The organism is Martelella lutilitoris (assembly GCF_005924265.1).
GTDB classification, from domain to species: domain Bacteria; phylum Pseudomonadota; class Alphaproteobacteria; order Rhizobiales; family Rhizobiaceae; genus Martelella; species Martelella lutilitoris.
The window spans coordinates 167,528-225,198 of the sequence record NZ_VCLB01000004.1; the positions used below are offsets into that span (position 1 = coordinate 167,528).

The following is a 57,671-nucleotide window of genomic DNA, read 5'->3' on the forward strand; positions in this document are numbered from 1 at the left end:
TCTCGTAGAGCGGAACATAGACCGAGGTCAGCGGCGATTCTTCCATCTCGGCAAAATCCACGCCGTTATAGCCGCAGATGCCGAGTTCCTCCGGCACGCGGACGCCGAGTTGCTGGGCGCCGAAATAGACCCCCATGGCAAGCCGGTCATTGTGACAGAAGACGGCATCCACCTCCGGCATGCGTCGCCGGAGGTTGCGGATGAGGTTCACCCCCTGCTCCATCGGATTGCCGGTTTCAGCTTCGAAAACATAGGCCGGATCGTAGCATCCGGCCTTCAAAAGCGCATCGCGATAGCCCTCGAAGCGACGGCGGGAGCGGATGTCCTTGCCGCCGCCCAAAAGCGCAATCCGCTCATAGCCCTGCGCCAGGAGATGCTCGACGGCGGCGGCGGCGGCCGCACGGTTGCGGATGCCAACGCCCATGTCCAGCGGCTCGATGCTGGTATCCATCATCTGCACCACCGGACAGCCGAGCTCGGCGATCAGCGGCTTGTTGACCGGGAACTCGGCAACGCTCTCGAGAATGATGCCGGCGGGGTTCTGCGCCACGAAGAGCCGCAGCAGCTTGGCTTCCTCAGCGGCGTTCAGACCGATATTGGCGAATTGCGTACTGACGTCGCTGGTCAGGAACCGGTCCTCGACGCCGCGGGCGGCGTGAAAGAAGCCGCTCATCTCCATGATCGGCGCCAGCACCGCGACGATGCCGCTGTGCCGGCTGGCCAGCGCCCGGGCGGCGAAGTTCGGCACGTAGCCGATCTCCTCGACGACGTCGAGAATGGTCTCGCGCAGCTTTTCGCTCACCTTGTGCGGTTCGCGCAGCGCGCGTGACACAGTGATCGGGCTGACGCCCGCCAGCCGCGCGACATCGCTCAACGTCGTTCGCGATTTCGAACCGCCCCTCAGCCGAAAAGACAATTCTTCAATCCCCTGTCCCGCCCACCGGCGCTTTTCGTTCCATTCACTTGCGTCGCATGTCCCGTTCATTATTTTACCATGAAATTCAAATCCACGGCAAAACGGCTTTTGTCAACCTCGCGGGCAATTGCTCCTCAAGGATTGGCCAGCGCCTTCAGATCGGTAGCGGGGTCGGAAATCACGTCGACCGACGGATTGATCCCCGCAGAAAGCATCTTCTTGGCACAGACATAGGCGCGCGCGTCGTTGATCGCATCGACGGCCAGAAGCGTATCACCCTTGAAATACCAGACTGATTTGCTGCCTTCGCGGGCCCCCTCTCGCACCACGACACGATCATAGCCGCCATTATAGCCGGCGATTTGAAGTTTCACATCATATTGATCCGACCAGAACCACGGTTCGGGTTGATAGGTCTTGTCCGAGCCTGCGATCACCGCTGCAATCGCCTCTCCCTGGTCGACGGCATTGGGCACCGATTCGAGGCGGATACGCGCCCCGCGATAGGGCTGTTCGACGCAATCGCCGACGGCAAAGATGTCTGGATCGGATGTCCGTCCGAATGCATCGACGACGATGCCGTTTCCGACGGCAAGGCCCGCTTCCTTTGCCAACTGGTCGTTCGGCGTCACGCCGATTCCCACAACCACCATGTCGATCTCGAGCGTTTCGCCGCCCGAAAGCACCGCGCGGCGGACATGTCCGTCCTCGCCCTCTAAATGGATCAGGCCGGTGTTCTCGCGGATGTCAACGCCGTGATCGCGATGGATGGCGCGCATGATCTCGGAGGTTTCAGCCGCTGCGACGCGTTTGAGGATGCGGTCAGCCATCTCGATCACGGTGACCTCGACCTCGAATTTCCGCGCAACGGCAGCCGCCTCGAGGCCGACATAACCGCCGCCGACGACCAGAAGCCTTGCGCCCGGCTTCATCGCTTTGGCAAGCCGGTCGGCATCATGCTTGTCGCGCATGACGAATACGCCGTCGAGATCGCCGCCGAGATCTTCCGGCAGTCGGCGCGGCGCGGCACCCGTGGCGAGCACCAGCGTGCCGTAGGGAAGCGTTGAGCCGTCCTGCATCACCACCTGCCTGGCATCCCGGTCGATACGTTCGACGAAGCGCTCCAGCAGAAGGTTCACGTCGTTTTCACCGTACCAGGTCTCGGGCCTGAACAGCAGACGGTCGAAGGCCATTTCGCCGAGAAGGTATTTCTTCGAAAGCGGCGGCCGCTGGTAGGGCGGCACGGCTTCCGCACCGATCAACGTAATCGGTCGCTCGTCTTTCAGCGCCCTCAATTTGGCCGCGACGGCAAAGCCGCCCTGACCTGCTCCGACAATGACAATCCGATCAGACACGGGTGCCCCTCTTTTCGTTTGTTTTCGATGCAGACCAATGGCTTACGTTCAGATCAAGGCCCCGTCAATCATCTGAGCAGCGCCGATTAGGCACCGGTGCGCGACAAAAAAAGGCCCGGTTTGCGCCGGGCCCCAGTTTGTTGACAAAACATGCGTAACCCGCATCCGTCATACCGGCCTTGAGCCGGTATCCAGGGCCAAAGAGCAACGACTATCGCCCTTAAGTTACTGTGACAAAGAGTGTTTTTGTGGCCCTGGACCCCGGCTCAAGGCCGGGGTGACGGAGATTTGGGGGCAGGCCCCTTGCATCTGCAGCCGGCATCGTCAATAGCCAGAGGCCCGGTTTGCGCCGGGCCTCCTCGCGTGTTGTTCTATGATCCAGCCGATGGCGGAGCAGTCTTCAGAGATTGCCCTTGCGCTGCTGGACCATCATGAACTTGTCGAAGGAGAATTCGGCAAGCTGCATCCACAGATAGGCGTCCTTCTTGAACTCCTGCTGGCTGTCATAGATGCGCTTGAACCAGGCGTTCTCGGCCGAGATCTCGGCGAAGGTCTCCTGGGACACCTTGTAGCAGGCGTCGAGGATTTCCTCGCTGAACGGCTTCAGGACGGCGCCTTCGGCCACCAACTGGCGCAGCGCCTGCGGATTGCCGGCGTCGTAGCGGGCCAGCATGTCGAGGTTTACCGCGTCGCAGGCATCCTTCAGGATCTGCTGATAGCTTGCCGGCAGTTCGTTGAACTTGTCGAGATTGGTGAAGGCGTGGATGACCGGGCCGCCTTCCCACCAGGCCGGGTAATAGTAGTATTTGGCAACCTTGACGAGGCCGAGGCTGAGATCGTCATAGGGGCCGACGAATTCGGTGGCATCAATCGTGCCGCGTTCCAGCGCCGAATAGACGTCGCCGGCGGCAATCTGCTGCGGCGTGACGCCGAGCTTTGCCATGACCTGGCCGGCCAGACCGGCGATGCGCATCTTCAGGCCCTTGAGGTCTTCCAGCGAATTGATCTCATTAGCGAACCAGCCGCCCATCTGTGCCCCGGTATTGCCGGCCGGACGGCCCCAGACGCCCTTTTCGGCGAAGAACTCGTCAAACAGTTCGTTGCCGCCGCCCTGATAGAGCCAGGAATTCTTCAGGCGCGCATTCATGCCGAAAGGAACGGCCGTGCCCAGACCATAGGTCATGTCCTGGCCGATATAGTAATAGGACGGCGTGTGGCACATTTCGATCGTCCCGTCGCGCACGGCGTCGAGCACCTGCAGCGGCGGAACCAGCTCGCCACCGGCAAAGACCTGAATGTCGAAATTGCCGTCTGTCGCCTCGCGCACACGCTCCGCGATACCGGTCGAGCCGGAATAGAGAATATCGAGCGACTGCGGGAAGGCAGACGAAAGACGCCAGTTGAGCTTGGGGCTTTCCTGGGCGATGGCGGGAGCGGCGAGCGCTGCCGGGGCAAGTGCGCCGGCCGAAGCAACGCCTGCCTTTTTGAAGAATGTGCGGCGGTCCATTGGTGTTTCCTGCTTCTTTATCCAAGGATCATCCGAATGCGGACGGGAGGGAACCATGTCCGGGCGATCCGTACCGGTGGGTACTATACGTTTTCATCTTTGCGCGCAAGCCCGAAACCCGCACTCTTGTTGCGGCGCGTCATCAGGAATGGCCGATGCGTTGAAGCCGAACCGCAAGGCGCCGGCAATGACCTGCCGCAAACCGCGAGAAATGCCTGAAGGTCTGCACGGAAACGCTGTTGCCAGTGCGCAGGCCGGCCGTAAAGGGCGCCAGTCGACGCAACAACCGCAACGGGCACAACCTCCAGACACTACACGCAAAATGCTGCATTGCGTCGGGCAAGACGGCAGAGGGCGACCGCCGGCCCTCTGGATATCGCGAGCCCGAGACGTCTTGCGAAAGCCGCCGTCAGTTGCTATGACTGACTGGTCAGTCATGATCCGGAAAGGATAGGCCCTGTCATGAACAAAGCGCCAAAACGCCGGTCGCTCCCCCCCGAGGCCCGCCGCAAATCCATCATGGATGCAGCCCTTGTCGTCTTTTCCGAGAAGGGTTTTGCCAATGCGCGCATCGAGGATATCGCCCGGCATGCCGGAATCGGCAAGGGGACGGTCTATCTCTATTTCCCGGACAAGGAGAGCCTGTTCAAATCGCTGATCAGCGAGGCACTCGGCCCGCTGCTGATGACGGCGCACGCAAGGCTCGAGGAAGCCCGGCTGCCTCCGCGCGAGACGCTCGGCATCTTCTTCGACCTGATCAGAACCGAGGTTCTCGGCACGGAAAAACGCGATCTGGTGCAATTGATGGCGATGGAGATGCGCAATTTCCCCGAGATTGCCGAATTCTACCACGACACCATCATCCGCGCCGGCCTCGCCCTCATCCTGCGCGTTCTGGAAAGGGCAGAAGCGCGCGGCGAGTTGCGCTCGACCGCGGTGCTCAAGGTCCCGCAGGTCATTTTCGCGCCGGCGCTGCTGTCGGTCATCTGGAACGCGAATTTCGCCCGCTACGGCGATCTCGATCTTGATGCCGCATTCGATTTCTATCTGGATACCCTGTTCAAGCCAGCCGAGGGGGATGCCCCATGAAGCGCCTTATCATCATCGCCGTTCTGCTCGCCGCTGCCGCAGGCGCGGGGTTCGCGCTCTTCCGCCCTGCCCAAGACCACGGCTTTCTCGGCTGGGTCGAGGCGGACGCGCTCTATATTGGCGCGCCCAACACCGCGCGGCTGACCGAACTCACCGTCGAAGAGGGCGATCAAGCCGAAACCGGGCAGTTGCTGTTCTCGCTTGAAGCGGAGACCGACAGGGCTGCCGTCGAAACCGCCCGCGCCAACCTTGAAAAGGCAAGAGCCGCCCTCTCTCTCACCCGGGCCCCGCAGGACCGGCAGGAACAGCTGCAAGCGCTCGAAGCCTCGCGCAAGGAAGCAAAGGCCGCGCTCGACTATGCCGAAAAATCGCTGACGCGGGCGCGGTCTCTGTTCCAGCAGGAAAGCGGGACCAAGGCCAATCTGGACAGTGCCGTCAGTTCCTACGCGCAAGCCAAGGCCGCGCTCGACAAGATCAACGCACAGATCGCCCTTGGCGAACTGCCCCAGCGCGACCAGCAGATCGAACAGGCCGAGCAGAGCGTTGCCGCCGCGCGCTCCGAGCTTTCCGCCGCCGAGGCGGCGCTTTCGCTGAAGACGGTCATGGCGCCGGCGACCGGCAGCATCGAGCAGGTCTATTACCGGACCGGCGAAGTCGTGCCGGCGGGCCGCCCGGTCGTCTCGCTGCTGCCGCCTGAAAACATCAAGATCGAATTTTTTGTGCCGGAAGGCGAGCGCGCCGCGCTGAAGGTCGGCGACAAGGTGCGCGTCACCTGCGACGGCTGCCGGTCGCAAGACGCAACGATCTTCTTCATCGCCAAAGACGCGGAATACACTCCGCCGGAGATCTTCTCGCGCGAGGAGCGCGCCAAGATGGTCTACCGGCTGGAGGCGCGGCCTGAAGACCCTGCGCCGCTTGCCGTCGGTCTTCCCGTCAATGTCGAAGCGGAGGCGCGCTGATGGCTCCGGCGGAAAATGTCATATCCGTCGAGGGGCTGACAAAAAGCTTCGGCGGGCGCACCGTGGTCGACCATCTGACCATGAATGTGCGCAAGGGCACAATCCATGGCTTTCTCGGGCCGAACGGCTCCGGCAAGACCACCACGATCCGCATGCTGTGCGGGCTTTTGACGCCCGACAGCGGCTCCGGCACATGCCTTGGCTACGACATCACCCGCGACGGGGAGCGGCTCCGACGCCACGTCGGCTACATGACCCAGCGGTTTTCCCTCTACGAGGACCTGACGATCCGCGAAAACCTCGATTTCGTCGCCCGCATCCACGGCCTGAGGGACCCGCGGAAAAAGGTCTCCGACGCCATCGAGCGACTGGGGCTTGGCGGACGGGAAAAGCAGCTTGCCGGCAATCTCTCCGGCGGCTGGAAACAGCGGCTCGCGCTCGGCGCCTGCACGCTTCCCGATCCGGACCTCCTGCTGCTCGACGAGCCGACGGCGGGCGTCGACCCCAAGGCGCGGCGCGAATTCTGGGCCGAAATCCATGCGCTGGCCGCAGACGGACTCTCCGTCCTGGTCTCCACCCACTATATGGACGAGGCGGAACGCTGCCACGAGATCGCCTATATGGCCTATGGCAAGCTGATGGTGACCGGCACGGTGAAGGAGGTGGTGGCCGCCTCGAAGCTCGAAAGCTACCTGATTACCGGCGCCCATGTTCATGACCTTCAGACCGAACTGGAGAAGGCCGACGGCGTCGATCTCGTCGCCCCCTTCGGCTCTTCGCTGCATGTCTGCGGCCATGACAGGGCGGCGCTCGAGCGCGCCATTCAGCCCTATCGGGACCGACCCGATACCGAATGCCGCCCGAGCGAGGCAACGCTGGAAGATGCCTTCATCTACATGATGAACGCTTCGAAGGACAATTTCGATGACGGATGAACGGCCACAACGTTTTCCTGCCTTCCGCCGCTTCTGGGCGATGACGGTCAAGGAATTCATCCAGATGACGCGCGACCGACTGACCATGGGCATGATGATCATGCTGCCGATCATGCAGCTTCTGCTGTTCGGCTTTGCCATCAACACGACGCCGCACCACCTGCCGACCGGCGTCATGCTGTCGGAAAGCACCGATGTCTCCCGCGCCATCCTGGCCTCGCTGGAAAACACTGATTTCTTCGACATCACCGGCATTGTCACCAGTGAGGCGGACATGGACCGGTTGCTCGAATCGGGAGAGGTTCTGTTCGTGGTCGAGATCCCGCCGGACTTCGAGCGCGACCTCAGGCGCGGACAGTCCCCTTCCCTGCTGGTGGCGGCCGATGCGACGGATCCGGTCGCCTCCTCCTCCGCCCTCGGCGCGCTTTCCGGCGTGGTTTCCACCGCCCTTTCCGGCCTGCACGGCATTGCGATCGCAGAACCCCAGCAGCCGGCCTTCAACATTATCCAGCACCGTCGCTACAATCCAGCGGGCAAGTCGACGCTCAACATCGTGCCGGGCCTGCTCGGCACCATCCTGACCATGACGCTCTTGATCTTCACTGCCCTTGCCGTCACCCGCGAGATCGAACGCGGCACGATGGAGAACCTGCTCGCCATGCCGATCCGACCGATCGAGATCATGATGGGCAAGATCATGCCCTATGTCTTCGTCGGCGCCTTCCAGGCCGCCCTGATCATCACCTCGGGCCTGTTCATCTTCGACGTCCCGATCCTCGGCGATCCGTGGTCACTGGCGCTTTTGACCCTGCTCTTCGTCGTCACCAATCTGTCGATCGGCTACACCTTCTCGACAATTGCCAGGAACCAGCTTCAGGCGGTGCAGATGTCGATGATGTTCTTCCTGCCGAGCATTCTTCTCTCCGGCTTCATGTTCCCCTTCGACGGCATGCCGCGTTGGGCGCGATATCTCGGTGAAATCCTGCCGCTGACGCATTACCTCAGGATCGTGCGCGCCATCATGCTGAAGGGCGCGAACATCACCGTGCTCGGCTTCGACAGCGCCATGCTGGCGGCCATCGCGCTCGTCGCCATCGCTATCGCCGTCAGCCGCTTCAACAAGACGCTGGACTGAGCCGCTGATCATCCTTTCTTGACCTTCCGGCCAGCGGGAAAGGCACGCGAGAATTCTCGTGCGGGCACCGGCCGCCCGATCAGGAATCCCTGGATGCAGATGTCGGGATGAATGGCAACGAGGTGGTCAGCCTGGCCTTTGGTCTCCACGCCTTCGCAGATCAGGGTCACCTCGAGCGCGACGGCAAGTTCGCAGACCTTGCTGACGATCACCGCGCCGATCGCCTGCTGATCGAGCGCCTGGGTGAACATACGGTCGATCTTGATGCCCGCGATCGGCATGCGGGCGATATAGGCAAGGTTCGAATAGCCCGTGCCGAAATCATCGATGAGAATGCGATAGCCCCGCCTGCTGAAGGCCGCCATCGCCTGGTTCAGGCTGTCCTGGTTCGCTGTCGAACGCTCGGTCAGTTCCAGAGCGACCTGGCTGGCGGAAAGCCCGTGGGAGCGGATTTCGGTCTCGAGAAAATCCAGAAACTCCAGGCTCAGTATGTCATCGGAGGCGACATTGATGCTGACATAGAAATTCGGATCGGCCTCAAAATGATCTCTCAGGTCGGCGAATGCATGTCTGACAACGCTTCGGGTTATTCTTCCAATGAAACCGCAGGTCTCTGCGGCAGGGATGAATTGGTCGGGGGGCACCAGCGATCCATCGAAATCGATTAGCCGCACAAGCGCCTCCGCGCCGCACAGGCTCTCATCGGAAAGCCTCACGATCGGCTGATAATGGACCGTAAGCCGATTGTCATCGAGAGCCCGTTCCAGCTTATACCGCCAGGACCGGCTTTCACGATAGAGCTGGGCATGCCAAAGCCCCACAGAGCCGCCGGCGGCAAGCCCGCCGGCAAGGACAAGCAGGAAATCGAGCGGCGCCGTTTTCAACAGGCTTGGCGCGTCATAAGTCGCGACCACGCAGACATCCAACCTCATATTGCAGCTTGAATAGATCCTGCGCCGTGTAATGCGAAACCATTTGGTCGTTTGCCCGAGCAGCAGCGAGAGCCCTTCTGTCTCGCCGAAAGCCTGGTAGATATAACTGCCGTCGCGCGTCAGCACGAGGGCGGCAAGCCGCTCGGCGGGGTCTTCGTATCGCGCAAAGGCGGAGGGTTCGGTCATCACCACGCTGTTGCCGAAAGACGCCATATCCGCAGCCAGACCCGACGGAACCACACCGCTGGCCCCTTTCCAGAGAATAGCGGAATTGACGCCGACAACCTCTGAAAACGGCGGCAAGGTCACAGGGGTTGCGAGTTTGCCCCAGACGCCGGTGCAGGCCAGCTTGCCCTCCTGCAAGCGCCCGACATCCGCGAGAAACGGGACGACGAAAACGATACGGCGCATCGCCTCAAGATCATCGGCAGAGCAGGACGCATCGGACGATCGGTCAAGCGTACGAAGGACCGCCAAGCTGGTTTCGGCCACGGAGACGGCGTTCTGAAAGACGTCCGAACCATAGTAATCGACGTGCTCGTCGGCGTTATGATTGCTGATGAATTCGGCAATCACAAATGCGCAAATCCCGCCGAGACAGACCCAGACGAGAGAGATTATCCAGACACTCCGCTTACCCGCCTCCATAGCGTTTCCTTCCGCAGCCGCGCAATTGAGACCGCACATCCGTGCTTCTCACGATGACGCAAAAGTCGCCCTGACGATCTCCCACACCAGCCGTGAAGACAAGGCCCCGTACAACAGCAAATGCTAACGCTTTCATTCTAGCAGAAAATACAAAAGGCCGCCGAATTCGGCGGCCTTCAGTATGGGGGTGTTGGAAACGCCCCCGGGCACGCGGCCCAAGCAGGCGTTTACTCGCCCGGCGTCGGCTCGCTTTCCGGGTTCATTTGCGACAGCATCGGCGTTGCCTCGTCGGCGCCGGAAGCCTTGCGGCGGGCGTCGATGATGAGATCGTCGCGCTGGGTGGCGATGCGTCGAACCTGGCCCATCGCGCGGCCCGTACCGGCCGGGATCAGACGGCCGACGATGATGTTTTCCTTCAGGCCCTGCAGCGTGTCGACCTTGCCGGCGATCGCGGCCTCCGTGAGCACCTTGGTGGTTTCCTGGAAGGACGCGGCCGAGAAGAAGGACGGCGTCTGCAGCGAGGCCTTGGTGATGCCGAGCAGCACGGGTTCGCCTTCGGCGGGCCGCTTGCCCTGTGCCACCAATTCCTCGTTCATATCGTCAAAGGCAATCGCCTCGACGATATCGCCGGTGATCTGGCCACTGTCGCCCGAAGCGGTGATCTCGACCTTCTGCAGCATCTGGCGAACGATCACCTCGATGTGCTTGTCGTTGATGACCACGCCCTGCAGACGATAGACTTCCTGGATCTCGTTGACGAGATAGGAGGCCAGCGCCTCGACGCCCTTGATGGCAAGGATGTCATGCGGAGCCGGGTTGCCATCGAGGATGTAGTCGCCCTTCTCGATGTAGTCGCCATCCTGCAAATGGAACGGCTTCGACTTCGGAATGAGGTACTCCACCGGCTCGACGCCATCTTCCGCAGGCTCGATCTGGATGCGACGCTTGTTCTTGTAGTCGCGGCCGAAGCGGATCGTACCGTCGATCTCGGCGATCACGGCATGGTCCTTCGGACGGCGGGCTTCGAACAGTTCCGCAACGCGCGGCAGACCACCGGTAATGTCCTTGGTCTTGGCGCTTTCCAGCGGCGAACGGGCAAGCACGTCACCCTGGCTGACCTTCTGGCCGGGCTCGACCGAGAGGATCGCGTCAACCGAAAGCGGCAGGCGAGCCTCGCCGCCACGCGGCAGCTTCATGATCTCGCCATTGGCATCCTTGATGACGATGGACGGCTTCAGATCGGAACCGCGCGGCGTCGAACGCCAGTCGATAACCGAACGCTTGGTGAAGCCGGTCGCCTCATCCGTCGTTTCAGTGACGGACAGACCTTCGACGAGGTCTTCGAAGTCAACCGTACCGGCAACTTCGGTCATCATCGGGCGGGTATAGGGGTCCCACTCGGCGAGACGCTGACCGCGACGAACCGCATCGCCGTCATCGACATAGAGCTTCGAACCATAGGCGACCTTCTGCGAGGACCGTTCCTGATCGCGCTGGTCGAGGATCTGGATCGCCATATTGCGGCCCATCGCCACCAGAACGCCATCGGAGTTCCTCAGGACGTTGCGGTTCTTGATCCGCACCGTACCCTCATAGGAGGATTCCAGGAACGACTGGTCAACCACGTTTGCCGTACCGCCAAGGTGGAAGGTACGCATGGTCAGCTGCGTGCCGGGCTCGCCGATCGACTGGGCGGCGATGACGCCGACCGCTTCGCCGATATTCACCGGCGTGCCGCGCGCAAGGTCGCGACCGTAGCAGACCTGGCAGACGCCCGTCTGGACTTCGCAGGTCAGAGCCGAACGGATCTGCACCGACTGGATACCCGAAGCCTCGATCTTGATGACGTCGGCCTCGTTGATCTGACGACCGGCCTCGACGATCAGTTCGCCGGTGACCGGATCCTCGATGTCAACAAGCGCCGCACGGCCGAGCACGCGCTGGCCGATGGAGGCAACCACCTGACCGGCATCGACGATCGCCGTCATGGTCAGGCCCTTGTCGGTTCCGCAATCCGGCGTGTTGACGATGCAGTCCTGCGCCACGTCGACCAGACGACGGGTCAGGTAACCCGAGTTCGCGGTCTTCAGCGCGGTATCGGCCAGACCCTTACGGGCGCCGTGCGACGAGTTGAAGTACTCGTTCACGGTCAGACCTTCCTTGAAGTTCGAGATGATCGGCGTCTCGATGATCTCGCCGGAGGGCTTGGCCATCAGGCCGCGCATGCCGCCAAGCTGACGCATCTGGTTCACCGAACCACGCGCGCCGGAATGGCTCATCATGTAGATCGAGTTCATCTGCTTCTGGCGACCGGTCTCAGGGTCGAATTCGACGGCCTTGATCCGGGCCATCATCTCTTCGGTGACCTTCTCGGTCGCCTTGCCCCAGGCGTCGACAACCTTGTTGTACTTCTCGCCCTGGGTGATGAGACCGTCATTGTACTGCTGCTCGTATTCCTTCACCAGCGCTTCCGTCTCTGCGACGATCTCGTGCTTGGCATCGGGAATGACCATGTCGTCCTTGCCGAAGGAAATGCCGGCCTTGCACGCATGGCCGAAGCCGAGCGACATGATGCGGTCGCAGAAGATCACCGTGTCCTTCTGGCCGCAGTGGCGATAGACCGTGTCGATCATCTTGGAGATGTTCTTCTTGGTCATTTCCTGGTTGCAGGTCTCGAACGGAACGTTCGAGTTCTTCGGCAGAAGCTCGCCGATGATCATGCGGCCGGGCGTCGTCTCGTAGATCTTCGAGACTTCGTTGCCGTCCTCGTCGACCGTCTTGAAACGGCCCTTGATCTTGGAATGCAGCGTGACGACCTTGTTTTCGAGCGCATGGTGCAGTTCGCCCATGTCGGCAAAGGCCATGCCCTCGCCCGGCTCGTTCTCGTTCATGATCGAGAGGTAGTAGAGGCCGAGAACCATGTCCTGCGACGGCACGATGATCGGCTGACCGTTTGCCGGATGCAGGATGTTGTTGGTCGACATCATCAGCACGCGGGCTTCAAGCTGGGCTTCGAGCGACAGCGGCACGTGAACGGCCATCTGGTCGCCGTCGAAGTCGGCGTTGAAGGCCGTGCAGACGAGCGGGTGCAACTGGATCGCCTTGCCTTCGACAAGCGTCGGTTCGAAGGCCTGAATGCCCAGACGGTGCAGCGTCGGCGCGCGGTTCAGGAGAACCGGATGCTCGCGGATCACCTCGTCGAGGATGTCCCAGACTTCCGGACGTTCCTTCTCGACCAGCTTCTTCGCCTGCTTGACGGTCGAGGAATACCCCTTGGCGTCGAGACGGGCGTAGATGAAGGGCTTGAACAGTTCGAGCGCCATCTTCTTCGGCAGGCCGCACTGGTGCAGCTTCAGTTCCGGGCCGGTCACGATGACCGAACGGCCGGAATAGTCGACGCGCTTGCCGAGCAGGTTCTGGCGGAACCGGCCCTGCTTGCCCTTCAGCATGTCGGAGATCGACTTCAGCGGACGCTTGTTGGCGCCGGTGATGACGCGGCCGCGACGGCCGTTGTCGAACAGCGCATCGACCGATTCCTGAAGCATGCGCTTCTCGTTGCGGATGATGATGCCCGGCGCGCGCAGCTCGATGAGCCGCTTCAGACGGTTGTTGCGGTTGATCACGCGGCGGTAGAGATCGTTGAGGTCGGACGTCGCGAAACGGCCGCCGTCGAGCGGGACGAGCGGACGCAGATCCGGCGGGATCACCGGAACGACCTTCATGATCATCCATTCGGGACGGTTGCCGGACTCGAGAAAGTTCTCGACGATCTTGAGACGCTTCATCAGCTTCTTCTGCTTCAGATCCGACGTGGTGTCGGCCAGCTCGGCGCGCAGATCGCCGGCGATCTTCTCAAGGTCCATGCCGGCCAGCATCTCATAGATGGCCTCAGCGCCGATATTGGCCGAGAACTGGTCCTCGCCAAACTCGTCGACGGCCAGCATGTATTCCTCTTCCGACAGGAGCTGATTTTCCTTCAGATCCGTCAGGCCCGGCTCGGTGACGATGTAGTTCTCGAAATAGAGAACGCGCTCGACATCCTTCAGCGTCATGTCGAGAAGGGTCGAGATACGGCTCGGCAGCGATTTCAGGAACCAGATATGGGCAACCGGAGCGGCGAGCTCAATATGGCCCATGCGCTCGCGGCGCACGCGCGACAGCGTCACTTCGACGCCGCACTTTTCGCAGATGATGCCCTTGTACTTCATGCGCTTGTACTTGCCGCACAGGCACTCATAGTCCTTCATCGGGCCAAAGATGCGCGAGCAGAACAGGCCGTCACGCTCGGGCTTGAACGTGCGGTAGTTGATGGTTTCCGGCTTCTTGATTTCGCCATAAGACCAGGAAAGGATCTTTTCCGGGCTGGCGATCGAGATCCGGATCGAATCGAAGACCTGCGCCGGCGCCTGCGGATTGAAAAGATTCATGACCTCTTGGTTCATGCCTGTCTCCTTGACTGGGCGGCATCGCCCTTGCTGACAGTGGCTGCCGGCCAAACCCCGATGCCGGCATTCTGTCTCTTGAAACGGTGATAGCCGCTAAATGCGGCAAAAATGACACTTCGCGCTTACCATGCACTCGGTGTCAAAGGTGCGCCCGGCTTTTGGCGGCGGGCGCACCGTGTTCTGATCTTATTCCGCAGCGTCCGGCATTTCGTCGGCTTCCTCACCGGGCTCGTCGGCACGGTTTTCAAGCTCGACGGAAAGGCCCAGCGAACGCATTTCCTTGACGAGAACGTTGAATGATTCCGGAATACCGGCCTCGAACGTATCATCGCCGCGGACAATCGCCTCATAGACCTTGGTACGGCCGGCAACGTCGTCCGATTTCACGGTCAGCATTTCCTGCAGCGTATAGGCGGCGCCATAGGCTTCCAGAGCCCAGACCTCCATTTCGCCGAAGCGCTGGCCGCCGAACTGCGCCTTGCCGCCCAGCGGCTGCTGGGTAACGAGCGAGTAGGGACCGATCGAACGGGCATGGATCTTGTCGTCAACCAGATGGTTGAGCTTGATCATGTACATGTAGCCCACGGTGACCTGGCGGTCGAAGGGCTCGCCCGTACGGCCGTCGTAAAGCGTCGACTGACCCGACGGATTGTAGCCTGCCCAGGACAGCATCTCGGAGACGTCGCCCTCATGCGCACCGTCAAAGACCGGCGTGGCGATAGAGACGCCGCGCTTGGCTTCATCGGCCAGACGCACCAGGCTTTCATCATCGAAATTCGAGACTTCGTCCTTGGCTTCCGACGCATAGACCTTGGTCAGCGTTTCCTTCAGCGGCTTGATGTCATTGGTTTCCTGATACTCCTCGAGCATCTGGCCAATGCGCTTGCCCATGCCGGCACAACCCCACGCAAGATGCGTTTCCAGGATCTGGCCGACATTCATGCGGCTCGGCACGCCAAGCGGGTTCAGCACGACATCGACATGGGTTCCGTCTTCCAGGAACGGCATATCCTCGGCAGGCAGGATGCGGGAGACCACGCCCTTGTTGCCGTGACGGCCGGCCATCTTGTCGCCGGGCTGGATCTTGCGCTTCACGGCGACGAAGACCTTGACCATCTTCATCACGCCCGGGGGCATTTCATCGCCGCGCTGGACCTTCTCGACCTTGTCCATGAACCGCTGCTCAAGGCGAGCCTTGGATTCGTCGTACTGGCCGCGAAGGGCTTCGAGTTCGCCCTGGGCTTCCTCGTTCTCGACGGCGAACATCCACCACTGCGAACGCGGATAGGCGTTGATCACCTCGTCGGAGAGTTCGACGCCCTTCTTGAAGCCCTTCGGACCTGCAATCGAGGTGTGGCCGCGCAGCATGTCGGCCAGACGCGCATAGACGTTGCGGTCCAGAATGGCCTGCTCGTCATCACGGTCCTTGGCGAGACGCTCGATTTCCTCGCGCTCGATCGCCATGGCACGCTCGTCCTTCTCGACGCCGTGGCGGTTGAACACGCGGACTTCAACCACGGTACCGAAAGTGCCGGGCGGCATGCGCATGGACGTGTCGCGAACGTCCGAGGCCTTCTCGCCGAAGATGGCGCGCAGGAGCTTTTCCTCCGGCGTCATCGGGCTTTCGCCCTTCGGCGTGATCTTGCCCACCAGAATATCGCCCGGATGCACTTCCGCGCCGATATAAACGATGCCGGCCTCATCGAGGTTCTTCAGCGCTTCTTCCGAAACGTTCGGAATGTCGCGGGTGATTTCTTCCGGACCGAGCTTGGTGTCACGGGCCATGACCTCGAATTCTTCCAGATGGATCGAGGTGAAGACGTCATCCGAAACGATCCGCTCGGACAGCAGGATCGAGTCCTCGTAATTGTAGCCGTTCCACGGCATGAACGCGACGAGCGCGTTGCGGCCGAGCGCCAGGTCGCCGAGGTCCGTGGACGGACCGTCGGCGATGATGTCGCCACGGTTGACCACGTCGCCGACGCGCACCAGCGGCCGCTGGTTGACGCAGGTGTTCTGGTTGGAGCGCTGGAACTTCATCAGCCGGTAGATATCGACGCCAGATTTCGAGGCATCCAGATCTTCCGTCGCGCGGATAACGATACGCGTTGCGTCAACCTGGTCGACCACGCCGCCGCGCTTGGCGCCGATGGCGGCGCCACTGTCACGGGCAACGATCGGTTCCATGCCGGTTCCGACGAACGGCGCTTCGGCGCGCAGCAGCGGCACGGCCTGACGCTGCATGTTCGAGCCCATCAGGGCGCGGTTGGCGTCGTCGTTTTCCAGGAACGGGATCAAAGCCGCGGCAACGGAAACGAGCTGCTTCGGCGAAACGTCCATCAGGTTGATGTTTTCGCGCGGCGCCAGCATCACTTCGCCGGCATGACGGCAGACGACGAACTCTTCGACGAAGGTGCCATCCTCGTTCATCACCGAATTGGCCTGGGCGATGTAGTACTTCGCCTCTTCCATGGCCGACAGATAGATCACCTCATCGGTGAGCTTGCCGTCCTCGGAGATCTTGCGATACGGGCTTTCGATGAAGCCGTACTTGTTGACGCGCGCAAAGGTCGCCAGCGAGTTGATCAGACCGATATTCGGGCCTTCCGGCGTCTCGATCGGGCAGATGCGGCCGTAATGGGTCGGATGCACGTCGCGGACTTCGAAGCCGGCGCGTTCGCGCGTCAGACCGCCCGGGCCAAGTGCCGAAAGACGACGCTTGTGGGTGATTTCCGACAGCGGGTTGATCTGGTCCATGAACTGCGACAGCTGCGAGGAACCGAAGAACTCGCGCACGGCGGCAGCCGCCGGCTTGGCGTTGATCAGGTCCTGCGGCATCACCGTGTCGATCTCGATCGAGGACATGCGTTCCTTGATCGCACGCTCCATGCGCAGCAGGCCCAGACGATACTGGTTCTCCATCAGTTCGCCAACGGAGCGGACGCGGCGGTTGCCGAGATTGTCGATGTCGTCGATCTCGCCCTTGCCGTCACGCAGGTCGACCAGCGTCTTGACGACGGCCAGGATGTCTTCCTTGCGCAGCACGCGCATCGTGTCCGGCGCGTCGAGGTCGAGACGCATGTTCATCTTGACGCGGCCAACGGCCGAGAGGTCATAGCGCTCGGCATCGAAGAACAGCGAATTGAACATCGCTTCCGCCGATTCCATGGTCGGCGGCTCGCCCGGACGCATGACGCGATAGATGTCGAACAGGGCGTCCTGACGGTTCTCGTTCTTGTCGGCCACAAGCGTGTTGCGGATATAGGCGCCGACATTGACATGGTCGATATTGAGGATCGCCAGTTCGTCAATGCCCTGCTCGATCACGCCCGCCAGGTTCTTCTCGTCAAGCTCTTCGCCGGCCTCGAGATAGATCTCGCCGGTTTCCATGTTGACGATGTCCTCGGCCAGGAACGTGCCGTAGAGTTCCTCGTCGGTCACCTTGAGCGCCTTCACGCCGCCCTCTGCAAGCTTCTTCAGCATGCGCGGGGTCAGCTTCTTGCCGGCCTCGATCACGACTTCGCCGCTATCGGCGTCAATGAGATCGGTCACGGCCTTCTGGCCGCGCAGGCGCTCGGGCGAGAAGGGAACCTTCCAGCCGTCGCCGTCACGCTCATAGGTCGCCTTCTCGTAAAAGGTCTCGAGAATTTCCTCGGTATCCATGCCGAGCGCCATCAGGAGCGACGTTGCCGGGATCTTGCGGCGACGGTCGATGCGGGCATGAACGATGTCCTTGGCGTCGAACTCGATGTCGAGCCAGGAACCGCGATAGGGGATCACGCGGGCGGCGAAAAGCAGCTTGCCGGAAGAGTGGCTCTTGCCCTTGTCGTGATCGAAGAAGACGCCCGGCGAGCGGTGCATCTGCGAAACGATGACGCGTTCCGTACCGTTAACGATAAAGGTCGCGTTGTTGGTCATCAGCGGCATGTCGCCCATATAGACCGACTGCTCCTTGATGTCCTTGATCGACTTCGCGCCCGTATCCTCGTCGATATCGAACACGATCAGACGCAGCTTGACCTTCAGCGGCGCCGCATAGGTCAGGTCGCGCTGACGGCATTCCTCGACGTCGAACTTCGGCTGTTCGAACTCATAGGACACGAATTCGAGCATGGAAGCGCCCGAGAAGTCGGTCATGGGAAAAACGGACTTGAAGACCGCCTGCAATCCTTCGTCGGGACGACCGCCCTTGGGCTCGTCAACCATGAGGAACTGGTCGTAGGACGCCTTTTGAACCTCGATGAGGTTCGGCATCTCCGCCACTTCCGGGATCTTACCGAAAAACTTGCGCACGCGCCTGCGACCATTATAGGAAAGGGTCTGAGCCATCGTCGCTCCTTGTCAATCTGCATCCGGGCCTGCAACAGACGGGTACCGATGGCCAGTCGGCTCCGTCATCACCGAGAGCCGTTTCCATTGGAACGGCTCGATCTCCATAATTTCTCGACTATCCGAGCGTCAGGCCGTTGCCGGCAGCGCTGCCCGTCGAAAGGGTCCTGAAGAGAACCCATTACCCAAAGGCCCGAAATGGGACTTTGGGTAATGGTTTCAGTTCAATTGTCGCCCCGCGGGCAGGCCTGCGCCCGCCCGCGGAACAGAAAAAGTAAAGCTTACTTGAGCTCGACCTTGGCGCCGGCTGCTTCCAGCTTGCCCTTGAGCTCTTCGGCTTCGCCCTTGGAAACGGCTTCCTTGACAGCCTTCGGAGCGCTCTCGACGAGTTCCTTGGCTTCCTTGAGGCCGAGACCGGTGATGGCGCGAACTTCCTTGATGACGCCGATCTTGTTGGAGCCGGCTTCAGCCAGGACAACGTCGAATTCGGTCTTCTCTTCAGCAGCGGCAGCAGCTTCGCCAGCACCACCGGCAGCAGCGACGGCGACCGGAGCAGCGGCGGAAACGCCCCACTTCTCTTCGAGCATCTTGGACAGTTCAGCGGCTTCGAGAACCGTCAGTTCAGAAAGTTCGTCTACGATTTTGGCGAGATCAGCCATGTTAGTCTTCCTTCAGTGTGTTTGGTTCGAACTGGGTCGAAATTTCATAAACAGCGAAAAACCGCCTCAAGCGGCTTCGTCCTTCGTGGCGTAGGCGTTGAGCACGCGGGCAAGCTGGCTTGCCGGTGCAGAAGCAATCGTCGCGATGCGGGTTGCCGGGGTCTGGATCATACCAACCAGCTTCGCACGCAGCTCATCCAGCGAAGGCATCGTCGCAAGCGACTTGACACCATCAGCATCGAGCACGGTTGCCCCCATGGCGCCGCCGATGACAACGAGCTTGTCGTTGCCCTTGGCGAAATCCATGCAGACCTTCGGAGCCGTCACCGGGTCATCGCAATAGGCGATGAGCGTCTGACCTGTGAACAGGTCAGCCATTCCCTCGGACTCCGTACCCTGAAGGGCAATCTTGGCCAGGCGGTTCTTCGCGACTTTGACAGTGCCGCCCGCTTGACGCATCTTCGAACGGAAATCGTTCATCTGCGCAACGGTGACACCGGCATAGTGGGCCACGACAACCGAGCCGGAAGCCTTAAAGACTTCGTTCAGTTCCGTGACGAATTCGCGTTTTTCCGCTCTTTCCACTGCCTATCTCCAGTTGACAGGACCATTGACGGACCTGTCGGTTGCCTTTGCCGCAAGGGACTTGCTTTGACCCAAGATCCCAAGCGACGCTCGAGGATCCTGCCCCCTTCGGCGCGCGATTTCTCAAGCGCCTAGGCACACCAGGTTCGAACCGAACTTAACCGCGTCAGGCTTGACCGCCAGCGGTAAAATTGGGTCTCACCCGTCTCATGCAGGCATTGAATTAAGGTTGCCCACCTGCAATCTCGGACAGGAAACCGGGATGTTCGTCCCGGTCATTTTCCGGGCCCTGGAGCCCGGAAACTTTTCACCGGAAGACAAGCGCTTCCGGAAATTCAAAACTTAAGCGTTGACCGACGAGAAGTCGATCTTGACGCCGGGGCCCATCGTCGACGAGAGCGCAACGCGCTTGACGTAGTTGCCCTTGGCGCCGGCCGGCTTTGCCTTGACGACGGCATCGGCGAAGGCGCGGATGTTTTCTTCCAGCGCGCTTGCGTCAAACGAGGCCTTGCCAACGCCGGCATGCACGATACCGGCCTTTTCGACGCGGAACTCGACAGCGCCGCCCTTGGAGGCTTCGATGGCGGCCTTGACGTCCATGGTGACGGTGCCAACCTTCGGGTTCGGCATCATGCCGCGCGGGCCGAGCACCTTACCGAGACGGCCGACGAGCGGCATCATGTCCGGGGTCGCGATGCAGCGGTCGAAGTCGATATTGCCGGCCTGAACCTGCTCGACGAGATCTTCCGCGCCGACGACATCCGCACCGGCTTCCTTGGCTTCATCAGCCTTCGGGCCGCGGGCGAACACGGCAACGCGAACGCTCTTGCCCGTGCCGTTCGGCAGGTTGACGACGCCGCGAACCATCTGGTCGGCGTGACGCGGGTCAACGCCGAGGTTCATCGCGATTTCGATGGATTCGTCGAACTTTGCAACAGCCCGTTCCTTGACCATCTGAACGGCCTCGGAAAGCGGATAGAGCTTGTTGACGTCGATGCCCTTGCGGGTCTTCTGGATACGCTTTGCAATCTTCGTCATGGCAATCAACCCGTCACTTCCAGGCCCATGGCGCGGGCGGAGCCCTCGACCATGCGCATTGCGCCTTCGATATCGGCGGCGTTCAGGTCGCTCATCTTGGCTTCCGCGATCTTGCGGACCTGCTCGGAAGAGATCGAACCTGCGCTCGCCTTGCCCGGGGTCTTGGAACCCGACTTGATCTTCGCTTCCTTCTTCAGGAAGTAAGCGACCGGGGGCTGCTTCATGACGAAGGTAAAGGACTTGTCCTGGTAATAGGTGATGATTACCGGGATGGGCATGCCCTTTTCCATTTCCTGCGAGGCGGCATTGAACGCCTTGCAGAATTCCATGATGTTGATGCCGCGCTGACCAAGAGCGGGACCGATCGGCGGGGACGGATTTGCCGAACCTGCCGGGACCTGCAACTTGAGCTGGCCTGCAACTTTCTTAGCCATTACTCTGCCTTTCTCATCTCGGACCGGCTTGCCGGCCCATCATGCCGGCACCTGCCGGCGGCTGCGGTTGCGTGGTGCGGGTTTGATGGACACCGGCTAAGCGCCCTGCCCTTCCACGCGAAATTGCCCCGAAGGGCAAAAGCTCAAACTTTTTCGACCTGGGCGTATTCCAGTTCCACCGGCGTTGCGCGGCCGAAGATCGAGACCTCGACCTTCAGGCGGGCGCGCTCCTCGTCGACATCCTGCACGACGCCGTTGAAGGAGGCGAACGGGCCGTCGGAAACGCGGACATTCTCGCCGATTTCGAAAGATACGGTCGCCTTCGGACGCTCGACGCCCTCCTGAACCTGGCCGAGAATGTGCTCGGCCTCGGAATCCGGGATCGGAACAGGCTTCTGGTCGCTGCCGAGAAAACCGGTCACCCGCGGCGTGTTCTTGATCAGATGGAAGACCTCGTCATTGAGGTCTGCCCGCACCAGAACATAGCCCGGGAAAAACTTGCGTTCCGAATCGACCTTGCGGCCGCGACGGACCTCAACGACCTTTTCGGTCGGAACGAGGATACGATCGAAGAAATGATCAAGGCCCTTCTGCTTGGCCTTCTCCTCGATTGCCTCGGCCACCTTCTTCTCGAAGTTGGAATAGGCATGAACAATATACCAGCGCATCGCCATAGTGCTTCTCCCCTTTTCCCGATCAGGCGCCGAGATTGAGGACGAAATTCATCGCCAGGCTCATCAACTGATCAGCCGCGAAGAAGAAGAACGCTGCCACGACAACCATCACCATGACCATGAGAGTCGAGATCACAGTTTCGCGCCGGGAAGGCCAAACGACTTTGGCCGTCTCAGCGCGCACTTGCTGCAGAAACGTGAATGGATTGGTTTTCGATGCCATAAACTGCCCACACCTTTACGGCACGTAAAGCGGAAGTAACCAGCTCCACGCACCGCGAGTCTGTTTTGCATTACATATCATCGTTTTTCGCTCAGACAAGAGAAAAACGAAATTTTTCTTGTATCACGTCCACGCGAGCCGCCGCGCACCGCGCTGGCAGAACCGCCAAACTGGCAGGGGCAGAGGGGCTCGAACCCCCGACCTGCGGTTTTGGAGACCGCCGCTCTACCAACTGAGCTATACCCCTTCATCAAATCAGGCCGCCAGCGTTTCCGCGCAGCCCCATCCGATCTGGCGCCCCATTTACGGGGATGAAGCGCGCTTGGCAAGAGTGTTTTTGAAGAAAGCCGGGGAAGCAAAGAGGCAATGCTCCGCCTCCTATTCAAATCATGAGGCCTGTCTGCTCCGTCATCCCGGCCCTGAGCCGGGATCTACGGTCGAACGAATGGCATATGCCGCAGTAAACGCGCACGCTGGACCGGTCAAACACACAAAACCAACCCTGCCCCAGCCACCACGCATGCCGGCTCGAGGCCGGCATGACGGAAGGGCGGTGCGAGCATCCTCCCGACTCAAGCCCGCAGCGCCTCATTCTCCGGATCGAACGGGCTTTCCTCCACCACCGTCGCGTCAAAAAGATCGCCGAGGATGCGGATCTTCAGCCTGGTACCCGGCGCGGCATAGTCCGGCTTGAGCATGGCAAGCGCGATCGACTTGCCGATGCGCCAGCCAAAGCCGCCCTGGGTGGCGCGCCCGGCCAGATCGCCCTCAAGGTCGTAGATCGCCTCGGAACCACGCGCATCGCAATCCGTGACGCCGTCGACGATCAGCGTGGCGAAGACGGCGGAAAGCCCCTCCTCCTTCTTCGACAGCAGGGCCTCCTTGCCGATGAAGTCCTTCTTCGGCTTGATGAAGCGGTCGAGCCCCGATTCGTAGGCGGTATATTCGATGGTCATCTCCCGCTGCATGGCGCGGTAGGATTTTTCCAGCGCCATAGACCCCATGGCGCGGATACCGAAGGGTTTGATGTCAAACTCGGCGCCGGCCTCCATCAGCATGTCAAAGATGTAGGTCTGCATCGCGATCGGGTGGTGCAGTTCCCAGCCGAGTTCGCCGACGAAGTTGACGCGCAGCGCATGGCAGCTTGCCGCGCCGATCGAGATCGGCTGACCGGTGAGCCAGGGGAAATCAGCATTCTCCAGCGATGTCCGCGTCAGCTTCTTCAACAGGTCGCGCGATTTCGGTCCGGCAATCACCAGCACGCCCATTTCCATGGTCAGCGGTCGGAGCGTCACGGAACCGTCGGTCGGCGCGAGCTTCGTCAGAAGATCGTGGTCGTGGCTTTCAAGCCCCGCGCCGGAAACCAGATAGAAACGACCGGGCGCCCACTCATAAAGCGTGAATTCCGCGCGCACGCCGCCCTGGCTGCCGAGCAGATGGCAAAGCGCGATGCGCCCCTGCTTCTTCGGCACGGCATTGGCGAAAATACTGTCGAGGAACCCGCGCGCGCCGGGGCCGGAAACCTCCATCTTGGCAAAGGGCGTCATATCGAGAATGCCGACCTTCTCATGCACATGCCTCACCTCGTTGCCGACATGCTCGAAATAGTTCGAGCGGCGGAACGACCATTTTTCCACGATCCGGCCATCATCCAGCGCCGGGGCGTAATTGTGATTGGTCAGCACATCGGCGCCGACGCCGAGCTCGCTCTCATCCAGCGCATAGCCTTCGGGCGCATACCAGTTGGCCCGCTCCCAGCCATAGACCGAGCCGAACACGCCGCCAAGCGCCTTCAGCCGCTCATAGACCGGCGAGACCTTCAGCGGCCGGGCTGCTCCGCGCTCCTCATCCGGGTAATGCATGGTGAAGACATTGGCATAGGCCTCTTCGTTCTTGGCAATGAGATAGCCCTCGTTGGCGTAAGGCCCGAAGCGGCGCGGATCGACGCCGGCAAGGTCCACGGTCGGCTCGCCGTTGACGATCCATTCGGCGAGCTGCCAGCCGGCGCCGCCGGCGGCCGTGATGCCGAAGGAATGGCCTTCATTGAGCCAGAAATTCTTCAGCCCCGGCGCCGGGCCGACGATCGGGTTGCCGTCGGGCGTATAGGCGATCGCGCCGTTATAGACCTTCTTGATGCCAACCTCGGCAAAGGCCGGAACGCGGGTAAAGGCCGTCTCGATATGCGGCATCAGCCGGTCGAGTTCTTCCTGGAACAGCTCGTATTCGCTGTCGGCAGACGGCCCGTCGACATAACAGACCGGCGCGCCGGTCTCGTAAGGCCCGAGGATCAAACCGCCGGCCTCCTCGCGCATATACCAGGCGCTGTCGGATTCGCGTAAGACCCCCATTTCCGGCAGGCCCTGTTTCTTGCGTTCCAGGATCGCCGGGTGCGGCTCGGTGACGATATATTGATGCTCGACCGGAATGACCGGCACGTTAAGGCCGACCATGGCGCCGGTCTTTCGGGCAAAATTGCCGGTGCAGGAAATCACGTGGTCCGCGGTGAAACTCTCCTTGTCGGTTTCCACGTGCCAGGTGCCGTCAAGGTTCTGGCGGATTTCGGTGACGGTGGTGTTGCGCATGATCCGCGCGCCGTTGTCGCGCGCGCCTTTCGCCAAGGCCTGGGTCAGGTCGGCTGGCTGAATATAGCCGTCGTCGGGATGCTGGATCGCGCCCAAGATGCCGTCGGTTTCGCAGAGCGGCCAGACTTCCTTGACTTCCTCAGGCGTCAGGAATTTGAAATCAACGCCGATGGTCTCGGCAATGCCGGAGTAATAGAGATACTCGTCCATCCGGTCCCTGGTCATGGCGAGGCGGATATTGGAGACCTTCGAGAAGCCGACATTGAGCCCCGTCTCTTCCTCGAGCGCGGAATAGAGATTGACCGAATATTTGTGTAGCTGGCCAACCGAATAGCTCATGTTGAACAGCGGCAGCAGGCCGGCCGCATGCCAGGTCGAGCCGGAGGTCAGTTCCTTGCGCTCAATCAGAACGGCATCGGCCCAGCCCTTCTTCGCCAGATGATAAAGCGTCGATACGCCGACGACACCGCCGCCGATCACCAGAGCCCTTGTCTTCGTCGTCATCTGTTCCGCCTCTTGCCGCCGTGATTGACCGCCCGCCCGCCGGGCATCGCTTCAGATGACTATGCAACGGGTGCCGAAACGGAAACAGCCCGTTTGCGACATGCAGTCCTGCGGGCGCGACGCGGCTCGATTTGCTTACCGCTCGCCGCTGTCGTCATTGCCGGCATCGGGATGGTCGAACATCGGCCGGACCTCGGCCTGCGGCTCGGCCTGTTCCGCCGGGGCCGCCTTCTTCGTGTGCTTGCGGATCGAATCCGCCAACTCGTCGCGCCGTTCCTTCTGCGGAATGATATGCAGGTCGCGCTGCGGATAGGGGATGGTGATGCCCTCGTCCTTGAAGCGCTCGAAGATGGCCACGCGGATATCATTGCGCACGGCAATGCCGTTGAACACATCGGCGAGATAGACGCGCACCTCGAAATCGAGCGTCGATTCGCCGAACCCCATGAAGATCACCATCGGCTCGGGATTCTGCAGCACCAGCGGGTGCGAGGTGCCGATCTCCATCAGGATATCCATCACCTTGCGCGGGTCGCTGTCATAGGAAACGCCGACGGCCACCTCGGAACGGCCCATCTGGTTGTGGTGCATCCAGTTGCCGACGGAGGCGTTGATCAGTTCGGAATTCGGCACGATGATCGACTGGCGCTGAAAGGTCTCGATCTCGGTGGCGCGCACCGAGATGCGCTTGACGAAACCTTCCGTCGTCCCCGACACGATCCAGTCGCCGACCTTGAAGGGCCGCTCGACCAGGAGAATGAGACCAGAGACGAAATTGGAGACGATCGTCTGCAGGCCGAAGCCGATGCCGATGGATAGGGCAGACGCCACCAGCGCCAGGCTGGAAAGGTTGACGCCGGCCGCCGAAATCGCAAGCAGGCTCGCCAACACGATGCCGAGATAGCTGATCCCGGTCTTGACCGAGTTGCGGACGCCGGCATCCGCACGCGAGCGCAACAGCACATTGTTGTCGAACCAGCCCTGGAACCAGCGCGTCGCCAGGAAGCCGCCGACAAACAGAAGAACGCCGATCAGAATGCCGCCAAGCGAAATCGTGATCGAGCCGATGCTGACGGAGGTGAGGTTGTTGGTGGCCCAAAGCCGCATCTCCTCATAGCGCACGCCCCAGGACAGAAGCACCAGAGGAATGCCGATCATCAGGGTCAGCGCATAGATCAACAGCCCGCCCAGAAGCGAAAGCTGATCGGCCCGCACGGCGGAAAGCTGGAAGCGCTCGACGAAGCGCTTGCCGAAACTGGTGCGGGCAATGCTGCCGGCCTGCGAGACCGCCTGGCCGACGAGCATGCCGATATACATGGTGATCAGCACCGCACCCGTCAGCACCACCTGCTTGGCGGCGAAACGGGCAAGGGCGACGTAACCGACCAGCGCGCAAAGCATGACAAACAACCCGACCACGCGGGCGGAAAAGGCGATGGCCGAGGGGAACAGGAGCGCGATGGTGCGCGTGCGCTTCTTGTCCGCCTCGACCTGGACGCGCGGGCGAATGAAGGAAACGGCCACGAGGATGGCGCCGATCAGAACAGACGAGATCAGGCTGCGCAGGACATCGATCTGGACGCCGGCATCCAGCGTCTCGTTCAGCACGCCGATCAGGATATCGCCCCAGTTGATCAGGGCCATTGCCGTGAAGGCCAGCATCAGGTTGCGCGAGGCGGCGTTGCCGATGGGCATAAGCCGCCATTGCGGCCGCCCCGGCGTCAGCACATTGCGCGACAGCAGAAACACGAAGAAGATGATCGCGCCTGATATATAGGCCTGCAGGACGAAGCGCTCGACGTCGGGCAGGAAAATCCCCATGCCGACAAACAGGACATAGGACACGGTGAGAAAGGCGAAGAGCGCCAGGCAAGGGATCATCGTCGTCCAGAAGGCGGCCAGCAACCGGATCACATAATCCGGCTCCTCCATCTGAAGATCCAGCTTCGTGCGTTCGACAAATCGCGTGGAGAGCCGATAGGCAAAGGCCGCGGCAAAGATCGAGAGCAGGTTGGCGACGATGAACTGGATGCGCTTCGACTGCCAGATAAAACTCAGCCAGCCGCCATAAGATGCCCTGAACGTATCGAACTGCTGGCGCCAGAGAGCCCCGAAATCGGTCGAGAACAGCTCCTGCAGATCGGTATGCTTGAACAAGGCGCGGGCGAATTGCTCGCGGCGGATCTCGGATACCCTGTCGGAGGTCTCCTCGGCCGAGGTTCCAAGCTTGCTCACCCTGTCGGCGAGTGCATTGAGTTCTGAACGCTCGGCCAGAAGCGCGTTGCGTTCCTGCGTCGTCACGTCCGGCTCCGGCGCTTCGCCCGGACCCGGCGCGCTGCCGAGTTCGGAAAGCTGCGAGCGCACGTCGGAGAGCCGCGCTTGTATGGCGCTTTCGGTCTTGGAAAGCTCGGTTTGCAGTTGATCGACCTGGACCTGAAGCCTAGAGAGTGCGCCGTCGTCGTTGGTCCCCCTGTCGACAGCGTCTGAAACGGCGGAAAGCGCATTGGCATAATTGTCGAGCGCGGTCGCCGTCTCGGCGATGAAAGGATCGCTTGTCGTCGTCACCGCGTCATTCGGCCGCTGTCCCGTGCCGGTTGACGCGGATTGGCCCGCAGGCTGCGTTTGCTGGGCAAAGGCGGGCGCGCCGGACAGGACGCAAAAGAGCGCCGCCAACACCAGGACAAACCGGAAAACGCCTCTCGCCTCAACCCGCTGCATCCGTTCCCTTTCCTGTTGGCAAACCCCGGCAGATGCGCCATCCACCGTCAAATCGCGCCGTTTTGATGGCAATTGCACGCCTATTTCTGACCCCAGCCGGTATTTTCATCGCCTGCGAGATAGGCAAGTTCCGCGCGGGTCGACCGGCGCTTCAGGATCGGGTTGCGATGGGGAAAGCGGCCGAAGCGGGCAATCACCTCCCGATGGCTTTCTGCATATGAGGAGAATTCTTCATTGCCGAGCGCGGCGAAAAGCGCCACGGAACGGTCCTGATCGGCCAGGTTTTCGGAATGTTCGAACGGCATGAAGAAGAATGCCCGACGGTTTTCGGCGACCTTTTCATGCGCGCCGCTGGCAATCGCGAGCTTCGCCTCCCTCAGGGCCAGCATGTCGGTGGCAAAGGCCATCGGCGTTGCGCGATAGATGTTGCGGGGAAACTGGTCGAGCACGATCACGGCGGCGAGCTGGGCCTCCGGCGTGGCCCGCCAGGGGGCGCCGACATCGCGCGCGAGCGCCCTGTGCGTTGCAAAGAAGCGGTAGAGGATGGCGTTGTCGAGGGCGGCGACATCGTCCGGCTGGAACCAGTCCTTCGGCGTCAGTTCGTCAAACCAGAAGGAAAGCACCTGATCGGGGCCGACGACGGATTCGATGAACTCACTCATGACTTTCCTTCCCGCGCACAATCGCGTGTGGCAGCGCATGGGCGCGCTTGCGTATGACTGACAGGAACGATACATTTTCAGTCACATCCGCTCAAGCTAGTCATTTTAAGAGACACGAATGTCTGAAACTGGGCCAACGGGCTCGCGACGCGGCGTCACCGTCGTCACATCCCTGATATTCGTCATCGTGCTCCTGATCGCGATCCGCTGGGCGGGCGGGTTCTTGAAACCCGTAGCGCTTGCACTCTTCATCATCGCCGTCACCTGGCCGATCAAGAATGCCCTGCAGAAAGTGATGCCGCCGCTTCTGGCCCTTGCGGTTACCGTCATCAGCACCATCGTCGTTTTCGTCATTTTCGCAACGCTGGTCATCTGGGGCTTCTCCCGCATGGCGACCTCCTTCGTCGATGCGGCATGGCAGCTCCAGGCCGCTTACCAGGATGCGGTCGCCTGGCTGGGGGAAAAGGGCTTTTCCGTCGCAAGCTCGCTCAACGACATCTTCAATGTCGGCCTGATCGCACGCACCGTGCGACAAGTGACAGGACAGGCGAGCACGACGCTGAGCTTCTGGCTCGTGGTGCTTGCCTATGTGGTCCTCGGCCTCACCGAGGTGGACAAGCTCCGCCACAAGATCGCGGCCCTTTCCAAGCCGGAGTTCGCCTCCGCCGCCATCCGCATCGCCGATGCGACGGCCAAGAAATTCGGTCGCTACATGCTGGTGCGCACACAGATGAGCGCTATGACCGGCGTTCTGTTCTGGAGCTCGGCGACGCTGACGGGTCTCGACTTCCCGGTGGAATGGGGCGTCATCGCCTTCGCGCTCAACTACATTCCCTTCATCGGCTCGGTGATTGCCACCGTCTTTCCCTCGCTCTACGGCGTGATCCAGTTCGAGCACTGGGAGACGGCGCTGGCGCTGTTCGTCTGCCTCAACCTGATCCAGTTCATCATCGGCAATTACGTGGAGCCGATGGTCTCCGGGTCGACGCTGTCCATCTCGCCCTTCGTCGTGGTCTTCTCGATCTTCTTCTGGACCTTCATGTGGGGCCTGTTCGGCACCTTCCTCGGCGTGCCGATCACGATCGCGCTTCTGACGGTGTGCGAGAACATTCCCTCGCTCAAATGGGTGGCCGATATCCTCGGCGGAGGGCCGCGCAAGCAGAAGGCCCGCCGCAAACTGAGCCTGCCCTCTCCCGGCGAATAGCGCCGGAGCCGTCAGCGCGGGCGCTCTGCCCTGTCGCGAGTCATGCCCTTTTCGGCAAGCTCGGCCTCGTAATCGGCAAACATCCGCGCGCCGTCCTCGCCGAGTTCCCGCAGATAGGTCCAAGTATAGATGCCGCTGTCGTGCATGTCGTCAAAGCCGATGCGGATCGCGTAATTGCCGGCGGGCGCGACCGTCATGATCTCCACATTGCGCTTGCCCGGCACCGTCACCGCTTGTCCGGGGCCGTGCCCCTTGACCTCGGCCGAGGGCGAGAGCACGCGCAGCATTTCGGCGGGAAGCGAAAACCGCGCCCCATCGTCGAAAGAGACTGTCAGCGTCCGGCGGTCGCGAGAGACGCGGATTTCGGTTGGCGCTGCTGTCATTGCTGGTCCTGACGGTTCCTGAAAATCACGCGGCTGTGTTTCGCACTTCACTTGACGCTTGCCAAGGCCTGTTCCATCTTCCGGTCAAGGAGAACTCGGTGAACCAGCACATCCTAGACAGACAGCCCGTGGCAGGCCAGCCAACGCCGATGATCGACCCCTTCGGCCGGCAGATCACCTATTTGCGCGTATCGGTTACGGATCGCTGCGATTTCCGCTGCACCTATTGCATGGCGGAGAACATGACCTTCCTGCCGAAACGCGACCTGCTGACGCTGGAAGAACTGGAACGGCTCTGCAACGCCTTCATCGACAAGGGCGTCAGGAAACTTCGCCTGACCGGCGGCGAGCCGCTGATGCGCAAGAATGTGATGCAGCTTATCCGCAATCTTGGTCAGCGCATCGATGAAGGCGCGCTTGACGAGCTGACGCTGACCACCAACGGCTCGCAGCTTTCACGCTTTGCCGACGATCTCTATGCCGCCGGCGTGCGGCGCATCAACGTCTCGCTCGACACGCTCGACCCGCAAAAGTTTCGCGAGATCACCCGCTGGGGCGATTTCGACAAGGTGATAGCCGGGCTGGAAGCCGCTCGAAAGGCAGGCCTCAAGGTCAAGCTCAATGCCGTTGCGCTTGCCGGCTTCAACGAGCACGAAATACCCGAGCTCCTGCGCTTTGCCCATGGAAACGGCATGGACCTGACGCTGATCGAGGCGATGCCGCTCGGCGAGGTCGACACCGACCGCTCCTCCCAATACCTGCCGCTGAGCAAGGTCCGTCGCGATCTTGCGGAGCGTTTCACCCTCACCGATAATCCTCTGACCACCGGCGGCCCCGCGCGCTTCGTCACGGTTGCCGAGACCGGCGGCAAGCTCGGCTTCATCACGCCGCTGTCGCATAATTTCTGCGCGGCCTGCAACCGCGTGCGGCTGACCTGCACCGGCATGCTCTATCTCTGTCTCGGCCATGACGACAATGCCGATTTCCGCAAGGTGTTGCGCGACAACCCGAATGACGACGCCGTGCTGCATCGCGCGATCGACGCTGCCATCGCCAGGAAGCCGGAAGCGCATGATTTCGAACTCGATGAAACCCGTTCGCGCGTTGCCGTCGCCCGCCACATGAGCATGACCGGCGGCTGATCCCTGCCGTCCGGATACCGGACAGCCAAGTGACACAGATCACTTCTCAGTCTCGTTGATCGTCTATATGAACAAGACATAAGATAACGAGACCAATGATGCGCACATCCTCCAATGTTACCGGCGCCGCCTTTATGATCGCGGCGATGGCCGGATTTTCCCTGACTGACGCGACCGCAAAACTGCTGACCGAGGAAATCGGTCTCGGTCAGATCATGTTCGTCCGGGGTATCATCCTCACCGTTTTCACGGTGCTGATCGCCTGGCGCAGCCGCGCGCTTTCTCGCATTGGCGCGGTCTCCGACCGGCGCGTGATCGTGCGCAGCCTGTGCGAACTGGTTGCCGCCGTCGCCTTTCTCCAGGCGCTGAAACAAATGCCGCTCGCCAATGCCGCCTCGATCATACAGTGCCTGCCGCTCGCCGTGACGCTGGGCGCGGCGCTTTTCATGAAAGAGCCGGTCGGCTGGCGGCGCTGGAGCGCCATCATCGTCGGCTTTATTGGCGTGATGATCATCATCCAGCCCGGTCCGGACGGTTTCCAGCAGGGCGCGGGCTATGCCGTGGTCGCCATGCTCGCGGCCTCAGCCAGGGACCTTCTGACCAAGACGATCAGATCCGACGTTCCGGCCATCATCATCACGCTGGCAACCGCCGTTCTCCTGACGATCGGCGGCGCGGTTCTCGGCACGCTCGAGCAGGATTGGAGCATGATGAGCTGGCCGATCATGCTGAAGCTCGTGCTCGCCGCCATCTTCCTCTTGTCCGGCTACCAGTTCGTCGTCTTTGCCGTGCGACTTGCCGATATCTCCTACATCGCGCCGTTCCGCTATGCCGGGCTGCTATGGGCGACGCTTCTGGGTATCCTCCTGTTCCGGACCTATCCGGACATGAACGTGCTTGTCGGCGGCGTGATCATTGTTGCCGCCGGGCTCTACTCCTTCTACAGGGAGCGCAAGAAGGGGCTGGAGCCGCTTGCCGAAACCGGTCAGCCTGTCGCCTCCGAAGGCGGCGGACCGATCGTCAGGGCGGAGGAAGACATGCTGAAGGAGAGAAAATGACGCCGTTTCCCGCCGTCATCCTCGCCGGCGGCGCCTCGCGGCGCATGGGCACGGACAAGGCGATACTGACGCTTGAGGGCGAACCCCTCCTCGCGCGGGCGCAGCGCCGAATCAAGACGCAGGCACACCCGGTTCTCATCAGCCGGCATGGCGATGAGCTTGCCGGTCTGCCTGACGCCACCGTCATCCGCGACGCCGGGACCGGGCACGAAGGTCCGCTTGCCGGCATTCTTGCGGGCCTTGGTCACCTCGCCGCGCAGGGCTCTAAGGCCACGCATATGGTTTCGCTCGCCGTCGACACGCCGTTTTTCCCGGCTGATCTCGTCGAGCGCCTGTCCGGCGCCAGACCCGCGCCCAACGTGATCGTGCTTGCCCACTCCCAAGGTCGCGCCCATCCGGTCTTCGCCCTCTGGCCGCTTGCCCTGCGCGAGGCGCTTTCGAACTGGCTTGCCTCGGGCTCCAACCGGCGACTGATGGATTTCGTTGCGGGCCATCCATGCCTTGGCGTCGATTTCCCGTTGATTTCGACGAAGGAGGGCGCCGTCGATCCGTTCTTCAACATCAACACGCCGGATGATCTCGACGCCGCGCGCAGAGTTGCAAAACGGATCACCGACGGCTGATCGCTGTTGCGCCGCGATCGATCCCGGCATAGAGCATGGCGGATATTCAACGGGATGACCGCAATGGCACGCAAGATCGACGAGGAAAGACTGGCAGAGGCCTATAACCGGGCGCTTGCGCTCGAAAAGGCGGGCAAGTTCGCCGAGGCGGCAGAGGTCTACCGCGAAGTGCTGGCGATCGATCCCGACGATCATGGTGGCGCTGCCGTGCGTCTTGCCGCGATGGGCTTCGGCGAAGCGCCGAAAAAGGCGCCGGACGCCTATGTCGAGACCCTGTTCGACCAGCATGCCGAGGATTTCGAGGACATTCTCGTCGACCAGCTCGGCTATTGCGTGCCGATGATCATGCGCCAGCGCTTCCAGGCGCTGGAAATCGGGCCGTTCGAACGCATGCTCGATCTTGGCTGCGGCACAGGGCTTGGGGCCAGCGCGCTCGGCGATATGGCGGGCGATATCACCGGCCTCGATATTTCAGAGAAAATGGTCGAGATCGCCTATGAGAAGGAGCTTTACGACACGTTGTTCGTCGCGGAAGCCGAGGAATTTCTCCACGATGACGGCGAGGAGGCGTTCGACCTGATCATTGCCGCCGACGTGCTGCCCTATCTCGGCACGCTTGACGCGTTTTTCTCAGGCGCGGCGAAAAGCATGGCCGGCGGCGGCATCCTCGCCTTTTCCGCGGAAACCCTGCCCGATGACGTGTTGGCCGGACGCGACTACATGGTCGCCCCGCATCACCGTTTCGCACACGGCCGTACGTATCTGACGGAGAGCCTGGAAAAGGCCGGTTTCCGGACGGTCGACGTCACCGACATCAATGTTCGCTTCGAAAACGGAAAGCCGACGCCGGGCTATCTGGTGATTGCCCGCTACTGCGAAGCATGAGAACGCCGTCCGGCATGAAAATAGCGCCACGGCGTGTACCAGCGCCAGTCGGGGTCCAGCGTCTCGGGCACGGGATCGAAGCCATGGGTGCCGCCCGGGCCGCAACGCCCGACGCGAAAGAGCGTCAGGAAGCCGCCGGCCCAGAGCCCGTGGCGGGCGATTGCCTCATAGCCATATTCAGAACAGGTTGGCAGATGCCGGCAGGATTGGCCGATCAGGCTGGAGAATGTCAGCTGATAAAAGCGGATGAAGCCAAGCCCGAACAGGCGACCGGGCGTCTTGCGAAACGGCCCCTGCCAGTTGCGTGAAGACGGCTTTTTCCCGCCATGGCGCTCACACATCGCTTCGGACGGCCTTCTGCTGTTCCGGCGCGGCGGCATCCAGTTCATCAAGCGCCTTCACCAGAGCATCGAAGGTCAGCATCACCGAGCCGTGTCGCGCGGGATAATCTCTGACCGGCAGCAGACAGCGCATTTCCGCGAACCGTCCGCCGGGGCCCTCGCCGCCGTCCTTCAGCATCGCCAGCATCGCGCCGCGCGCCAAGCGGATCTCGTCGGGCCTCGCGCCGATGACTGAGGCGGCCATGATCGCAGAAGAGGCCTGGCCGAGCGCGCAGGCCTTTACCTCGTGGGAAAAATCGCTGACAGCCCCGTCCGCGAGCTTCACATAGACCGTCAGCCGCGAGCCGCATAATTTCGAGTGGGCCGCAGCGCTGGCATCTGCATCGCCAAGGACACCCAGTCGGGTGACATTGCCGGCATGGCTCAGGATGCGTGCGGAATAGATATCGTCCATCTTCGCTTTCCGTGGGACCCTTTTCGGAAAAGGCGGGCCGGAACTGACTGATTACAGGAAAACATGGGATTTCGGCAAGGCTGCGGCAAGCCCCGACGCATTGCCAAGCGCAAGCGCCCGGTCTATCAACGCCGGAAGAAACAGGTCCGGCAACGACAGGAAAGACCATGCCGCAATTCGCAAAGCCGCCGCAGGACAAGGCCCTGCTCGACGAGGCCGCCGTCTTCACGCCGCGTTTCGATGACAAGGGGCTCGTCACCGCCATCGTCACCGATGTCCGCGACAATGCCGTGCTGATGCTCGCCCACATGAACGCCGAGGCCCTGTCGCTGACGCTCGAGACCGGCTTTGCCCATTATTACAGCCGCTCGCGCGACACGATCTGGAAGAAGGGCGAGACCTCCGGCAACCTGCAGAAGGTGGAACAGGTGCTGGCTGACTGCGACCAGGATGCGGTCCTGCTGAAGGTTTCAATGACAGGCCATGACGCGGCCTGCCACACCGGCCGGCGTTCCTGCTTCTACCGGCAGGTGACGATCGCCGACGGCGCGGCCATGCTCGAAAGCATCGACGACCACAGGGCCTTCGATCCGAAGGCGGTCTACGGCAAGTAAGGCTCAGCCGGCGATATAGGACTTGATGTGCTCGGCCTCCTGCTCGACCTCGCGGATGCGCGACTTGACCACATCGCCGATCGAGATGATGCCGGCAAGCTTGCCGTCAACCTCGACCGGAACATGGCGAAAGTGCCTTTTGGTCATCACCTCCATCAGTTCATTGACGGTGGTGCCCTCATCGCAGCGGTAGACATTGTCTGTCATCTCCTGGGAGACGGGCGCTGTCAGAGCGCGCGCGCCGTGCTTGCCGACGGCGGCGGCGAGGTCGCGCTCGGTGAAGATGCCGGCGATCCTGTCGCCCTCGTCGGCGATCACCACGGCGCCGATACGGTTCTGGTGGAGGATCACCGCCACCTCGGAAATTGACGTCGTCGCCGGCGCGGTCACGACCGCCCTGCCCTTCTCGTCCAGTATCATCCTGACAGTGATCGCCATCAAAACCTCCTCGTGTTTCCGGCACCTTCTGCGCATCCCTCCTCCAGGGCGCTGCGCGGACGAATATGGTGCATGAGGATTTGGGCGATTGCAAGAAAACCGTGCGGTCCGCTCCTTGCCCGAACCGCTAGAAAATCAGCGTGCGCGGCGTCTTCACGTCGAACAGCGGAAAAGCCAGGAAGCCGAACAGGAAGCCGCCGACATGGGCCTGCCAGGCAATGTCGGCCGCGCTGACGCCGATGAAACTGACGCCGACGGCGACGAGCAGATTGCCGACGAGCCAGACCAGGACGAAGGCGCGCGCCGTCGGATCGGCAAAGACCGCGCCGATCGAAAGCCTGGGGCCGAGATGCGCCTGCGGAAGGAACCGTCCGCCGGCAAAGACGAAACGGCAGGCCGCGCCCATATAGGCCGACACCACGCCGGACGCGCCGATCAGCACGGTTGCCGCCCCCCAATCCGTGAGCGCGAAGAAGAAGGCGGAGGCGGCAGCGCTTGTCGCCCATAGGAGAAGAAACCGCACCGGCCCAAGCCTTTTGGCGACCGGCGCGCCGAAGATCGCCAGCCAGATCGCGTTGAAGATGATATGGCTCCAGCCGCCGTGGAGAAGCGAATAGGTAAACGGCGACCACAGCCAGGCGAGGTCCTGTCCGGACAACGGACGAGCATAGCGCATCGGCATGAAGCCGAACTCCTGCCATATCGCCATGTTGGTCGCATAGCCGAGAACGAATTCCTGCAGCAGAAAGACCGCAAACAGCACGGCAAGAGCCGCCAGCACGACCGGCGGAAGGTTGATCGGCGGCTCGCGCCTCTGGGGCTGGAAGGGGTCGCCGCCGGTTCGCGGTGTGCGCATGGCATTTGCTCCTGTTCGGCTTCTGATTATCCGATCGGAACATGTTTGAAAAGCGCCGCCGGGCATGGCAGAAGGCGCAACGGATAAGCGGCGGCGCGCCGGGCCGGGAAAACAGGAAAAAACGATGCCGCTGCGGTTACTTAAACGAATATTAACCGCGATTTGATCAGATTTCGCCACAGCCTAGTAATGGATGAACGCGGCCGGTATCATGCCGGCACGGCTTCGCCAGGAAACAACAACCGCCAGATTTCGCAAGAGTTTTTCGAATGCAGAGACAGGCAAACCGCCGCTTCCGTTTGAGCCGGTTCCTCAATGCCGTGATGGTTTTCGCGGCACTCATGACCCTCCTCACCGGCCTACCCGTTAACGAGGCCCGCGCCGATTCCAACGACGCGGCCATCGTGATTGACGCCAATACCGGAAAAGTTCTCTACAGCGAGGCGCCGGACGCGCCGCGCTATCCGGCGTCGCTGACCAAGATGATGACCCTCTACATGCTGTTTGAAGCGCTCGACGAGGGCCGGGTCACGCTCAACACCAAGATACCGTTTTCCAAGAACGCGGCAGCGGAGCCGCCGACCAAGCTCGGCATTCCCGCCGGCGGCAGCGTGACGGTCGAAACCGCGATCTACGCGCTCATCACCCGCTCGGCCAATGACGTCGCCACCGCGGTCGGCGAATATCTCGGCGGATCGGAGAGCAATTTCGCCGCGATGATGACCAACAAGGCGCATGCCCTCGGCATGACGCGCACGACCTATCGCAATGCTCATGGCCTGCCCAACAGCGCACAGAAAACCACGGCTCGCGACCAGGCCCGTCTCGGCATCGCGCTGCGCCAGCATTTCCCGGAATATTACCACTATTTCGGCACGCGCAATTTCAAATACGGCAAGTACAATATCGGCAACCACAATCGTCTTCTCGGCCAGGTGAAGGGCGTCGACGGCATCAAGACCGGCTATACCAACGCTTCGGGGTACAATCTCGCCACCTCCGCCGTTTCCGGCAACCGCTCCATCGTTGCCGTCGTCATGGGCGGCGCGACCGGGGCAAGCCGCAACCAGTGGGCAACGCGTCTGGTAACGACCTATCTGCCCAAGGCATCCAACGGCCGCGGCGGCAATTTCGTCATCGCCCGTTCCGACACCATGGTGTTCCCGGACAAGGGCCCGATCCCTTACCCGCGTCCGGCGGCTGACGGCGGCGTCGCGCTCGCCTATGCGGCAAACGACAACGCCGCGCCGGCCGCTTCGGCGGGTCTCACCGGCGTCCAGGCCGAGCTCGTCTCCAACGTTCCCCTGCCGAGCGAACGCCGTCCGGCCGACAATGACGAGGGGCTGAGCGTCGAGGACGTGCTGCAAACGGCCGACACTGTCGCCGATGCCGTCGGCGATGCGATCATTCCCGCGGCCCAGGCCTCGGAAAGCGCGCCCGATACCTCGATCAAGACGGCCTCGATCAGCCAGCCGCGCGGCTGGGTCGTCCAGGTCGGCACCGCCGCAACCGCCGAGGGCGCCCGCGCGCTTTTGACCCGCACACAGGGCAAGGCCGGCGGCGCGCTGGACAAGTCGCAGCCCTTCGCCCTTGCCTATAACAATGGCGGCCAGGAGATCTACCGCGCCCGCTTCGGCGGCTTCCCCGACCAGGAAGAGGCGGTCAAGGCCTGCCGCGCGTTGAAGCGCAACGGCGTGAGCTGCTGGGCAAGCCTGCAGTAAATCCGAAGTTAAAAGCCGGTGCTTCGATGCACCGGAACAGAAAGCCTGAATAAAACGCCGGTCCGCATCGCAGGCCGGCGTTTTTGCGTAAAGGGTTTCGAAAGATTTATCCGCTAGCCTCTTCGGTAAGGTTTCGGAAAGCAAGAAACGCAATAGCTTTCGGCGCCATGGAAAAGCCCATTATCTGTCCTGCGTAGCGATGGGGATTGAAGTGAACAGGAAACAGCGTTCCGGCATGATGTCAGGCAATATCGAACCCGCAACCGCCCGCCGCAGCGGTTTCAACCCGCTCCACGAGGCCGCCCAGAAACTGGCCGAATATGCGCGTTTCCAGGGCCGCTACAAGGCCAGGGAGCTTGTCGGTCTCCTGACAAGCCAGGGAGACCGTGCAGCCCGCGCCGTCCAGCCCTCAGCCCGCATTCACCTCTATATCCGCGCCGACCGCGACGGACGCGCGCCGGTCAACCTCAGACTGCGCTGACGGTTTCTTTCGGGGACAGGCATGAAAAAAAGGCGCCGCGCGGCGCCTTTTGTCGTTTCGGCAAGCCTTTCAGGGCCTGCGTCACATCTTGACGGCGGAGATCTGGATCTCGACGCGCCGGTTCTGCGCCCGGCCTTCCGGCGTCGCATTGGATGCGATCGGGTTGGACGGTCCGAAGCCAACGGCGGAGATGCGATTGGCACTGACGCCCGACTGAACCAGATAGTTGCCGACGCTGTTGGCGCGGTCCTGCGACAGTCTCTGGTTATACTCGACCGAACCGGTCGAATCCGTATAGCCGTTCACATTGACCGCGGTGCGGTCATATTTGCGCAGCACCGTCGAAACCGCATTCAGCGTCGAGTAGAAGTTCGGCAGGATCGTGTACCCGTCCGTCGGGAAGGTGACGTTGCCCGGCATGATCAGCGTCAGCATGTCGCCATTGCGGACAACCGAAACGCCGGTACCGGCCAGAGCCTGGCGGAATTCGCGTTCCTGGCTGTCCATATAGGCGCCAATGCCGCCGCCGGCGATCGCGCCGATCGCGCCGCCGATCGCCGCGCCCTTGGCGTCGCCGCCAACGGCAAGACCTGCCAGCGCGCCGAGCGCGCCGCCGGCGAGCGCGCCGGTTCCGGTATTGTTGTTGACGGTCTGTCCCGAATAGGGGTCCGTGGTCGTGCAGCCGGCAAGAAACGCAACGCTTACCGCAGCAATGGTCATTTTCTTCAGCATGATGTCCCTCGAATAAGAAAAGCCTTAAACAATCTCAAGCCGCCTCATTGCGGCATTGATATGGCAAAGCCGCCGCGCGAGAACGGCGGTGACGCAAAGATATTCCTCCGGGTCACCGCCTTCATCCCTTGACCAATGATGCTCAGTTGGTCGCTGCCGCCATTTGATCCGCCGCCGGCGGGGGCGCGATGCGGATCTCGACACGGCGGTTTTGTGCGCGGCCGTCGGCCGTGTCGTTGGATGCCACCGGATCAGCCTTGCCGTAGCCCACCGGCATGATGCGCTGCGGGCTGACGCCGCGCTGGATCAGCGCGCCGGCAACGGCATTGGCGCGCTGCTGCGAGAGCTTGAGGTTATAGGCGTCCGAACCGGTCGAATCGGTATAGCCGTTCACGTCGATATCGGTGGCGTTATACTTCTGCAGAAGACCGGCAACGACGGAAAGAGAAGGGCCGAAGGACGGAACGATCTCGGCGCTGTCGGTAGCAAAGGTGATGCTCGAATCGAAGACCAGCGCGATATATTTCGGCGTGCGCACGATGGTAACGCCGGCGCCTTCGAGCTGCTGGCGCATCTCGGCTTCCTGGCGGTCCATATAGGCCGTCGGATCGCTGACGGAAATATTGGTGACCGATACTTCCTCGGGCGCCTGATTCACGCTGTTCTGCGTGTTGGCCGCGCAGCCGGCAAGCAGTGCGGTTGCGAAGATGGCCGTGAGTAACTTGGCTTTCATGTTTCCCCCTTCAGGATTATCGGAATCGGACGCGCCGATCATTACGTTGAATATCTATATCAACAGTATGGTGTCTGATTTAGCAAGTTTTTCCACGGAAACAGAAGCGGATACCCACGCTTTCAAGGTCAGTGAGAGATCGACGCCGCCTCGTGCATTTCCGCATTGAGACGCCGCTCCTCATCCGCCTTCGGTTTCGAGAAGCGCGCAAGGAGATAATAGGCGACCGGCGTAACGTAGAGCGTGACAATGGTGGCAAGGCCGAGCCCGCCGACGATCACCCAGCCGAGCGCGATGCGCGCCTCTGCGCCCGCGCCGGAGGCGGCAACCAGCGGAATGCCGCCGAGCACGGTGGAGATCATCGTCATCATCACCGGCCGGAGCCGGAGCATGGTCGCATGTTCGATCGCATCGCGCACGCTCTCGCCGCGATCCCTGAGCTGGTTGGCGAATTCGACGATCAGGATGCCGTTCTTCGCCATCACGCCGATCAGAAGCACGAGGCCGATCTGCGAATAGATATTGAGGCTGGTCCCGGTCAGAAGCATGGCGATGAAGGCGCATCCAATGCCGAAGGGCACAGTCGCCAGAATGATCAGGGCGCTCCAAACGCTTTCGAACTGGGCGGCAAGCACGAGGAAGACGATGATGATCGCAAAGCCGAACACCATGCCCATGCCTGACTCATTCTCGTCGAGCGCAGCGGCTTCGGCCTGCGCCTCGACATGGGCGCCGGGCGGCAGAAGCGGCTCGGCAAGCTCCAGAAGGCGCTGATAGGCATCGCCCAACGCCACGCCGGGCCCGAGGCTCGATGACAGCGAAACGGCGGCCTGCTGCTGCTCGCGCTCCAGCGTCGGCGCGATGGATTTCTCCTCCAGCGTGGCGATGGTCGACAGCGGCACGATGCGGCCGTCGCCGGTGCGCAGGAAAATATTCCGCAAATCACTTGGATCGTCGACCTTGCGCGTGTCGGCGCGGATCTGGACATCGTAGGAGTCGCCATCAATGAACACTTCGCCGACCGAACGACCGTCAAGCAGCGCCATCAAAGCCTGGGAAAGCCCGCCGATATCGATGCCGAGATCGGCCGCGCGGCGGCGATCGAGCGTGAGGGCGAGCTGCGCCTGCGTCGCCTCCTCGGAAAGGCGCGGCGCCGAGAACATCGGATCGGCCTCCATCGCCTCGACCAGCGCGCTCGCGGCGTCCGTCAGCCGTTCATGGCTGGAGCCGACAAGGGCGACGGAGAGCCCGTTGCCGGCGCCGCGGATATTGAGCGAGTTCGGCTGGAAGGCGAAGGCGCGCACGGCCGGAATGCTGCCGGAGGCCGCATTCACGTCGCGGGCGATCTGGTCCTGCGTGCGCTCGCGGTCCGCCCAGGGCGCAAGCGACATGACGACGAAGCCGCTGTTGGTGTTGCTGCCGAAACCGGAAATCGAGAAGACGCTCTCGATCTCGCCGCTGTCGATCAGCGGCTGGAGCTTTTCCTCCACCTGCTGGATGCGGTCGCGGGTATAATCGAGGCTGACGCCCTGGGGCGCTGAGACCCGCATCATCAGCATCGACCGATCCTCGCGCGGCAGAAGCTCGGTGGTGAGGTTGGCATAGGCGAGATAGGCCCCGAAAACCAGCAGGCCGGCGAGCGACAGGAGCACCAGCGGCGCGGCCAGCACCCAGCCGAGCGTCACGGCATAGAACCGCGCAAGGGCCGTGCCGAAGCGGGCGACCGGCCCCGGTTTCTGATCCTTGTGGCTCACCAGAATGCGCGATGCCAGCATCGGGCAGAGCGTCAGCGCCACGAAGGACGACAGCATCACGGCAAAGGCCAGCACAAAGCCGAATTCGCGGAACAGCCCGCCCGCCTGCCCCGGCAGGAAGGAGAGCGGCACGAATACCGCGGCAAGGGTTGCCGTCGTGGTGATGACGGCGAAGAACACCTGGCGCGTGCCGAGCACGGCAGCCGCGCGCGGGCCCATGCCGTTTGCCCTGAGACGCACGATGTTTTCCAGAACCACGATCGCGTCATCGACGACCATGCCGGTCGCCAGCACGATTGCCAGAAGCGTGAGGATATTGACGGAGAAGCCCGCGACATAGATCGCGGCCAGCGTGCCGACCAGCGCCACCGGCAGGGTGATCGCCGGAATGATGGTGGCACGCCAGTCACGCAGGAAGACATAGATGATGGCGACGACAATCATCGCCGCGAGGATGAGCGAGCGGACAACTTCCTCGATCGAGCCGGAAATGAACACGGCGTCGTCGCTCGACACCTTGATTGTCGTGCCCTCGGGCAGGTTCGGCGCGATCTCGTTGACGACCCGGTGGACGCCTTCGGAGATTTCCAGCGTATTCGACTTCGCCTGGCGGATGATGCCGAGCCCGATGCCGGGCTGACCATTATAGCGCAGCGCCGTTGCCGCCGTATCCGGTCCGAAGACGACGGTGGCGACATCGCCGAGACGGACATTCTCGGCCACGCGGATATCGGCAAACTCTTCCGGCGTGGTGATATCGGCCGTGGCGCGCACGCCGAGCGCCTGGGTGGTGCTGGTCAGCGAGCCCGCCGGCACATCCCAGGAGATATCGGACAGCGCCGACGTCAGGTCGGCCACCGAGAGGCCGCGGCTGGCAAGGGCGGCCTGGTTAATATCGATGCGGAAGATTTTTTCCCGCTCGCCGTAAACGGCGACGTCGGCCACGCCGGGCACGGCCGCGAAACGGTCCTCGATCTCGTCGCTGACAAGTTCCGTCAGGTCGTCGATATCGAGTGTCGAGGAGGTGATCGCCAAACGGACCACCGGCTGGGCATCGGAATCCGCCTTGACGATGCTCGGCTCGTCGGCGTCATCGGGCAATTGTCCCTCGACCCGGCCGACGGCATCGCGCACATCCATGGAGGCGACGTTGATATCCGTATCCTTGCTGAACTCGAGCGTCACGCGGCTCGAGCCGGTGGAGGACCGGGAGGACATCGACTGAAGGCCGGGAACGCGCGCCACCGCGCCCTCGATGACATTGGTCACCTCGCGGTCGACCGTCTCGGGCGCGGCGCCCGAAAAGGTGGTGCGCACGGTGATGACCGGCTGGTCGACATCGGGCAGTTCACGCACCTCGACGCCGAAAAAGGCGGCGAGACCGGCAACCACGATCAGGGCGTTGAAGACGGCCGCAAGAATGGGCCTGCGCACAAAGAGCGCGGTAAAGCCGTGCTCGCTCTCATGCTCGGCAATCGCCTTTTCCGCCTCGCTGCGCGCATCGCTCGACTGGTTTTCGACCGCCGTCACTTCGCCGGGCGTCTTGTCGTTTTCGCGGTCGCTCATGATGCGGTCTCCGCGCTTTCGCGTTTCGGAGCACCGGAGGTTACGTCGCTGACGGAAGCCCCCTCGCGCAGGCGCTGGATGCCCTCGATGATGACACTATCCCCCTCGCCCAGTTCGGCATCGACCAGCACCACATCGGGATCGCGCTGAATGATGCGCACCCGCGTCTTGGTCGATTTGCCGTCGACGAACTGCCAGACATAGGCCCCGTCGGAATCCCACTGGATCGCAAGCGGGTCGACGGCCGGATAGACATCGCCTGGAAAGCGCATGGACACGTCAAAGGACATGCCAGCGCGCAGCGCGTCATCCTCATTTTCGAGCCGCGCGCGCACCATGAAGGTGCGGCTTGCCGCGTCGATGCGGTTGTCGACGGCCTGGACCTCGCCTTCGAAGACCTGCTGGGGCGCTGAAACGAGGCTCGCCTCCACCGGCGCGCCGGAACGGATCGCAGTCGCGAAACGCTCTGGCACGGAAAAGTCGACGAGGATCGAGGACCGGTCGTCAATGGTGACAATCTCCGAAGAGGTCGTAACGTAATCCCCCACATTGACCGGAACGATGCCGGCGACACCGTCGATCGGCGCAACGATGCGGCGGCGCGCGAGATCGAGCTCGGCAGCCTCGAGGTCAAGTTCGGCCGATCGCTCGGCGATTTCGGCATTATAGACCTCAAGATCGGAGATCGCCGATTTGATCCGGCGATTGACATCGGCCTGGCGGGTGGCGCTTTCGAGCGCGACCTCGGCAAGGTTGCGGGCGAGCACCTGTTCGCGGTCATCAAGCACCGCGATGACATCGCCCTTCTTGACCATGTCACCGGAGGAAAGATTGAGTTCGGTGATCGTCCCTGCCTCTTCGGGCAGCACGGTGACCGAACGGATCGCCTCTCCGCTGCCGATCGCCGTCAATTCATCGTTCACGGTGCCCGTCGTCACCGGCGCGGTCACGACCTGTATGCCGCCGCCTGAGAACCCGCCGGGGGCGCGTCCGCCGTTGCCGGCGGTCGGTTTCGCCTCCAGTATGCCATAGGACGTCAGCACCTCTCGCCCCCCGGGCGCCAGGAAAAGCCAGGCCGCGGACCCGATCGCCAGAAGACAAACGCTGACGGCAACCTGTTGGTAGAAACGCATCAAAAACCCCGGTTTTCAAGAAGATGCCGAAAATGGCGGCGTGCGGAAAGAAAAAAGAATATGAGTGGAATTATCCAGATCACCCGGCCCACTGCAAGCAGAGGAATCAAACCTCACCAAATTGTAATGTTCCGGCCCCTTCATCGCCTTGGTTGCGGCGCGTTTTCGGCTAGGAAGGACCATCGTCTGTGCATATTTTGTTCTCATTTCGATGCATGCCTTCACCTTTCCCCCTCAAGCCACTAGATTGGCGCCATGATTCACGGCCACGACGATATACCGTTCTTTGACGACGACGACGAACCGCGCAAGCCGGCGCCCCGATCCGGAGAGACCTCGGGGCAGACGGGCGGCCTTGCCGCGCGCGCCATGGCGGCGCGACGCGCGCCAGAGGCGCCCGATTACCTGACCGGGCTCAACCCCGAACAACGCGACGCGGTCGAGACCATCGAAGGCCCGCTTCTGGTGTTGGCGGGCGCGGGCACCGGCAAGACGCGCGTGCTGACGACCCGCATCGCCCATATTCTCGCCTCCGGGCGGGCCTATCCAAGCCAGATCCTCGCGGTGACCTTTACCAACAAGGCCGCGCGCGAGATGAAGGAGCGCATCGGCATCCTCGTCGGCGGCGCCGTCGAGGGCATGCCCTGGCTCGGGACCTTCCACTCGATCGGCGTCAAACTTCTGCGCCGCCATGCCGAACTGATCGGGCTCAGGTCCGATTTCACCATTCTCGACACGGACGATGTGATCCGCCTGATCAAGCAGTTGATCCAGGCCGAAGGGCTTGACGACAAGCGCTGGCCGGCGCGGCAGTTTTCCTCGATGATCGACGGCTGGAAGAACAAGGGCCTGACGCCGGAACTCATCCCGGAAGGCGACGCCCGCGCCTTCGCCAACGGAAAGGGCAGAGAGCTCTACAAGGCCTATCAGGACCGGTTGAAGACGCTGAACGCCTGCGATTTCGGCGACCTTCTGCTGCATCCGATCCAGCTTTTCCGCGAAAATCCGGATATCCTGAAAGAGTATCACCGCCGCTTCCGCTACATTCTGGTGGACGAGTACCAGGACACCAATACGGCGCAATATATGTGGTTGAGGCTTCTGGCCCAGCGCCCGGGCGAGGACGACGGACCGCTCAATATCTGCTGCGTCGGCGATGACGACCAGTCGATCTATGGCTGGCGCGGCGCGGAGGTCGACAATATCCTGCGTTTCGAGAAGGATTTCCGCGGCGCAAAGGTCGTCCGGCTGGAGCGCAATTACCGCTCCACGGCGCATATTCTGGGCGCTGCCGGCAAACTCATCGAGCACAATGACGGGCGGCTCGGCAAGACGCTGTTCACTGAACGCGCCGAACCGGACGACGACAAGGTGCAGGTTCACGCTGCCTGGGATTCCGAAGAGGAAGCGCGCGCGATCGGCGAGGAGATCGAACAGCTGCAGCGCCGCGGCGAGCTTCTGAACGACATGGCCATTCTGGTGCGCGCCTCCTTCCAGATGCGCGAGTTCGAGGACCGGTTTGTGACCCTGGGGCTCAACTATCGCGTCATCGGCGGCCCGCGCTTTTACGAGCGGCTGGAAATTCGCGACGCCATGGCATTCTTCCGCCTCACCTGCCAGCCGGCCGACGATCTGGCGCTGGAGCGGATCATCAACACGCCGAAGCGCGGGCTGGGCGATGCCAGCGTGCGCAAGATCCATGATTACGCCCGCGCCCGCGATATTCCGATGCTGGCTGCCGCCCGTGAGATGATCGACACGGATGAATTGAAGCCGAAGCCGCGCAAGGCGCTCTTCGACGTCGTCACACAGTTCACCCGCTGGCAGGAACTGCTGGAAACCACGCCGCATACGGAGCTTGCCGAAATCATTCTGGAGGAAAGCGGCTATACCGAGATGTGGCAGAACGACCGTTCGGCGGAAGCGCCCGGCCGGCTTGAAAACCTGAAGGAGCTGATCCGCTCCATGGACGGGTTCGAGAGCATGCGCGGCTTTCTCGAGCATGTCTCTCTGGTGATGGACGCCGACCAGAACGAGGAGATGGATGCCGTCTCGATCATGACGTTGCATTCGGCCAAGGGGCTTGAATTCAAGACCGTATTCCTGCCCGGCTGGGAGGAAGGCCTCTTCCCGCACCAGCGCGCGCTGGACGAAAGCGGTCGCGCAGGCCTCGAGGAGGAACGCCGGCTTGCCTATGTCGGGTTGACGCGGGCCAAACGCAACTGCCACATCTGGTTCGTCTCCAACCGGCGCATCCATGGGTTGTGGCAGTCGACCATGCCGTCGCGCTTCCTCGATGAACTGCCGGAAGACCATGTGGAGGTCGGCGAGACCGAGGTCTCCTATGGCGGTTATGGCCAGTCGCGCTTCGACCGGGCGGCGCCGTTTTCCAACACCTATGCCACGCCCGGCTGGAAACGGGCGCAGGAAAACCGCACCGATGCAACCCGCGACAACTGGGGCACGCGCTCCGGTCATGCCGTCGAACGCATCGGCTATGGGGAGAGCGGACCGCGCGGACGCATGATCGAGGGCGAGCTCGTTGCTCGCAGCAGCGAAGAGACGGCCTCCAGATTCTCGGTCGGCGACCGGGTTTTCCACCTGAAATTCGGCAATGGCAACATCGCCGCGATTGAGGGCAACAAGCTGACCATCGACTTCGACAAGGCCGGGCAGAAAAGGGTTCTGGACGGGTTCGTCACGCCTGCCTGATCCCGAATAAGGGCTTTGATGCCAACCCGCCGCCTCTTGTCTTTTGCACTGCACAATGCAAGGTCGAGATAAATGTTTTTACTTATTTAACCCCTCATTGTTTAGTGTAAGCTTACACACTGAACGTATTCCGCTTATTCACTCATAGGTTTTATTGGATTCTCGTTTCATCCTGACGCAAAAGGCCTCCCCATAACATGCAGCTGGCAGTGAGAAAGGTGCGACGATGTGAACGGCATATTGCCGGTGTTGTACTGGCGGCTTTCATGTTTGTGGCAGGGGTAACGACGGCGCCAAAAGCGCAGGTCCCCCTCATCCGTCTGCCCGACTTCTTCGAGGACAGTCCCGTCGCAATGCTGGTGGTCGAGCCGATAAACGGCAAGATCCTTGCCGCCAATCATGCCGCGCAATCCCTTTACGGATGGACCTCCGCCGAGTTCAGGCAGCTTTTTGTCTCCGACCTGAACCAGATGTCGAAGGACAAGATCAAGGACGAGATGGAGCGCGCCCGCGAAGGCCGCCAGCATTATTTCCTGTTTCCGCACAGGTTCAAGGACGGCACGATCCATACGGTGCGGATGTTCTCCTGGCCGATCGTCATCCAGCAGAAGACGCGGCTTTTCTCGGTGATTGCGGAGGCTGACGACCTGCGCTCGGGCGGCGAGCCGCTGGCGGCCTATTCGTCCAACCTCGAAGATGCCGTGCGCCAGAAGGCGGCGGAACTGCGGGCAACCGACGGCCTCTTGAACCTCACACTCTTTTCCGCGATCGCCGTGCTTTCCGGCATTGTCATTGTTCTCGGCATCGTGCTCATTCGCGGGCGGCGGCTGGTGCGCGCCCTCGGCCGCCAGCACCTGCTCTTGCGCGTAGTGATCGACGCGATCCCCGATCAGATCTACTTCAAGCGGCCGGACGGCACGCTGGAGGCCTGCAACCAGGCCGCGGCCGAGTTTGTCGGCATGCCGGCCGAGATGATCGTCGGCAAGAGCGACCGGGAGATTTTCGGGCATAGCACCGATGCGCTGTTGATGCAGCAGGTCTTCTCCGACGTGAACAACCAGGGCAAGCTGATCAACCAGGGCGAAGTCACCAATCCGGCCGGTCGCAAATACACGCTGGAAATGATCAAGGCGCCGGTGATCGACGCAGGCGGCGAACGGCTCGGCTCGGTCAGCGTCTGGCGCGACGTCACCGAGAGACGACGCACGGAAGCCAGGATCGAAACGCTCGCCTATTATGATCCGCTGACCCGGCTTGCCAACCGCGCCAAGGCGCAGGAAGTGCTGCTCGGCTTCCTCGCCACCCACAGGGTGAATCACCAATATATGGCGATCGCGATCTTCGATCTCGACAGCTTCGCCGCCTTGAACTCGATCTTCGGCCACAATATCGGCGACGCACTGCTGAAAACCACGGCCCGGCGCCTTTCCGACAATATTGATGCCGGATCCTTCGCGGCGCGCCTTTCGAGCGACGAATTCGTCGTGTTCCTCACCACGCTTGGAGGCGAGGAAGAGCGCGCGCGCGAAACAGCGCATGCGAAGATCGAGGACCTGCATGCCTGCCTGTCGCGCCAGGCCTTCATCAACGGCAACCAGATCACGCCCAGCACCAGCGCCGGCGCGGTTCTGGTCGGCCCGTCATCGAAAAGCGCGGACGAAGAATTGCGGCGCGCCGACCTGGCGATGCACAATGCCAAGTCGCGCGGACGCGGCAGCATCTCATGGTTCCAAAGCGGCATGGTCGAAGACCTCGTCGCCCGATTCGACGTCGAAACCGCGCTGGAAAAAGCCCTGCAGAGCGACGGATTCAGGCTGTTCCTGCAGCCGAAGATCATCGCCGACGCGCCCGGCCGGCATTTCGAGGTCCTGCTGCGGCTCGATCACCCCGAACGCGGCATCATCGGTCCCGGCAGCTTCATCAACGTGGCGGAGGCGACGGGGCTGATCGTTCCCATCGGCGCCTGGGTTCTGGAGGAATCCTGCCGGATGCTGGCCGAGAACCCGGACCTGCACCTCGCCGTCAACGTCTCGGTCCGCCAGTTCCTGCGAGAGAAATTCGTCGACGACCTTGCATCGCTTCTCGATCATCACCAGTTCGATCCCGAGCGGCTGACGCTGGAGATGACGGAAAGCCTGATGATCGCCAATTTCGACCTGGCGCTTGCGCAACTCAGAAAGATCAGGGCGCTCAACATCAGGCTGTCGATCGATGATTTCGGCACAGGCTATTCCGCGCTTGTCTATCTCAAGCAGTTTCCGCTGAACGAACTGAAGATCGACAAGACATTCATTGCCGGCGTGCCGCATGACAGCAGCGACACCTCACTGGTGGAACTGATCATCACCATGGCCCACCATCTCGGCATTTCGGTCATCGCCGAGGGCGTGGAGACGCGAGAACAGGAAGCATGGTTGCGCAATCAGGGCTGCGAAGGCCTCCAGGGCTTTCTCTTCAGCCCGCCGCAGCCGGCCTCCTATTACCTGAAACCCTGACGCGGGCGCCTCCCATCCCGCGGACCGTCTGTCCGGAGCAACAATATGAAAGCCCTTTTGCTTGTCGATATCCAGAACGGTTTCTGCCCCGGCGGCAATCTCGCCGTCGCCGACGGCGATGCCGTGGTGCCGGTCGCCAATCTCCTGATCCGGGATGGCGGCTACGACATCATCGCCGCCTCGCAGGACTGGCATCCTGAAGGCCACGGTTCCTTTGCCTCGGTCCATCCCGACAAGAAGCCGTTTGACATGGGCGAACTCGACGGGAAACCGCAGGTGATGTGGCCGGACCACTGTGTGCAGAACACCGAGGACGCCGCGTTTCACCCCGATCTCGACATTGCCGCCGTCGATTACATCCAGCGCAAGGGCGAGAACCCTGAGATCGACTCCTATTCCGCCTTTCGCGACAACGAGCATCATGCCGTCACCGGACTTGCCGATTATCTGAAGCAGAAGGGCGTCACCACGCTCGACATCACCGGGCTCGCTCTCGACTTCTGCGTCCGGTTTACCGCGGTTGATGCCCGCGAGATGCTGCCCGGCGTAACCGTCCGCGTGATCCTCGAAGGCTGCCGCGGCATCAGCGAGGATGGCGTCGAAGCGGCGCTAGCCGAAATGCGCGAGGCCGGCGTCGAGCTCATTGATCTGCGCACCGCGATCGAAGACTGACGGCAAGGCTGAAGCATCGGCGACCGAGCAGGGATCGCCGTCGCCCCGTCGTCCGCACGGGCGCTGACTGGCCCTCTTGCCATTCAGAGCGTGTTGGCCGCGATCGGCCAGGCCATCGCGGTGAAGGTTGCGGCGAGTGTCCTCGCATGGTTCAGCCGGGTCCAGCGCCGGACACAGTTCGCCCTAGCGGTTCGCCTCGGGCATTTCCAGCGCCGCGATCTCGTCGCCGAAGCTTTCCATGCGCTTCATCAGCAGGGCCTCGGCGTCGCGCAGGCCGGCGTTGTAGAAGACCGGCGCGAATTCGCGCGCGATGACTTCGGCAAACAGCTCGGCCTGAAGCGTGCCGATCTCGCAATCGAGTTCCTCTGCGCAATAGTCCCTGAGCCGCTCCGCAAGGGCGGCCTTTTCGCGGGCGCTGAGCTTGATCATGACGCATTCCTCCGGTTTGATCGCATTATCAATTCTTCTCATTTGTGCATGCAACGCAAAGGCGGTAAACGGGTGGACAACCTCCCATCCCCTCCTGCAGCCTGTCCGCCGCTTCCCATGGGGAACCAGCCCGAATTGATCAGGAGTCGCCTTCCTTTGCGAGAGAGTTCAGAATTTTCAAGCGGCCTTCGCTCCGGCATCGTGCCGGCTCTTTCGGCCGCCCCCTTCGGCATGCTGTTCGGCGCGGTGTCCGTCACGCAGGGCCAGAGCGTGTTCGAAACGGCGATGATGAGCCTGACGATCTTTGCCGGCGCCAGCCAGCTCGTCGGCGTCGAGCTTTTCGGCCAGCGGGTCGCGCCCTGGCTGATCATTGCCTCGATCGTGGCCGTGAACTTCCGCCATGTGCTCTATTCCGCTGCGCTGACGCCGGTCATCGCGCATTTTCCGCTGCCGAAAAAGCTCGTTGCCTTCTTCCTGATGACCGATCCGCAATTCGCCGAAGCCCTCAAACGCCACGAAGAGGAGGAGCGCGTCACCTTCGCCTGGTATCTCGGCGCGGGTCTTGTGCTCTATGTCCTCTGGAACATCATGACGCTGATCGGCGCAACGCTTGGCGGCTTCATTACCAACCCGGAAGCGCTCGGCCTCGACATCCTGCTGCCGATCTACTTTCTCAGCCTGGTCATGGGCTTCAGAAAACGGCCAAACTACCTGCCGATCGTCGCCGCAAGCGCGCTCGGATCGATCCTCGCCTATGCCACGGTCGGGTCTCCCTGGCATGTCAGCATCGGCGCGCTCGCCGGCATCCTGCTGGCCGCACTCCTGCCGCCCGGCAAGGGCAAGGAGGCGGCGCAATGAGCGATTTCACCAATGACCACATGATCCTCGTCATTCTCGGCGCGGCGGTCGCCACCTATATGACGCGCATTGCCGGCTATGTCCTGCTCTCGGTGGTCTCGGACATTCCCCCGCGCGCAGAAGCGGCGCTCAATGCCATACCGGCAGCGGTGCTGACGACGCTGGTGGCGCCTGCTTTTTATGCCGGCGGCTGGGAGGGCAAGCTGGCGATCGCGGCAGCCCTTTTGACGGGGCTGCGTTTCAAGTCGCCATTGCCGATGATCGCGGTCGGCTGGTCGGTGGTCATGGTCTGCCGCTATTTCATCATCGGCTAGCGCATCGACCCGAAAATCGAAATCCATTTTCGGGTCGATGCGTAGATTCAATAGGTTAGAGCGTCCGGGTCGCCGCTTCAAGCCAGGCCCGCTCCTTGTCGTCGGCCACGAGCGGCATCAGCTTCTCGCGCGTTTCGGCGTGGTAGGCGTCGAGCCAGTCACGCTCCTCCCGTGTCAGAAGTTCGGGCATGACGAGGCGCAGGTCGATCGGGCACCAGGTCAGCGTCTCGAAGGCGAGCATCGGTATTTCGCCGCCCTCGATCGGCTCCGCCTCCTTCACCAGAAGCAGGTTTTCGATGCGGATGCCGAATGCGCCGGGACGATAATAGCCGGGCTCGTTCGACAGGATCATGCCGGGCTTCAACTCCGGGCTTCCAAGCCGCGAGAACCGCTGCGGCCCCTCGTGAACGGAGAGATAGGAACCGACGCCGTGGCCCGTGCCATGGGCATAGTCGACGCCGGCCTTCCACAGCGCGATGCGGGCAAGAGGATCGAGGTCCATGCCGCGCGTTCCGGCGGGAAAGCGTGCGGTCGAGAGCGCGATCACGCCCTTCAGCACCAGCGTGAAGAACCTGCGTTTCTCCTCGTCCACCGCCCCGATGGCGAGCGTGCGGGTGATATCGGTGGTGCCGTTCTGGTATTGCGCGCCGGAATCGACGAGATACATCTCCCCGTCCTGCAGCTTGCGGTCGGTCTCGGTCGTTACCCGATAATGAATGATCGCCGCGTTCGGCCCAGCGCCTGAGATCGTGTCGAAGGAAATGTCGCGCAGCGGGTTCTGCATCCGCTCGCCGACGGCAGCCCGCGCGGCCTCAAGTTTCGTCGCAGCCTCGATTTCGCTGACGGCTCCGGGGGCCTCTCCGTCAAGCCAGCTCAGGAAGGAAACCATCGCCGCGCCGTCCTGCAGATGCGCCGTGCGCGTGCCGGCCTGTTCGCCCTCATTCTTGATCGCACGGGCGGCGACAACCGGATCGGGCGCATCAATCACTGTGCCCCCCGCCTTCTCGATGAGTTCGACGCAGGCATAAGGCACGGCGGAACGGTCGAGCATGATCGCCTCGCCCGCAAGCGCCGCGAGACGGGCCGAAACGGCCTCGGGCGCTTCGAGCGCAGCAAGATCATCGATATGCGCCCTGGCCTCGCCGGAAACCTTCCCGGGGGAGAGGAACAGCACGGCGCTGCCGTCGGCCTTCACGATCGCGCGGGAGAGCGGCGCCGGCGTGTGGGCGACATCATTGCCGCGAATGTTGAACAACCAGGCAACCGAGGTCGAATCGGCGATCAGCACCGCGCCCGCCCGCTTGCCGCGCGCGGCTTTCGCGATCTCTGCCAGCTTCTCCTTCGCCGGTTTTCCGGCAAATTGCTGCGGCTGGACCGTCACCGGCGCTGCGGGCGGCGCCGGGCGGTCCTTCCAGACCCGGTCGATCGGGTTTTCGGGAAGGAGAACAAGCGCGCCGCCGATCTCGGCAAGCGCGGACTTCAGCCGCTCGACCTCGCTTGGCGTATGCAGCCACGGGTCGATGCCGAGCCGTATGCCTCCCGGTCTGTTTTCGGTGAGCCATGCAGCAGGCGGGCAGCCGACCAGATCGCCGCCGGCAATCAGCGCCGGGTCGGTCTGGAGCTTCAGCTGCGAGGTATAGCGGCCATCAACGAAGACAATCGCGGTCTCCGCCATCACCAGCGCCACGCCGGCGGACCCGGTAAAGCCGGTGAGGAAAGCGAGCCGCTCGGCGGACGGCGGCACGTACTCGCCCTGGTACTCATCCGTGCGCGGCACGAGAAAGGCGTTGATGCCGAGGGCAGGAAACAGGGCGCGCAGGGCCTTGATGCGCGGGGCGGCCTGCTCCGGGCGGGCGGAAACGTCAAAGGACTGAAACATGAAATTCACCAATCAATTCGATCGGCGCGACGATAGAGCCTTTGCGGCGGCATCACAACAATCCGCTTTGCGATGGCTCGCCGCGCCTTTGGCGGGGCTGCATCCGGTCCAGGCAATGGTGCACAATATTCGTGCAGCATGACAGGCGTTTTGCCAGTTCCCGAAAAGTGCATGCGTTTTCTGCATGGCTCCCATTCGGCTTCCCACCTGCCAGACGCGGAAGCTACGGTCTATATTCCAGACAGTTGATTGATAAGGCTTCGCGCCGGCAGTGATCAGAAGGATCAGGGCTGATAGCCGCGAAGCAAAATGGACCGAAGGACGCAAGGCCGTCCGCAACGATCCGCCAGAAAAGGAGAACTGAAAATGGGTTTCTTCCGTAGCGCTTACAAGAGCATTGCCAATGCCCGTCAGAGCCAGGCCAACCGTTTCGTCAATGCCGAACTGCTGAAGCTTGACGACGAATCCCTGAAGAAGATGGGCAAGTCGCGCGCTGAACTGCGCCGCAACGCCAACGGTTCGATGCTGTTTTAATCGAGCAGGTTTCCGGCGCAGACAAAGCGTCGTGCAGACCCCGCAATCCGCTTGAGCGTCCTCCCCGCTCGCGGAGCGCCGCAGGTCAGCAAAACAAGGGCCGTGCCGCAAGGCATGGCCCTTTTCTTTTGGCCGCAGCTTCAGTCCATTTCCGGAAACAAGAGCTCCACCACATAGCTCGCGTCAAAGCGGGTATCGAGCATGCCGTAGCTGGAGCGCCAGCCCGCCGCCAGCCGGGTTTCGAGGAAGGCGTCGGCGATACGACCGGCGCCCAGCCGGTAGAGTTCGGCGGCCCCTGCTGCAAGCGCCAACTGCTCGATGAAGATGCGGGCGGCGCTTTCATGGCTCTTGCACAGCGCCATTGCGGCGCGCAGCAATTCGACGATCTTGGCGCCGGACGCGCCGAGATCGCGCGCGATCACCTGAAACACGGCCTCGAACAGGTCGCTGCCATGCTCGACGACGCGCCTCAGATCAAGCGCCATCATGTTGCCCGCCCCGTCGTTCATCGCAAGGCCCGGCGCATCGCGATAGTGACGGGTGATCGGCCGGTCCTCGATGAAGCCGTTGCCGCCCATCACCTCCATCGCCTCGGCCACCACGGCGGGGGCGATCTTGGTCGTCCAGTATTTGGTCACCGGCGTCATCACCCGGGCGTAGGCTGCTTCCTCGGCGCTGTCTCGGGCGCGATCGAAGCTTTCGGCAAGGCGGAAAGAGAGCGCACCGGCGGCGGCCACGTCGAGCGCCAGGTCGGCCAGGACCCGCATCATCAGCGGCCGGCCGACCAACGCGTGGCCCTGCACGCTGCGCCCGCGCGCGGAGTGGGTCGCCTCGGCAAGGGCGGCGCGCATCAGGCCGGACGCCATCACCGCGCTGTCGAGCCGCATCAGGGTCAGCATGTCGAGAATGGTCCTGAGACCGCCATCCGGCGCGCCGAGCAGAAAGCCGAAGGCATCGGAAAACTCGATCTCGGCCGTCGCATTCGAGCGCAGACCGAGCTTGTCCTTCAGCCGCTGATAGCGCAGCGCATTGGTCCGTCCTTCTTCGAGAAGGCGCGGCACCAGAAAACAGCCCGGCTTGCCGTCGACATCGGCCAACATAACGAAGGCGTCGCTCATCGGCGCGGAGACGAACCATTTGTGGCCCGTGAGGCGATAGACGCCCTCGCTGACGCGCGCGGCCTTGGTGGTCAATCCGCGCGTGTCGCTGCCGGCCTGCTTTTCGGTGATCGCCAGTCCGATGGTCGCCGCCGTCTTCTGCGCCTGCGGACGGTTGGTCGAATCATATTTGCGCGACAGGATTTTCGGCGCCCATTCCGAGCGCAGTTGCGGCGCTGCCGCCAGAACGGCGAGCGAGGCAGAAGTGGACGACAACGGCTCCAGATGGCCGCATTCAAGCTGCGCCGTGAGGAACAGCCGAACGGCTCTCAGCTTGTGCGCCTTCGATTTCGAATCGGCGTCGCGCGGCGGCTCCCAGAGCGAGGAATGCAGACCGGAGGACATCGAGCGGCGCAGAAGCGCGTGCCAGGCCGGATGAAAGGCCACCGTGTCCAGCCGCTCGCCGGCCGGCCCGTGCGTCTTCAACTGCGGCAGGCTGGTATTGGCCATCTGCGCCAGCTCCTGCGCTTCCGGCGAAGTCACGTAACGCCCGATCGTGTCGAATTCCTCGCGCAGCGGCCGCGCCAGATTGCGCGTCAGATCGCCAAGAAGCGGGTCGGAATGAAAGGCGTTGTAGCCGCTCCAGGGCTTCGGCTGGTTCAACGTCCTGAATACATCATTGTCGCTCATCGACGTTCACGCACTTCTTTTTGAAGACAGATCGCAGAGTTGGCACGGTTCGATATAATCTGTCAAAGCTTGCGGCAAAGCCGGCGAGCCATTATAGACGCCAGGACTTCAAGCGATAGACCGCACGGCCTCATATGGAGGAAAGCTTCATGGTCTTCTTTCCCCACCGCCATCTGATCGGCATCAAGGGCCTTTCGCCCATTGATATCGGGACACTTCTCGACAAGGCCGAAGAGGCCATAGCATTCAATCGTTCTCGCGAAAAGAAAAACAGCGTCCTGCGCGGGCTTACCCAGATCAATCTGTTCTTCGAAGCCTCCACCCGCACGCAGGCCTCCTTCGAACTGGCCGGCAAGCGGCTTGGCGCCGACGTGATGAACATGTCGGTCGGCAATTCATCGGTGAAAAAAGGCGAAACGCTGATCGACACGGCGATGACGCTGAACGCCATGCACCCGGATGTGCTGGTGATCCGACACGCCTCGGCGGGCGCGGCAGCGCTGCTTTCGCAGAAGGTCGCCTGCTCGGTGATCAACGCCGGAGACGGCGCGCATGAACACCCGACACAGGCGCTGCTCGATGCGCTGACGATCCGCCAGGCCAAGGGGCGGCTCGACAATATCATCGTCGCCATCTGCGGAGACATCCTGCATTCGCGCGTCGCCCGTTCCAACATCATTCTGCTCAACACGATGGGCGCCAGGGTGCGCGTCGTCGGCCCGGCGACGCTTCTGCCCGCCGGGATCCGCGACATGAGCGTCGAGGTCTTCGACAATATGGAAGACGGGCTGAGGGACGCCGACGTGGTGATGATGCTGAGATTGCAGCGCGAGCGCATGTCCGGCGCCTTCGTCCCCTCGATCCGGGAATATTTCCGCTTCTGGGGGCTCGATGCCGAAAAGCTGAAGGCCGCCAAGGAAGACGCGCTGGTGATGCATCCCGGCCCAATGAACCGGGGCGTGGAAATTGCCACCGACGTTGCCGACGGCCCGCAGAGCGTGATCGAGAAACAGGTGGAAATGGGCGTCGCCGTGCGCATGGCCGTGATGGAAACGCTGATGCTCTCGGACAATGGAGGAGCACGGGTATGAAACCGCTGGTTCTGAACAACACCCGCATCATCGATCCGTCCCGCGACCTTGATCAGACCGGCACGATCATCGTTGCGGACGGCCGCATTCTCGCCGCCGGCCGCGATGCCGCCAACCAGGGCGCGCCGGACGGCGCGGACGTTGTCGATTGCCGGGGCCTTGTCGCCGCTCCCGGTCTTGTCGATGCCCATGTCTTCGTCGGAGAGCCCGGCGCCGAGCACACAGAGACCATCCATTCGGCAAGTCTTGCGGCGGCTGCCGGCGGCATCACCTCCTTCGTGATGATGCCCGACACAAATCCGCCGATCGATGATGTCGCGTTGCTGGAATTCGTGCTGAAGACCGCGCGCGACAACGCCGTGGTCAACGTCTTCCCTGCTGCGGCGCTGACCAAGGGTCTGGCCGGCCTCGAAATGACGGAAGTGGGCCTCTTGAAGGGCGAAGGCGCGGTGG

The 57,671-nt window shown here is 62.1% G+C and carries 48 protein-coding genes and 1 tRNA gene (2 of these 49 running past the window's edge); 21 read left to right on the forward strand and 28 right to left on the reverse strand.

Annotation, left to right across the window (positions count from 1 at the left end):
• The 3 genes from FF124_RS08115 to FF124_RS08125 form a co-directional block, all read right to left on the reverse strand.
• Window positions 1–916: the 5' portion of a LacI family DNA-binding transcriptional regulator gene (locus FF124_RS08115; protein WP_187326865.1), read on the reverse strand. The gene continues 113 nt to the left of window position 1, outside the view; 916 of the gene's 1,029 nt are visible here — the first part of the coding sequence; it begins with the start codon at window positions 914–916; its stop codon lies off the left edge, out of view.
• A 134-nt stretch (window positions 917–1,050) separates the two neighbouring features.
• Window positions 1,051–2,271: an NAD(P)/FAD-dependent oxidoreductase gene (locus FF124_RS08120; protein WP_138747994.1), complete on the reverse strand. Its 1,221-nt coding sequence runs from the start codon at window positions 2,269–2,271 to the stop codon at window positions 1,051–1,053.
• A gap of 400 nt (window positions 2,272–2,671) precedes the next feature.
• A complete protein-coding gene (locus FF124_RS08125; protein WP_138747995.1) occupies window positions 2,672–3,778 on the reverse strand; it encodes a TRAP transporter substrate-binding protein in 1,107 nt (368 codons plus the stop codon).
• Between the two features lie 462 nt (window positions 3,779–4,240).
• Here FF124_RS08125 and FF124_RS08130 point away from each other — a divergent pair, with 462 nt between their 5' ends.
• The 4 genes from FF124_RS08130 to FF124_RS08145 are packed head-to-tail and all read left to right on the forward strand — an operon-like array spanning window position 4,241 to window position 7,896.
• Entirely contained in the window at window positions 4,241–4,867 is a 627-nt protein-coding gene (locus tag FF124_RS08130) for a TetR/AcrR family transcriptional regulator (RefSeq protein WP_138747996.1), read from the forward strand.
• On the forward strand, window positions 4,864–5,826 hold the full coding sequence (locus FF124_RS08135) for an HlyD family secretion protein (RefSeq protein WP_138747997.1): 963 nt from the start codon (window positions 4,864–4,866) through the stop codon (window positions 5,824–5,826). Before FF124_RS08130 ends, FF124_RS08135 begins: the two co-directional genes overlap by 4 nt.
• Window positions 5,826–6,761, forward strand: a complete 936-nt coding sequence (locus FF124_RS08140; protein ID WP_138747998.1) for an ABC transporter ATP-binding protein — start codon at window positions 5,826–5,828, stop codon at window positions 6,759–6,761. The genes FF124_RS08135 and FF124_RS08140 overlap by 1 nt, the downstream gene beginning before the upstream one ends.
• On the forward strand, window positions 6,751–7,896 hold the full coding sequence (locus FF124_RS08145; RefSeq protein ID WP_138747999.1) for an ABC transporter permease: 1,146 nt from the start codon (window positions 6,751–6,753) through the stop codon (window positions 7,894–7,896). Before FF124_RS08140 ends, FF124_RS08145 begins: the two co-directional genes overlap by 11 nt.
• An 8-nt stretch (window positions 7,897–7,904) precedes the next feature.
• On the opposite strand, the gene FF124_RS08150 is transcribed toward FF124_RS08145, so the two are convergent.
• The 13 genes from FF124_RS08150 to FF124_RS08210 form a co-directional block, all read right to left on the reverse strand.
• Window positions 7,905–9,404, reverse strand: coding sequence for an EAL domain-containing protein (locus FF124_RS08150; RefSeq protein ID WP_187326866.1), 1,500 nt, complete (start codon window positions 9,402–9,404; stop codon window positions 7,905–7,907).
• Window positions 9,405–9,703: 299 nt separating this feature from the next.
• Window positions 9,704–13,918, reverse strand: a complete 4,215-nt coding sequence (rpoC, locus tag FF124_RS08155) for a DNA-directed RNA polymerase subunit beta' (RefSeq protein WP_138748001.1) — start codon at window positions 13,916–13,918, stop codon at window positions 9,704–9,706.
• A gap of 189 nt (window positions 13,919–14,107) precedes the next feature.
• On the reverse strand, window positions 14,108–18,250 hold the full coding sequence (rpoB, locus tag FF124_RS08160; RefSeq protein WP_138748002.1) for a DNA-directed RNA polymerase subunit beta: 4,143 nt from the start codon (window positions 18,248–18,250) through the stop codon (window positions 14,108–14,110).
• Window positions 18,251–18,531: 281 nt separating this feature from the next.
• Window positions 18,532–18,909, reverse strand: a complete 378-nt coding sequence (gene rplL / locus FF124_RS08165) for a 50S ribosomal protein L7/L12 (RefSeq protein WP_138748003.1) — start codon at window positions 18,907–18,909, stop codon at window positions 18,532–18,534.
• 66 nt (window positions 18,910–18,975) lie between these two features.
• Entirely contained in the window at window positions 18,976–19,494 is a 519-nt protein-coding gene (rplJ, locus tag FF124_RS08170; RefSeq protein ID WP_138748004.1) for a 50S ribosomal protein L10, read from the reverse strand.
• A 342-nt stretch (window positions 19,495–19,836) separates the two neighbouring features.
• The gene (rplA, locus tag FF124_RS08175; protein WP_138748005.1) at window positions 19,837–20,532 is read right to left on the reverse strand and encodes a 50S ribosomal protein L1; all 696 of its coding nucleotides are present in this window, start codon (window positions 20,530–20,532) and stop codon (window positions 19,837–19,839) included.
• 5 nt (window positions 20,533–20,537) lie between these two features.
• Window positions 20,538–20,966 (reverse strand): 50S ribosomal protein L11, encoded by a 429-nt coding sequence (gene rplK / locus FF124_RS08180; protein ID WP_138748006.1) that lies wholly within the window; start codon window positions 20,964–20,966, stop codon window positions 20,538–20,540.
• A gap of 143 nt (window positions 20,967–21,109) precedes the next feature.
• Window positions 21,110–21,640, reverse strand: coding sequence for a transcription termination/antitermination protein NusG (gene nusG / locus FF124_RS08185; RefSeq protein WP_024707355.1), 531 nt, complete (start codon window positions 21,638–21,640; stop codon window positions 21,110–21,112).
• Window positions 21,641–21,662: 22 nt separating this feature from the next.
• Complete coding sequence (gene secE, locus FF124_RS08190) at window positions 21,663–21,863, reverse strand: preprotein translocase subunit SecE (protein ID WP_024707354.1); 201 nt, start codon at window positions 21,861–21,863, stop codon at window positions 21,663–21,665.
• Window positions 21,864–22,034: 171 nt separating this feature from the next.
• Window positions 22,035–22,110, reverse strand: a tRNA-Trp gene (locus tag FF124_RS08195).
• A 325-nt stretch (window positions 22,111–22,435) separates the two neighbouring features.
• Window positions 22,436–24,949, reverse strand: coding sequence for a GcvT family protein (locus FF124_RS08200; RefSeq protein WP_138748007.1), 2,514 nt, complete (start codon window positions 24,947–24,949; stop codon window positions 22,436–22,438).
• A 135-nt stretch (window positions 24,950–25,084) separates the two neighbouring features.
• Window positions 25,085–27,667 carry a mechanosensitive ion channel domain-containing protein gene (locus tag FF124_RS08205; protein ID WP_138748008.1) on the reverse strand — a complete coding sequence of 861 codons (2,583 nt, stop codon included), beginning with the start codon at window positions 27,665–27,667 and terminating at the stop codon, window positions 25,085–25,087.
• An 80-nt stretch (window positions 27,668–27,747) separates the two neighbouring features.
• Window positions 27,748–28,329, reverse strand: coding sequence for a DUF924 family protein (locus FF124_RS08210; protein ID WP_138748009.1), 582 nt, complete (start codon window positions 28,327–28,329; stop codon window positions 27,748–27,750).
• Window positions 28,330–28,447: 118 nt separating this feature from the next.
• On the opposite strand from FF124_RS08210, the gene FF124_RS08215 reads away from it, so the two are divergent.
• Window positions 28,448–29,533 carry an AI-2E family transporter gene (locus FF124_RS08215; protein WP_138748010.1) on the forward strand — a complete coding sequence of 362 codons (1,086 nt, stop codon included), beginning with the start codon at window positions 28,448–28,450 and terminating at the stop codon, window positions 29,531–29,533.
• Between the two features lie 11 nt (window positions 29,534–29,544).
• Here FF124_RS08215 and FF124_RS08220 read toward each other — a convergent pair whose 3' ends face one another.
• Window positions 29,545–29,916: a gamma-butyrobetaine hydroxylase family protein gene (locus FF124_RS08220; protein ID WP_138748011.1), complete on the reverse strand. Its 372-nt coding sequence runs from the start codon at window positions 29,914–29,916 to the stop codon at window positions 29,545–29,547.
• A gap of 149 nt (window positions 29,917–30,065) precedes the next feature.
• Here FF124_RS08220 and moaA point away from each other — a divergent pair, with 149 nt between their 5' ends.
• The 4 genes from moaA to FF124_RS08240 all read left to right on the forward strand — a co-directional run bounded on the left by moaA (window position 30,066) and on the right by FF124_RS08240 (window position 33,624).
• On the forward strand, window positions 30,066–31,058 hold the full coding sequence (moaA, locus tag FF124_RS08225) for a GTP 3',8-cyclase MoaA (protein ID WP_246072334.1): 993 nt from the start codon (window positions 30,066–30,068) through the stop codon (window positions 31,056–31,058).
• A 95-nt stretch (window positions 31,059–31,153) separates the two neighbouring features.
• Complete coding sequence (locus FF124_RS08230; protein ID WP_138748013.1) at window positions 31,154–32,116, forward strand: DMT family transporter; 963 nt, start codon at window positions 31,154–31,156, stop codon at window positions 32,114–32,116.
• Entirely contained in the window at window positions 32,113–32,739 is a 627-nt protein-coding gene (mobA, locus tag FF124_RS08235) for a molybdenum cofactor guanylyltransferase MobA (RefSeq protein ID WP_138748014.1), read from the forward strand. Before FF124_RS08230 ends, mobA begins: the two co-directional genes overlap by 4 nt.
• Window positions 32,740–32,802: 63 nt before the next feature.
• Complete coding sequence (locus FF124_RS08240) at window positions 32,803–33,624, forward strand: class I SAM-dependent methyltransferase (protein ID WP_138748015.1); 822 nt, start codon at window positions 32,803–32,805, stop codon at window positions 33,622–33,624.
• Here the strand turns inward: FF124_RS08240 and yidD are convergent.
• On the reverse strand, window positions 33,609–33,965 hold the full coding sequence (yidD, locus tag FF124_RS08245; protein WP_138748016.1) for a membrane protein insertion efficiency factor YidD: 357 nt from the start codon (window positions 33,963–33,965) through the stop codon (window positions 33,609–33,611). The two genes, FF124_RS08240 and yidD, sit on opposite strands and share 16 nt — an antisense overlap.
• Window positions 33,958–34,419 carry an iron-sulfur cluster assembly scaffold protein gene (locus FF124_RS08250; protein ID WP_138748017.1) on the reverse strand — a complete coding sequence of 154 codons (462 nt, stop codon included), beginning with the start codon at window positions 34,417–34,419 and terminating at the stop codon, window positions 33,958–33,960. The genes yidD and FF124_RS08250 overlap by 8 nt, the downstream gene beginning before the upstream one ends.
• A 167-nt stretch (window positions 34,420–34,586) precedes the next feature.
• Here FF124_RS08250 and hisI point away from each other — a divergent pair, with 167 nt between their 5' ends.
• Window positions 34,587–35,033, forward strand: coding sequence for a phosphoribosyl-AMP cyclohydrolase (hisI, locus tag FF124_RS08255; RefSeq protein WP_138748018.1), 447 nt, complete (start codon window positions 34,587–34,589; stop codon window positions 35,031–35,033).
• Window positions 35,034–35,036: 3 nt separating this feature from the next.
• Here the strand turns inward: hisI and FF124_RS08260 are convergent, their stop codons facing one another.
• Complete coding sequence (locus tag FF124_RS08260; protein WP_138748019.1) at window positions 35,037–35,471, reverse strand: CBS domain-containing protein; 435 nt, start codon at window positions 35,469–35,471, stop codon at window positions 35,037–35,039.
• A 127-nt stretch (window positions 35,472–35,598) separates the two neighbouring features.
• On the reverse strand, window positions 35,599–36,327 hold the full coding sequence (locus FF124_RS08265) for a rhomboid family intramembrane serine protease (protein WP_138748020.1): 729 nt from the start codon (window positions 36,325–36,327) through the stop codon (window positions 35,599–35,601).
• A 269-nt stretch (window positions 36,328–36,596) separates the two neighbouring features.
• Here FF124_RS08265 and FF124_RS08270 point away from each other — a divergent pair, with 269 nt between their 5' ends.
• A complete protein-coding gene (locus FF124_RS08270; RefSeq protein WP_138748021.1) occupies window positions 36,597–38,048 on the forward strand; it encodes a D-alanyl-D-alanine carboxypeptidase in 1,452 nt (483 codons plus the stop codon).
• A 211-nt stretch (window positions 38,049–38,259) separates the two neighbouring features.
• Window positions 38,260–38,529: a hypothetical protein gene (locus FF124_RS08275; RefSeq protein ID WP_246072300.1), complete on the forward strand. Its 270-nt coding sequence runs from the start codon at window positions 38,260–38,262 to the stop codon at window positions 38,527–38,529.
• 81 nt (window positions 38,530–38,610) lie between these two features.
• Here FF124_RS08275 and FF124_RS08280 read toward each other — a convergent pair whose 3' ends face one another.
• The 4 genes from FF124_RS08280 to FF124_RS08295 form a co-directional block, all read right to left on the reverse strand.
• Window positions 38,611–39,261 carry a YiaD family glycine zipper/OmpA-like lipoprotein gene (locus tag FF124_RS08280; protein WP_138748022.1) on the reverse strand — a complete coding sequence of 217 codons (651 nt, stop codon included), beginning with the start codon at window positions 39,259–39,261 and terminating at the stop codon, window positions 38,611–38,613.
• Window positions 39,262–39,403: 142 nt separating this feature from the next.
• Window positions 39,404–39,994 carry a YiaD family glycine zipper/OmpA-like lipoprotein gene (locus FF124_RS08285; RefSeq protein WP_187326867.1) on the reverse strand — a complete coding sequence of 197 codons (591 nt, stop codon included), beginning with the start codon at window positions 39,992–39,994 and terminating at the stop codon, window positions 39,404–39,406.
• Between the two features lie 128 nt (window positions 39,995–40,122).
• Window positions 40,123–43,314 (reverse strand): efflux RND transporter permease subunit, encoded by a 3,192-nt coding sequence (locus tag FF124_RS08290; protein ID WP_138748024.1) that lies wholly within the window; start codon window positions 43,312–43,314, stop codon window positions 40,123–40,125.
• Window positions 43,311–44,447 carry an efflux RND transporter periplasmic adaptor subunit gene (locus tag FF124_RS08295; RefSeq protein ID WP_138748025.1) on the reverse strand — a complete coding sequence of 379 codons (1,137 nt, stop codon included), beginning with the start codon at window positions 44,445–44,447 and terminating at the stop codon, window positions 43,311–43,313. The genes FF124_RS08290 and FF124_RS08295 overlap by 4 nt, the downstream gene beginning before the upstream one ends.
• A 255-nt stretch (window positions 44,448–44,702) precedes the next feature.
• Between FF124_RS08295 and FF124_RS08300 the strand changes: the two genes are divergently transcribed.
• From FF124_RS08300 to pncA, 3 genes are all read left to right on the forward strand, one after another.
• Window positions 44,703–47,159 (forward strand): ATP-dependent helicase, encoded by a 2,457-nt coding sequence (locus FF124_RS08300; RefSeq protein WP_138748026.1) that lies wholly within the window; start codon window positions 44,703–44,705, stop codon window positions 47,157–47,159.
• A gap of 266 nt (window positions 47,160–47,425) precedes the next feature.
• Window positions 47,426–49,654, forward strand: a complete 2,229-nt coding sequence (locus FF124_RS08305; protein WP_187326868.1) for a sensor domain-containing protein — start codon at window positions 47,426–47,428, stop codon at window positions 49,652–49,654.
• Window positions 49,655–49,699: 45 nt separating this feature from the next.
• Window positions 49,700–50,326 (forward strand): bifunctional nicotinamidase/pyrazinamidase, encoded by a 627-nt coding sequence (gene pncA / locus FF124_RS08310; RefSeq protein WP_138748028.1) that lies wholly within the window; start codon window positions 49,700–49,702, stop codon window positions 50,324–50,326.
• A 183-nt stretch (window positions 50,327–50,509) separates the two neighbouring features.
• Here pncA and FF124_RS08315 read toward each other — a convergent pair whose 3' ends face one another.
• A complete protein-coding gene (locus tag FF124_RS08315; RefSeq protein WP_138748029.1) occupies window positions 50,510–50,755 on the reverse strand; it encodes a DUF2164 domain-containing protein in 246 nt (81 codons plus the stop codon).
• Window positions 50,756–50,911: 156 nt separating this feature from the next.
• Here FF124_RS08315 and FF124_RS08320 point away from each other — a divergent pair, with 156 nt between their 5' ends.
• Together FF124_RS08320 and FF124_RS08325 are read left to right on the forward strand one after the other, a co-directional pair.
• A complete protein-coding gene (locus FF124_RS08320) occupies window positions 50,912–51,613 on the forward strand; it encodes an AzlC family ABC transporter permease (protein WP_246072302.1) in 702 nt (233 codons plus the stop codon).
• On the forward strand, window positions 51,610–51,927 hold the full coding sequence (locus FF124_RS08325) for an AzlD family protein (RefSeq protein WP_138748031.1): 318 nt from the start codon (window positions 51,610–51,612) through the stop codon (window positions 51,925–51,927). Before FF124_RS08320 ends, FF124_RS08325 begins: the two co-directional genes overlap by 4 nt.
• A 55-nt stretch (window positions 51,928–51,982) precedes the next feature.
• Here the strand turns inward: FF124_RS08325 and FF124_RS08330 are convergent, their stop codons facing one another.
• The gene (locus FF124_RS08330) at window positions 51,983–53,806 is read right to left on the reverse strand and encodes an aminopeptidase P family protein (protein ID WP_138748032.1); all 1,824 of its coding nucleotides are present in this window, start codon (window positions 53,804–53,806) and stop codon (window positions 51,983–51,985) included.
• On the opposite strand from FF124_RS08330, the gene FF124_RS20535 reads away from it, so the two are divergent.
• Window positions 53,805–53,948 carry a hypothetical protein gene (locus tag FF124_RS20535; protein ID WP_187326869.1) on the forward strand — a complete coding sequence of 48 codons (144 nt, stop codon included), beginning with the start codon at window positions 53,805–53,807 and terminating at the stop codon, window positions 53,946–53,948. The genes FF124_RS08330 and FF124_RS20535 overlap by 2 nt on opposite strands.
• 224 nt (window positions 53,949–54,172) lie before the next feature.
• Window positions 54,173–54,340 (forward strand): hypothetical protein, encoded by a 168-nt coding sequence (locus FF124_RS20540; protein ID WP_187326870.1) that lies wholly within the window; start codon window positions 54,173–54,175, stop codon window positions 54,338–54,340.
• A 140-nt stretch (window positions 54,341–54,480) separates the two neighbouring features.
• Here the strand turns inward: FF124_RS20540 and FF124_RS08335 are convergent, their stop codons facing one another.
• Window positions 54,481–56,127 (reverse strand): acyl-CoA dehydrogenase family protein, encoded by a 1,647-nt coding sequence (locus FF124_RS08335; protein ID WP_138748033.1) that lies wholly within the window; start codon window positions 56,125–56,127, stop codon window positions 54,481–54,483.
• A 149-nt stretch (window positions 56,128–56,276) separates the two neighbouring features.
• On the opposite strand from FF124_RS08335, the gene FF124_RS08340 reads away from it, so the two are divergent.
• On the forward strand, window positions 56,277–57,218 hold the full coding sequence (locus FF124_RS08340) for an aspartate carbamoyltransferase catalytic subunit (protein ID WP_138748034.1): 942 nt from the start codon (window positions 56,277–56,279) through the stop codon (window positions 57,216–57,218).
• Window positions 57,215–57,671 carry the beginning of a dihydroorotase gene (locus FF124_RS08345; protein ID WP_138748035.1) on the forward strand. 833 nt of this gene lie beyond the right edge of the window, so 457 of the gene's 1,290 nt are visible here — the first part of the coding sequence; the start codon lies at window positions 57,215–57,217; its stop codon lies beyond the right edge, outside the window. The genes FF124_RS08340 and FF124_RS08345 overlap by 4 nt, the downstream gene beginning before the upstream one ends.

What these genes read in the sequence shown, in the direction of transcription:
- rplL (WP_138748003.1), bottom strand. Translation starts at nt 18,909, where the DNA reads ATGGCTGATCTCGCCAAAATCGTAGACGAACTTTCTGAACTGACGGTT.
- FF124_RS08200 (WP_138748007.1), bottom strand. Translation starts at nt 24,949, where the DNA reads ATGACGACGAAGACAAGGGCTCTGGTGATCGGCGGCGGTGTCGTCGGC.
- mobA (WP_138748014.1), top strand. Translation starts at nt 32,113, where the DNA reads ATGACGCCGTTTCCCGCCGTCATCCTCGCCGGCGGCGCCTCGCGGCGC.
- FF124_RS08340 (WP_138748034.1), top strand. Translation starts at nt 56,277, where the DNA reads ATGGTCTTCTTTCCCCACCGCCATCTGATCGGCATCAAGGGCCTTTCG.
- FF124_RS08250 (WP_138748017.1), bottom strand. Translation starts at nt 34,419, where the DNA reads ATGGACGATATCTATTCCGCACGCATCCTGAGCCATGCCGGCAATGTC.
- rplA (WP_138748005.1), bottom strand. Translation starts at nt 20,532, where the DNA reads ATGACGAAGATTGCAAAGCGTATCCAGAAGACCCGCAAGGGCATCGAC.
- rpoB (WP_138748002.1), bottom strand. Translation starts at nt 18,250, where the DNA reads ATGGCTCAGACCCTTTCCTATAATGGTCGCAGGCGCGTGCGCAAGTTT.
- FF124_RS08335 (WP_138748033.1), bottom strand. Translation starts at nt 56,127, where the DNA reads ATGAGCGACAATGATGTATTCAGGACGTTGAACCAGCCGAAGCCCTGG.
- FF124_RS08260 (WP_138748019.1), bottom strand. Translation starts at nt 35,471, where the DNA reads ATGGCGATCACTGTCAGGATGATACTGGACGAGAAGGGCAGGGCGGTC.
- FF124_RS08205 (WP_138748008.1), bottom strand. Translation starts at nt 27,667, where the DNA reads ATGCAGCGGGTTGAGGCGAGAGGCGTTTTCCGGTTTGTCCTGGTGTTG.
- FF124_RS08300 (WP_138748026.1), top strand. Translation starts at nt 44,703, where the DNA reads ATGATTCACGGCCACGACGATATACCGTTCTTTGACGACGACGACGAA.
- pncA (WP_138748028.1), top strand. Translation starts at nt 49,700, where the DNA reads ATGAAAGCCCTTTTGCTTGTCGATATCCAGAACGGTTTCTGCCCCGGC.
- moaA (WP_246072334.1), top strand. Translation starts at nt 30,066, where the DNA reads ATGATCGACCCCTTCGGCCGGCAGATCACCTATTTGCGCGTATCGGTT.
- FF124_RS08270 (WP_138748021.1), top strand. Translation starts at nt 36,597, where the DNA reads ATGCAGAGACAGGCAAACCGCCGCTTCCGTTTGAGCCGGTTCCTCAAT.
- FF124_RS08265 (WP_138748020.1), bottom strand. Translation starts at nt 36,327, where the DNA reads ATGCGCACACCGCGAACCGGCGGCGACCCCTTCCAGCCCCAGAGGCGC.
- hisI (WP_138748018.1), top strand. Translation starts at nt 34,587, where the DNA reads ATGCCGCAATTCGCAAAGCCGCCGCAGGACAAGGCCCTGCTCGACGAG.
- FF124_RS08305 (WP_187326868.1), top strand. Translation starts at nt 47,426, where the DNA reads ATGTTTGTGGCAGGGGTAACGACGGCGCCAAAAGCGCAGGTCCCCCTC.
- FF124_RS08285 (WP_187326867.1), bottom strand. Translation starts at nt 39,994, where the DNA reads ATGAAAGCCAAGTTACTCACGGCCATCTTCGCAACCGCACTGCTTGCC.
- yidD (WP_138748016.1), bottom strand. Translation starts at nt 33,965, where the DNA reads ATGTGTGAGCGCCATGGCGGGAAAAAGCCGTCTTCACGCAACTGGCAG.
- FF124_RS08240 (WP_138748015.1), top strand. Translation starts at nt 32,803, where the DNA reads ATGGCACGCAAGATCGACGAGGAAAGACTGGCAGAGGCCTATAACCGG.
- FF124_RS08215 (WP_138748010.1), top strand. Translation starts at nt 28,448, where the DNA reads ATGTCTGAAACTGGGCCAACGGGCTCGCGACGCGGCGTCACCGTCGTC.
- secE (WP_024707354.1), bottom strand. Translation starts at nt 21,863, where the DNA reads ATGGCATCGAAAACCAATCCATTCACGTTTCTGCAGCAAGTGCGCGCT.
- FF124_RS08290 (WP_138748024.1), bottom strand. Translation starts at nt 43,314, where the DNA reads ATGAGCGACCGCGAAAACGACAAGACGCCCGGCGAAGTGACGGCGGTC.
- FF124_RS08135 (WP_138747997.1), top strand. Translation starts at nt 4,864, where the DNA reads ATGAAGCGCCTTATCATCATCGCCGTTCTGCTCGCCGCTGCCGCAGGC.
- FF124_RS08315 (WP_138748029.1), bottom strand. Translation starts at nt 50,755, where the DNA reads ATGATCAAGCTCAGCGCCCGCGAAAAGGCCGCCCTTGCGGAGCGGCTC.
- FF124_RS08220 (WP_138748011.1), bottom strand. Translation starts at nt 29,916, where the DNA reads ATGACAGCAGCGCCAACCGAAATCCGCGTCTCTCGCGACCGCCGGACG.
- FF124_RS20540 (WP_187326870.1), top strand. Translation starts at nt 54,173, where the DNA reads ATGGGTTTCTTCCGTAGCGCTTACAAGAGCATTGCCAATGCCCGTCAG.
- FF124_RS20535 (WP_187326869.1), top strand. Translation starts at nt 53,805, where the DNA reads ATGAAATTCACCAATCAATTCGATCGGCGCGACGATAGAGCCTTTGCG.
- rplK (WP_138748006.1), bottom strand. Translation starts at nt 20,966, where the DNA reads ATGGCTAAGAAAGTTGCAGGCCAGCTCAAGTTGCAGGTCCCGGCAGGT.
- FF124_RS08125 (WP_138747995.1), bottom strand. Translation starts at nt 3,778, where the DNA reads ATGGACCGCCGCACATTCTTCAAAAAGGCAGGCGTTGCTTCGGCCGGC.
- FF124_RS08230 (WP_138748013.1), top strand. Translation starts at nt 31,154, where the DNA reads ATGATGCGCACATCCTCCAATGTTACCGGCGCCGCCTTTATGATCGCG.
- FF124_RS08140 (WP_138747998.1), top strand. Translation starts at nt 5,826, where the DNA reads ATGGCTCCGGCGGAAAATGTCATATCCGTCGAGGGGCTGACAAAAAGC.
- FF124_RS08145 (WP_138747999.1), top strand. Translation starts at nt 6,751, where the DNA reads ATGACGGATGAACGGCCACAACGTTTTCCTGCCTTCCGCCGCTTCTGG.
- FF124_RS08280 (WP_138748022.1), bottom strand. Translation starts at nt 39,261, where the DNA reads ATGCTGAAGAAAATGACCATTGCTGCGGTAAGCGTTGCGTTTCTTGCC.
- FF124_RS08295 (WP_138748025.1), bottom strand. Translation starts at nt 44,447, where the DNA reads ATGCGTTTCTACCAACAGGTTGCCGTCAGCGTTTGTCTTCTGGCGATC.
- FF124_RS08330 (WP_138748032.1), bottom strand. Translation starts at nt 53,806, where the DNA reads ATGTTTCAGTCCTTTGACGTTTCCGCCCGCCCGGAGCAGGCCGCCCCG.
- rpoC (WP_138748001.1), bottom strand. Translation starts at nt 13,918, where the DNA reads ATGAACCAAGAGGTCATGAATCTTTTCAATCCGCAGGCGCCGGCGCAG.
- FF124_RS08130 (WP_138747996.1), top strand. Translation starts at nt 4,241, where the DNA reads ATGAACAAAGCGCCAAAACGCCGGTCGCTCCCCCCCGAGGCCCGCCGC.
- nusG (WP_024707355.1), bottom strand. Translation starts at nt 21,640, where the DNA reads ATGGCGATGCGCTGGTATATTGTTCATGCCTATTCCAACTTCGAGAAG.
- FF124_RS08325 (WP_138748031.1), top strand. Translation starts at nt 51,610, where the DNA reads ATGAGCGATTTCACCAATGACCACATGATCCTCGTCATTCTCGGCGCG.
- FF124_RS08210 (WP_138748009.1), bottom strand. Translation starts at nt 28,329, where the DNA reads ATGAGTGAGTTCATCGAATCCGTCGTCGGCCCCGATCAGGTGCTTTCC.